Origin of the sequence: Gordonibacter faecis (assembly GCF_030077735.1) — a bacterium.
Lineage (GTDB): Bacteria > Actinomycetota > Coriobacteriia > Coriobacteriales > Eggerthellaceae > Gordonibacter > Gordonibacter faecis.
Genome location: NZ_JASJEU010000022.1, coordinates 115,343 through 173,013 on the forward strand (window position 1 = coordinate 115,343; position 57,671 = coordinate 173,013).

The 57,671-nt window shown below is 60.1% G+C and carries 46 protein-coding genes and 3 pseudogenes (2 of these 49 running past the window's edge); 13 read left to right on the forward strand and 36 right to left on the reverse strand.

The features are described 5' to 3' along the window. The 3 genes from QNJ86_RS11215 to QNJ86_RS11225 form a co-directional block, all read right to left on the reverse strand. On the reverse strand, positions 1-68 hold the 5' end (the start) of the coding sequence (locus QNJ86_RS11215; protein WP_283832719.1) for a carbohydrate-binding domain-containing protein. Its footprint begins 1,606 nt before the window's first position; the window shows 68 of its 1,674 coding nt (coding positions 1-68); the start codon lies at positions 66-68; its stop codon lies beyond the left edge, outside the window. Between the two features lie 464 nt (positions 69-532). Continuing rightward, positions 533-1,228 carry a DUF4956 domain-containing protein gene (locus QNJ86_RS11220; protein WP_283832720.1) on the reverse strand — a complete coding sequence of 232 codons (696 nt, stop codon included), beginning with the start codon at positions 1,226-1,228 and terminating at the stop codon, positions 533-535. Then, positions 1,221-2,144 carry a polyphosphate polymerase domain-containing protein gene (locus QNJ86_RS11225; protein ID WP_283832721.1) on the reverse strand — a complete coding sequence of 308 codons (924 nt, stop codon included), beginning with the start codon at positions 2,142-2,144 and terminating at the stop codon, positions 1,221-1,223. Before QNJ86_RS11225 ends, QNJ86_RS11220 begins: the two co-directional genes overlap by 8 nt. Positions 2,145-2,448: 304 nt before the next feature. Here QNJ86_RS11225 and QNJ86_RS11230 point away from each other — a divergent pair, with 304 nt between their 5' ends. After that, the gene (locus QNJ86_RS11230) at positions 2,449-3,216 is read left to right on the forward strand and encodes a response regulator transcription factor (protein WP_283832722.1); all 768 of its coding nucleotides are present in this window, start codon (positions 2,449-2,451) and stop codon (positions 3,214-3,216) included. Then, positions 3,210-4,550, forward strand: a complete 1,341-nt coding sequence (locus QNJ86_RS11235) for a sensor histidine kinase (protein ID WP_283832723.1) — start codon at positions 3,210-3,212, stop codon at positions 4,548-4,550. Before QNJ86_RS11230 ends, QNJ86_RS11235 begins: the two co-directional genes overlap by 7 nt. 116 nt (positions 4,551-4,666) lie before the next feature. Here QNJ86_RS11235 and QNJ86_RS11240 read toward each other — a convergent pair whose 3' ends face one another. Further along, positions 4,667-6,754 (reverse strand): glutamine synthetase III family protein, encoded by a 2,088-nt coding sequence (locus tag QNJ86_RS11240; protein ID WP_283832724.1) that lies wholly within the window; start codon positions 6,752-6,754, stop codon positions 4,667-4,669. Positions 6,755-7,057: 303 nt separating this feature from the next. Continuing rightward, positions 7,058-7,606 (reverse strand): hypothetical protein, encoded by a 549-nt coding sequence (locus tag QNJ86_RS11245; protein WP_283832725.1) that lies wholly within the window; start codon positions 7,604-7,606, stop codon positions 7,058-7,060. 216 nt (positions 7,607-7,822) lie between these two features. Here QNJ86_RS11245 and QNJ86_RS11250 point away from each other — a divergent pair, with 216 nt between their 5' ends. After that, positions 7,823-8,923 (forward strand): mandelate racemase/muconate lactonizing enzyme family protein, encoded by a 1,101-nt coding sequence (locus QNJ86_RS11250; RefSeq protein ID WP_283832726.1) that lies wholly within the window; start codon positions 7,823-7,825, stop codon positions 8,921-8,923. A 74-nt stretch (positions 8,924-8,997) separates the two neighbouring features. Here the strand turns inward: QNJ86_RS11250 and QNJ86_RS11255 are convergent. The 5 genes and pseudogenes from QNJ86_RS11255 to QNJ86_RS11275 all read right to left on the reverse strand — a co-directional run. Then, positions 8,998-9,696, reverse strand: a pseudogene (locus QNJ86_RS11255) (nucleotidyl transferase AbiEii/AbiGii toxin family protein); the annotation flags it as partial. A gap of 135 nt (positions 9,697-9,831) precedes the next feature. Then, positions 9,832-10,413: a type IV toxin-antitoxin system AbiEi family antitoxin domain-containing protein gene (locus tag QNJ86_RS11260; RefSeq protein ID WP_283832727.1), complete on the reverse strand. Its 582-nt coding sequence runs from the start codon at positions 10,411-10,413 to the stop codon at positions 9,832-9,834. Between the two features lie 128 nt (positions 10,414-10,541). Then, positions 10,542-10,934, reverse strand: a complete 393-nt coding sequence (rpsI, locus tag QNJ86_RS11265) for a 30S ribosomal protein S9 (protein WP_283832728.1) — start codon at positions 10,932-10,934, stop codon at positions 10,542-10,544. A gap of 2 nt (positions 10,935-10,936) precedes the next feature. Then, positions 10,937-11,371 carry a 50S ribosomal protein L13 gene (gene rplM, locus QNJ86_RS11270; protein ID WP_347278125.1) on the reverse strand — a complete coding sequence of 145 codons (435 nt, stop codon included), beginning with the start codon at positions 11,369-11,371 and terminating at the stop codon, positions 10,937-10,939. A 474-nt stretch (positions 11,372-11,845) separates the two neighbouring features. After that, a complete protein-coding gene (locus tag QNJ86_RS11275) occupies positions 11,846-13,516 on the reverse strand; it encodes an FAD-dependent oxidoreductase (protein ID WP_283832729.1) in 1,671 nt (556 codons plus the stop codon). Positions 13,517-13,827: 311 nt separating this feature from the next. Here QNJ86_RS11275 and QNJ86_RS11280 point away from each other — a divergent pair, with 311 nt between their 5' ends. After that, positions 13,828-15,288, forward strand: a complete 1,461-nt coding sequence (locus tag QNJ86_RS11280; protein ID WP_283832730.1) for a helix-turn-helix transcriptional regulator — start codon at positions 13,828-13,830, stop codon at positions 15,286-15,288. A 132-nt stretch (positions 15,289-15,420) separates the two neighbouring features. Here QNJ86_RS11280 and QNJ86_RS11285 read toward each other — a convergent pair whose 3' ends face one another. From QNJ86_RS11285 to QNJ86_RS11305, 5 genes are all read right to left on the reverse strand, one after another. Then, positions 15,421-15,999, reverse strand: a complete 579-nt coding sequence (locus QNJ86_RS11285) for a DMSO/selenate family reductase complex B subunit (RefSeq protein ID WP_283832731.1) — start codon at positions 15,997-15,999, stop codon at positions 15,421-15,423. A gap of 14 nt (positions 16,000-16,013) precedes the next feature. After that, positions 16,014-18,392, reverse strand: coding sequence for a DMSO/selenate family reductase complex A subunit (locus QNJ86_RS11290; protein WP_283832732.1), 2,379 nt, complete (start codon positions 18,390-18,392; stop codon positions 16,014-16,016). 254 nt (positions 18,393-18,646) lie between these two features. Beyond that, positions 18,647-19,345 (reverse strand): response regulator transcription factor, encoded by a 699-nt coding sequence (locus tag QNJ86_RS11295; RefSeq protein WP_283832733.1) that lies wholly within the window; start codon positions 19,343-19,345, stop codon positions 18,647-18,649. Between the two features lie 4 nt (positions 19,346-19,349). Next, a complete protein-coding gene (locus tag QNJ86_RS11300; RefSeq protein WP_283832734.1) occupies positions 19,350-21,023 on the reverse strand; it encodes an ATP-binding protein in 1,674 nt (557 codons plus the stop codon). A gap of 215 nt (positions 21,024-21,238) precedes the next feature. Beyond that, a complete protein-coding gene (locus QNJ86_RS11305; RefSeq protein WP_283832735.1) occupies positions 21,239-21,517 on the reverse strand; it encodes a homocitrate synthase in 279 nt (92 codons plus the stop codon). Between the two features lie 138 nt (positions 21,518-21,655). Between QNJ86_RS11305 and QNJ86_RS11310 the strand changes: the two genes are divergently transcribed. Beyond that, positions 21,656-22,762 (forward strand): hypothetical protein, encoded by a 1,107-nt coding sequence (locus tag QNJ86_RS11310; protein WP_283832736.1) that lies wholly within the window; start codon positions 21,656-21,658, stop codon positions 22,760-22,762. 202 nt (positions 22,763-22,964) lie between these two features. Further along, complete coding sequence (locus QNJ86_RS11315) at positions 22,965-23,822, forward strand: ZIP family metal transporter (protein ID WP_283832737.1); 858 nt, start codon at positions 22,965-22,967, stop codon at positions 23,820-23,822. Between the two features lie 174 nt (positions 23,823-23,996). On the opposite strand, the gene QNJ86_RS11320 is transcribed toward QNJ86_RS11315, so the two are convergent. Next, positions 23,997-24,302, reverse strand: a complete 306-nt coding sequence (locus QNJ86_RS11320; RefSeq protein ID WP_283832738.1) for a hypothetical protein — start codon at positions 24,300-24,302, stop codon at positions 23,997-23,999. 174 nt (positions 24,303-24,476) lie between these two features. Then, on the reverse strand, positions 24,477-25,766 hold the full coding sequence (locus QNJ86_RS11325) for an O-acetylhomoserine aminocarboxypropyltransferase/cysteine synthase family protein (protein ID WP_283832739.1): 1,290 nt from the start codon (positions 25,764-25,766) through the stop codon (positions 24,477-24,479). Between the two features lie 193 nt (positions 25,767-25,959). On the opposite strand from QNJ86_RS11325, the pseudogene metA reads away from it, so the two are divergent. Further along, a pseudogene (gene metA / locus QNJ86_RS11330) lies at positions 25,960-26,883 on the forward strand (homoserine O-acetyltransferase MetA); the annotation flags it as partial. 298 nt (positions 26,884-27,181) lie between these two features. On the opposite strand, the gene QNJ86_RS11335 reads toward metA, so the two are convergent. The 5 genes from QNJ86_RS11335 to QNJ86_RS11355 form a co-directional block, all read right to left on the reverse strand. Then, the gene (locus QNJ86_RS11335) at positions 27,182-27,856 is read right to left on the reverse strand and encodes an HAD family hydrolase (RefSeq protein ID WP_283832740.1); all 675 of its coding nucleotides are present in this window, start codon (positions 27,854-27,856) and stop codon (positions 27,182-27,184) included. Between the two features lie 184 nt (positions 27,857-28,040). Next, on the reverse strand, positions 28,041-30,146 hold the full coding sequence (locus tag QNJ86_RS11340; RefSeq protein WP_283832741.1) for a sensor domain-containing diguanylate cyclase: 2,106 nt from the start codon (positions 30,144-30,146) through the stop codon (positions 28,041-28,043). Between the two features lie 238 nt (positions 30,147-30,384). Then, positions 30,385-31,668, reverse strand: a complete 1,284-nt coding sequence (locus tag QNJ86_RS11345; protein WP_283832742.1) for a homoserine dehydrogenase — start codon at positions 31,666-31,668, stop codon at positions 30,385-30,387. A gap of 15 nt (positions 31,669-31,683) precedes the next feature. Further along, positions 31,684-33,039, reverse strand: a complete 1,356-nt coding sequence (gene lysA, locus QNJ86_RS11350; protein WP_283832743.1) for a diaminopimelate decarboxylase — start codon at positions 33,037-33,039, stop codon at positions 31,684-31,686. A 191-nt stretch (positions 33,040-33,230) separates the two neighbouring features. Then, on the reverse strand, positions 33,231-33,536 hold the full coding sequence (locus QNJ86_RS11355; RefSeq protein ID WP_283832744.1) for a helix-turn-helix domain-containing protein: 306 nt from the start codon (positions 33,534-33,536) through the stop codon (positions 33,231-33,233). 79 nt (positions 33,537-33,615) lie between these two features. Between QNJ86_RS11355 and QNJ86_RS11360 the strand changes: the two genes are divergently transcribed. After that, positions 33,616-33,822, forward strand: coding sequence for a helix-turn-helix domain-containing protein (locus tag QNJ86_RS11360; RefSeq protein ID WP_283832745.1), 207 nt, complete (start codon positions 33,616-33,618; stop codon positions 33,820-33,822). Between the two features lie 455 nt (positions 33,823-34,277). Here QNJ86_RS11360 and QNJ86_RS11365 read toward each other — a convergent pair whose 3' ends face one another. Then, complete coding sequence (locus QNJ86_RS11365; RefSeq protein WP_283832746.1) at positions 34,278-36,233, reverse strand: hypothetical protein; 1,956 nt, start codon at positions 36,231-36,233, stop codon at positions 34,278-34,280. Then, the gene (locus tag QNJ86_RS11370; protein ID WP_283832747.1) at positions 36,230-38,338 is read right to left on the reverse strand and encodes an efflux RND transporter permease subunit; all 2,109 of its coding nucleotides are present in this window, start codon (positions 38,336-38,338) and stop codon (positions 36,230-36,232) included. The genes QNJ86_RS11365 and QNJ86_RS11370 overlap by 4 nt, the downstream gene beginning before the upstream one ends. Before the next feature lie 275 nt (positions 38,339-38,613). Between QNJ86_RS11370 and QNJ86_RS11375 the strand changes: the two genes are divergently transcribed. The 3 genes from QNJ86_RS11375 (at position 38,614) to QNJ86_RS11385 (ending at position 41,539) form a co-directional block, all read left to right on the forward strand. Beyond that, entirely contained in the window at positions 38,614-39,168 is a 555-nt protein-coding gene (locus QNJ86_RS11375; protein WP_283832748.1) for a TetR/AcrR family transcriptional regulator, read from the forward strand. Between the two features lie 311 nt (positions 39,169-39,479). Beyond that, positions 39,480-39,875 (forward strand): molybdenum cofactor biosynthesis protein MoaE, encoded by a 396-nt coding sequence (locus QNJ86_RS11380; RefSeq protein WP_283832749.1) that lies wholly within the window; start codon positions 39,480-39,482, stop codon positions 39,873-39,875. A gap of 437 nt (positions 39,876-40,312) precedes the next feature. Next, positions 40,313-41,539, forward strand: coding sequence for a molybdopterin molybdotransferase MoeA (locus QNJ86_RS11385; RefSeq protein WP_283832750.1), 1,227 nt, complete (start codon positions 40,313-40,315; stop codon positions 41,537-41,539). Between the two features lie 64 nt (positions 41,540-41,603). Here the strand turns inward: QNJ86_RS11385 and folE are convergent, their stop codons facing one another. The 3 genes from folE to QNJ86_RS11400 all read right to left on the reverse strand — a co-directional run bounded on the left by folE (position 41,604) and on the right by QNJ86_RS11400 (position 44,883). Beyond that, positions 41,604-42,173 carry a GTP cyclohydrolase I FolE gene (gene folE, locus QNJ86_RS11390; protein ID WP_283832751.1) on the reverse strand — a complete coding sequence of 190 codons (570 nt, stop codon included), beginning with the start codon at positions 42,171-42,173 and terminating at the stop codon, positions 41,604-41,606. 259 nt (positions 42,174-42,432) lie between these two features. Beyond that, a complete protein-coding gene (locus QNJ86_RS11395; protein ID WP_283832752.1) occupies positions 42,433-43,104 on the reverse strand; it encodes a cytochrome c3 family protein in 672 nt (223 codons plus the stop codon). A gap of 117 nt (positions 43,105-43,221) precedes the next feature. Continuing rightward, positions 43,222-44,883, reverse strand: a complete 1,662-nt coding sequence (locus tag QNJ86_RS11400) for an FAD-dependent oxidoreductase (RefSeq protein ID WP_283832753.1) — start codon at positions 44,881-44,883, stop codon at positions 43,222-43,224. 387 nt (positions 44,884-45,270) lie between these two features. Between QNJ86_RS11400 and QNJ86_RS11405 the strand changes: the two genes are divergently transcribed. After that, positions 45,271-46,917 carry a LuxR family transcriptional regulator gene (locus QNJ86_RS11405; RefSeq protein ID WP_283832754.1) on the forward strand — a complete coding sequence of 549 codons (1,647 nt, stop codon included), beginning with the start codon at positions 45,271-45,273 and terminating at the stop codon, positions 46,915-46,917. Positions 46,918-47,010: 93 nt separating this feature from the next. Here QNJ86_RS11405 and QNJ86_RS11410 read toward each other — a convergent pair whose 3' ends face one another. Beyond that, entirely contained in the window at positions 47,011-47,694 is a 684-nt protein-coding gene (locus QNJ86_RS11410; RefSeq protein ID WP_283832755.1) for a peptidylprolyl isomerase, read from the reverse strand. A gap of 160 nt (positions 47,695-47,854) precedes the next feature. On the opposite strand from QNJ86_RS11410, the gene msrB reads away from it, so the two are divergent. After that, entirely contained in the window at positions 47,855-48,340 is a 486-nt protein-coding gene (msrB, locus tag QNJ86_RS11415; RefSeq protein WP_283832756.1) for a peptide-methionine (R)-S-oxide reductase MsrB, read from the forward strand. Positions 48,341-48,424: 84 nt separating this feature from the next. Here msrB and QNJ86_RS11420 read toward each other — a convergent pair whose 3' ends face one another. The 8 genes and pseudogenes from QNJ86_RS11420 to QNJ86_RS11450 all read right to left on the reverse strand — a co-directional run. Beyond that, positions 48,425-49,282 carry an exodeoxyribonuclease III gene (locus tag QNJ86_RS11420; protein ID WP_283832757.1) on the reverse strand — a complete coding sequence of 286 codons (858 nt, stop codon included), beginning with the start codon at positions 49,280-49,282 and terminating at the stop codon, positions 48,425-48,427. 547 nt (positions 49,283-49,829) lie between these two features. Next, the gene (locus QNJ86_RS11425) at positions 49,830-50,957 is read right to left on the reverse strand and encodes an InlB B-repeat-containing protein (RefSeq protein WP_283832758.1); all 1,128 of its coding nucleotides are present in this window, start codon (positions 50,955-50,957) and stop codon (positions 49,830-49,832) included. Positions 50,958-51,078: 121 nt separating this feature from the next. After that, positions 51,079-53,514 carry a leucine-rich repeat protein gene (locus QNJ86_RS11430; RefSeq protein WP_283832759.1) on the reverse strand — a complete coding sequence of 812 codons (2,436 nt, stop codon included), beginning with the start codon at positions 53,512-53,514 and terminating at the stop codon, positions 51,079-51,081. 249 nt (positions 53,515-53,763) lie between these two features. Further along, positions 53,764-53,910: pseudogene (locus QNJ86_RS13940) on the reverse strand (hypothetical protein); the annotation flags it as partial. Then, complete coding sequence (locus QNJ86_RS11435; protein WP_283832760.1) at positions 53,846-54,019, reverse strand: hypothetical protein; 174 nt, start codon at positions 54,017-54,019, stop codon at positions 53,846-53,848. The pseudogene QNJ86_RS13940 and the gene QNJ86_RS11435, both read right to left, overlap by 65 nt. A gap of 832 nt (positions 54,020-54,851) precedes the next feature. Further along, positions 54,852-55,322, reverse strand: a complete 471-nt coding sequence (locus QNJ86_RS11440) for a 23S rRNA (pseudouridine(1915)-N(3))-methyltransferase RlmH (protein WP_283832761.1) — start codon at positions 55,320-55,322, stop codon at positions 54,852-54,854. Positions 55,323-55,403: 81 nt separating this feature from the next. Then, positions 55,404-56,234, reverse strand: a complete 831-nt coding sequence (locus QNJ86_RS11445; RefSeq protein ID WP_283832762.1) for an arylamine N-acetyltransferase family protein — start codon at positions 56,232-56,234, stop codon at positions 55,404-55,406. 236 nt (positions 56,235-56,470) lie between these two features. Further along, positions 56,471-57,671 carry the 3' portion of an LCP family protein gene (locus tag QNJ86_RS11450; RefSeq protein ID WP_283832763.1) on the reverse strand. Its footprint extends 455 nt past the window's final position, so the window shows 1,201 of its 1,656 coding nt (coding positions 456-1,656); the start codon falls outside the window, past its right edge — the gene reads right to left on this strand; its stop codon occupies positions 56,471-56,473.

Consider the following 57,671-nt stretch of genomic DNA (forward strand, 5'->3'; position numbering starts at 1 on the left):
TCAACATGAGCCGCCGAAGCATCATCATAAGAAGCATCCAAATCCCGCTTGCTATACTCAAAATCCATTCCAGAAGCATCAACCTCATTAACCGAGGATTCCGCACTCTCTTCCTCCCCCGAGGAACCACTCGTAAATTCTCCCCCCGCGCACCCCGCAAGCATACTCACGCAGATGAGCGCAACAACAAGAACGGAGAAGAAAAACCGTCCAAGAGAGGATTGGGGTGGTGTCCACCAAGCGAGTTCCACAGCGCAGCGAGGACTGTCTGAGCGACTGGACACCACCCCAGTCCTCGACGAGAAGTGCTTCGACCACATACTCTTCCCCCAGCGAGGCCACAAAGAGACACCTCCCCCTTCCCCAAAACGAGAAGCGAAATTGCGTCCACTCTCGCTTGAGGGAAGGGCGGGGCGTCGTCCACCAAGCGAGTTCCGCAGCGAAGCGAGGACTGTCTGAGCGACTGGGCGATGCCCCGCCCTTCCCGCCCCGCAGGTAGATTGCGATTCACCCTTCACGTTTTCCCTCTTCATCACAACACATCCTTACTCGCAGCAGCGCGCCCCAAAACAACTTTGAGGTTCCCATTCAAACACCGCACCTCGTCGATCAGCTTCTTCTCCATGCCGGGAGCCTTCAGCCGTACTGCATATTCCAGCAGAAACAAGCTTCCCATGTTGGTAGTTTGCACCTCAGTCAACTCATAGTTGTCAGTGTAGCGCGCAAGCACCTGGTCAAACATGCCATCGTATTCCAGGTCCTCGGGGATGGTGATTTTGAGCGTCTTCTCGGGTTCCTTCTGCTTGCCAAAGGGCGTGAGTACGTAGATCACGTTCACAATGCCCACGATAACGGTGAACAGCACCGCAAGCGCGATGAATCCCATACCCGTTGCCAGGCCGATAGCCATGGCCAGGAAGACATTGCCGATGTCCTTCGCGCTGCCGGGAATGGAGCGGAAGCGCACAAGGTTGAACACGCCCATGACCGCGATGCCCGCACCGAGGTTGCCGTTGACCAGGGTAATTACCATCTGGACGATAAGAGGCAACAGCGCGAGAGTTACCACAAAGTTTTTCGAATACGTGTGGCGGAACATGTAGATGGCCGCCACGGCCGCGCCCAGCACAATGGACGCAACGCAGCAGAGCAGGAAATCGACGGTGGACACGCCCGCCACAAGCGAGTCGGTGGAGCCGAAAATGGACGTGAGCGCTGCATCAAGCACAGCGGCCTCCCTTCTTCAGGTGATGGATAGGTGCTGAGAGGTGACGCGGGCGCGCAGCGTGGAGTGTCGCCGCCAGGCGCTCGGCCTTCGCTTCGGCGCGCACGTTCACGGGCCGTGGGCGCGGTGCGTTCGAGCAGGCGCGGTACGCCTCGCCGTACTTGGAAAACGAGGTAGGATACACGCGGCACTCGTCGAGCGCGTGCACGAGCCACAGCGGAAACGGGCCCGAGGCTTTAATCTCCATGACCGCCTCACCTGCACCCAGCAGCGGAACGTAGGCGGATGGCGCGTCGGGTGGTGCGGGCACGCTGGCGAAGAGGTCGCGATACGCGATGGCTTCGTCGAAGGTAATGCGCAGGTCAGGCGGCACATCGGCGTGCGGTTCGCCCGCCACATCCAGCGCGGGTGCGTACGCCACGCGCTCGCACGCAATGTACATGGAGGGCATAAGCGGCTTATGGCGCGCCCTGAACTGGTCGATCTCGGCCGCAATCTGTAGGCTGCGCGGCGAGCAGGATTCCACAGCTGCTTCATGGTCGGCCAGCGGGAAACGTGCGCACGCCCGCTCGTAGGGCGTTCCCGCCACATATGCGCGAGCAGCACGGTACGAACAACCCACGCGCCGCTTGTACACAATGCCCTCGAACTTCTTCTTCAGCTCGATAAACACAAGGCCGTCTGGCGCGGGGGTGCCGTAGGCGCGCAGGCGCAGTTTTTCCTTGTAGAGCGGCTTCTCAAGCGAGCGATCAATAAGCGCACGGTTTGGCGTGTCAAGATACAGGCTGGTCACACGCGTGCGACCGTACGCATCGGGCACCATACGCCCCTCAAGCGCGCCTGCAAGCGCACGCACCTGTTCCGCGCCCAGGCGATACTTCACTTCCTTTCGCTCGAACACGTCGGTATATACAGACATAAGGATGTTCCTTTCCATCGAGAATGCTGGCGGCGGCGCTCAACCTGAGATGCGCGGAGGGGCAAGGAGGAAGGGTGGAGAGACCAACCCCGGTACACCGCAGGTCATGCGCTCCCGCCAGCTATCAAACGCTGGAAGCAGGCGCACCAGGCAACCTCGCTTCCAACCATGACCCACATGCTAGCCGCGCCCCCTGAAAGTTCCCTGAAAGGCGCGCGCCATCCCAGGCGGAGTTCTTTCAGGCGGTTTTCAGTGTTGGGGCTACAATGGGAACCGTGGGCTCGGGACGGAAAGGTGGGAAGTGATGCAGATCCTCATTGTGGAGGACGATGTGCGGCTGGCGCAGGCGCTCGCGCACATACTGCAGGAGAACGGCTACGGCACCGACGTCGTTCACGATGGCGCCACCGGCCTGGCGTATGCAGAACTCGGCAACTACGACGTGGTCATTCTCGACGTCATGCTGCCAAAAAAGGATGGCTTCTCCGTGGTGGCCGACCTCAGGCGCGCGCACGTGAGCACACCCGTGTTGCTACTGACGGCGCGCGACGCCGTGCCCGACAAAATTACCGGCCTCGACAGCGGCGCCGACGACTACATGACCAAACCTTTCTCCCCCGCCGAGCTGCTGGCTCACCTGCGCGCACTCACCCGTCGCCAGGGCGAGGTGGTGTTCGAAACGCTGGAAGCGGGCGACCTTTTGCTCAACCTGGAAAGCTTCGATCTGTCGTGCGGGGCGAAATCCATCCACCTGAGCTTCAAGGAGTTCTCGCTCGCGCGCGTGCTCATGGCGAACGCGGGGCAGGTGGTGTCAAAAGACCTGCTCATCGAGAAGGTGTGGGGCGTGGAGTCCTGCGCCGAAGACAACAATGTGGAGGCCTACGTGTCGTTTCTGCGCAAGAAGCTGAAATTTCTGGGGTCGGCGGCGCGCATTGAAACGCTGCGCAAGGCAGGCTATCGGTTTGTGGCGGACGCGGGTACGCCGGGCGATGCCGACGCGAGCACGGGCGTAGCAGCCGAACCCAGCAGCGCCGATACTGCCCCTGCGAACCAGGACGGCATGCCATGCTGAAGAAACTGCGCATCAAGTTTATCGCGCTCAACATGACCACGGTCGCGCTGGTGCTGGCGGTGGTATTCACGGCCATCTGCGTGATTGACTACCAGCAAAGCGTCGGGCGCGTGCACAACGCCCTGGACGCGGCGCTCAGCCACGTGCCTGGCGACGAGATGGCCTTCCGACCTGGTGGTACGGAGGGCGAAGGGTCCGCAGGCGCGCCGGCTCAGACGCAAGCGCCCCTGCCGCCCGAGATTGGTGGACGGCGCGATGGCGAGGCCGTCATCCCCGTGGCCGTGTATGAGCAGGCTGCCGACGGCACTCTCTCCGCCGTGGCCACCCGCACGACGGCTTCCATCGCCGACGACGTATTGGCTGAAGCCGGCGAAACACTGCGCAGCGCGTCGGACGGATCGGGCACGCTCGATGCGCTGGGACTCTTTTACGCAAAACGCCAGATGGATGGCACTACCTACCTCGCCTTCGCCGACACCAGTGCGGCCAGCGGCTGGCAGAGCCTGGCGCTCACACTGGCGGGCGTGGGAGTTGTTGCCCTCGCGGCGTTCTTTGTGATTAGCCTCTTCTTCTCGCGCTGGGCCTTGCGCCCGGTGGAGCGCGCCTGGGAACAGCAGCGCCGGTTCGTGGCCGATGCGTCGCACGAACTAAAGACGCCACTCACGGTCATTCTGGCGAACACGTCCATTTTGTTGGAGCACCCCGAGCGCAGCGTAGCGAGCGAAAGCCAGTGGATTGAGAGCACGCAGACCGAGGCTGAGCGCATGCAGCAGCTGGTCAGCGACCTATTGCTACTCGCGCAGCTTGATGCCGGCAAGGATGCGCAGGGTGGGACGCTCAACGGCAGCGAGGCGTTTGCCCTGCTGGACTTTTCCGATGTGGTGGAGGCCGAACTGCTGCAGTTTGAGTCGGTAGCGTTTGAACGTGGGGTGCAACTTGGAGGTACTGTTGAGCAGCAGATACAGGTGCGGGGCGATGCGTCTCGACTCCATCGCCTGATGGCAACCCTTTTGGACAACGCGTGCAAGTACGCGGACAACGGTGGCACCGTCACGGTGACGCTGGAATGCGCCGGACGCGCCGCGCAGTTGGCAGTCCATAACACAGGGCCCGCCATTGCGCCGGACGACCTGCCGCACGTGTTCGACCGTTTCTATCGCGCCGATAAAGCCCGCACCCGCGATGAAGGCGGCTATGGCCTCGGCCTCGCCATCGCCCAAGAAATAGCCGAGGAGCATGGTGGCACCATTTCCGCCACCAGCTTCAAAAGCGCGGGCACCACCTTCACCGTCACGTTGCCACTACCTCCGACACCCACTACGCCCGCGTCATAATGCGCGGAAAGATGGGGATCCGCTGGCGTAATCAGTAGCGCGTAAGTGCGTCACATAATGCAAAAAGCGCCCGCGCGCCACCTAAGGGCACGCGGGCGCTCGCACGAAGCACGTGCTTACACGTAGAACAGCATGTCGTTGTACGTGGGTACCGGCCAGTGATCGCGGTCGGTGACTATTTCCATCTCGTCTACGGCGGCGCGCAGCTTGTCCATGATGGGAATAATTTCGTGCGCGTAGCGGTTAGCGCGTTCCTGCTGGTCGGCAATTTGCAGGGCCGCGTGGTGCGCCTCATCCAACGCCGCCAGCTGCACATCGATTTCCTTGATGCCCGCAAGCAGCTTCTGCAGCAGGTGCTCCTGCTGAGTCACCTCAGCACCCGAGCACGCGGTGCGAATGGTTGATATGTTGCGGGCCACCTCGGCTGCATAGTCGTTGATGGCCGGCAGGTACGCACGACGCACCATGCGCTTCATCGTGCGACACTCAATGTTCAACAGCTTGGTGTACTTTTCCAGCTTCACCTCGTAACGGCTGCGCACCTCCGACTCGCTCAGCACGCCCATTTCCTCAAACAGCGCGATGCTCTTCGGGTCAACGAAGCACGGAAGCGCGTCAGCCGTGGTGCGATGGTTCGCTAGCCCGCGGCGCTCAGCCTCGGCGGTCCATTCGTCGGAATAGCCGTTTCCGTTGAAAATGATGCGACGGTGGGCCTTCAGCGTGTCGCGAATGTAGGCGATGGCGGCGGCTTCAAACTCTTCGCCCGTCTTGCCTTCCATCGCGTCGGCGAAGTCCTTAAAGCTTTTTGCCACGGCCGTGTTCAAAATCATGTTCGCGTCGGACAGGTTCACGTTCGAGCCCGGCATGCGGAACTCGAACTTGTTGCCCGTGAACGCGAACGGCGAGGTGCGGTTGCGGTCGGTGTTGTCCTTGAGGAAGTTCGGCAACACGTCAACGCCCAGGTCCATGGCCACTTTCTCGGCGCTTTCGTACTCGTGATCGTCCACGAGCGCGTCCACGATAGCGTCCAGCTCATCGCCCAGGAAGATGGACACAATGGCCGGCGGTGCCTCATCGGCCCCAAGACGATGGTCGTTGCCGGCCGATGCCACGGACATGCGCAGCAGCTCCTGATAATCATCCACCGCTTGGATAACCGCCGTCAAAAACACGAGGAAGCGCAGGTTATCCATGGGGCTCTCGCCCGGGTCAAACAAGTTTTTCGTGGCCGACAGCGACCAGTTGTCATGCTTGCCTGAGCCGTTAATGCCCTCAAACGGCTTCTCATGCAGCAGACACACGAGGCCATAATGGCTGGCCATGAGGCGCATTTTCTCCATGGTGAGCAAGTTCTCGTCCACGGCGCGGTTGGCGTTGGTGAAGATGGGCGCCAGCTCGTGCTGTGCGGGGGCCACCTCGTTGTGCTTCGTGCGCGCCGGCACACCAAGCGCCCACAACTCGTCGTCGAGTTCCTTCATGAACTCATTCACTGTGGGGCGAATGGCACCGAAGTAGTGCTCTTCCAGCTCCTGGCCCTTGCACGGTGCGTAGCCGAACAGCGTGCGGCCGCACATCACCAGGTCCTGCCGCTTTGCGTAGTCCTTTTCCGAGATGAGGAAGTACTCCTGCTCGGCGCCCACCGTGGGCACGACGCGCTGATGCTCCCAGCCGAACAGCGCCAACACGCGGTTCGCCTGCTCTTCGATGGCGCCCATCGAGCGCAGAAGCGGCGTCTTCTTGTCAAGCGCTTCGCCCGTGTACGAACAAAACGCCGTTGGGATGCACAGCACTTCGTCCTTCACGAACGCGTAGCTGGTGGGGTCCCACGCGGTGTAACCGCGCGCTTCGAACGTGGCGCGCAGGCCGCCGGAGGGGAAACTGGACGCGTCGGACTCGCCCGAGATGAGCTCCTTGCCGGAGAAGCTCATGATGGCGCGGCCGTCGCTCACCGGGTCGAGGAAGCTGTCGTGCTTCTCCGACGTGATGCCGGAAAGCGGCTGGAACCAGTGCGTGAAGTGGGTGGCACCCTTCTCGATGGCCCATTCCTTCATGGCGTGTGCCACCACGTTGGCCACCTCAATTTCTAGCGGCTCGCCTTGCTTCATGGTTCTGAGCAGGCTCTTGTACGTTGCAGAAGGAAGGCGCTCCTGCATCGTGTGTTCGTTGAACACCATCGAGCCGTAGGTATCCGAAACTCGTGCCATAGGGCTTTGCTCCTCACTCGCCGCCCGCGGAGGCGGCGTCCCCCCGCGTCGCGGCCCATCGTTCGCGTCGACAGCGAATACGATAGCATGACCTCGCCTTTATGTGCGTGCTCAACACGCCGTAACCAAACTAAAGGCTCATTGTTTCGGACAGGTTTCAGGGGGAAAGGGCGCAAGGAGAACGCAACACCGCGCAAGGACGAACGCATGTGACCATCGAAAGCATTAGCATGAAAAATGAGGCGCCTACACAGTCTCTCGGGCAGCATCATAAGCAATTCCACTATCACCCATACTTAAAAATTATGCTGGAAAGTTAGCCTTTATATCTGCAAGGTTTTCGGCAATTTCTTCGTCGCTGATTTTGGCCTCTTGATCTTCGAGGCCTTTAATTCTGAAGCTGATTGCACTATTGATTCCGCTTCCCTTTTCGACAAGTTCAAGACAAGATACAGATACAGAGTCGCCTCGTTTAAGGGAGGAAAAGATAAACTCCTTACGCCTATCACTCATCTTTTCAAGACTAAATTCTGCTTCGAGGGACTCCGACTCGTCGAGTACCAAGTTGACGGTGCTCTCCGCGGGGTTAAAATCGACGACAGACCCGCTGTACCATTCGGAACTTACATTGCCAGCTCCGCCCGCATCAACTGTTTCTTCACTGGATGAGCAACCAACAATCATGGACAGGCCAAGAAAAAGACTGGTCGCAAGCAATAACCCGAAACAACGTGCAATACGGGATGGGATTGAGTTCTCTTCCATTTTTGAGCGAGAAAACTCTTTGCAGCCCGAATTGGCCTTTCGTAAAGACAAGAATTTCGCTTTATAAGAATTTCCCCAGAATCCCATGCTGGTCCTTCTTTCGCGGTAAAGATGCGTCCGATAGTGTCGTGCAAAGACTTTCGAAGCCCATCTTTTTTATATCTTACAGGCTTTTGCGTGTGGGTGCAGGCAAGCCTTAGATGGCTGCTGGGATAAGTGGGGCGGCAGGGGTATTATGGAGGGCGTGCTTGTATGCGTCGGGCGGCGCGCCCGGCTGTTGGGAAGCTTGGGAAGAGGTGCGGTATGAATGGCATTATTGAGAGTGTGACGGCGACGCCGGTGCGGTTGCCGTTGGAGCGGCCGGTGCGGTGGGCAACCGGGGCTATGACCTGCCAGGCGCATGTGCTGGTGCGCGTGCGCACTACCGAGGGGGCGGAAGGCATCGCCGAGGCCATCCCACGCGAGAATATTTACGGCGAGACGCAAGTGGGCATGGTGCACGTGATCAACGACTTGTTGGCGCCACTCATCGTGGGCCTGGACGTGTTCGACGTGGAGAAAATCCACGAGAAGATGAACTTCATCAAGGCGAACCTCGCGGCCAAGGGCGGCATTGACGTGGCGTTATGGGATCTCATGGGCAAGCTGGTGGGACTGCCGTGCTACAAGCTTTTGGGCGGCTACCGCGAGTCTATCGCCCCCAGCCGCATCCTGTGGTTGGGCGAGACGTCCGCCATGCTTGACCAGGCGCGCGAACTGAACGAGCGCGGCTACCGCGCCTTTAAGGTGAAGGGCGGCCAGGACCCCGACGCCGACATCGCGCGCGTCAGCGCCCTGCGCGAAGCCGTGACTCCCGACACGCGCCTCTACATCGACGGCAATCAAAGCTACGGCTACTTCGAGGCGAAAAAGGTGTATGACGCGCTGCGCGGCAAGCTGGATTACTTCGAAGAACCCATCGCCGCCACGAACGAGAAAGATCGGGTGCGCCTGGCACACGCCATCGACATTCCCATCGCGGGCGACGAAAGCAACTTCACGCTGTATGACATTGCGCACCAGCTGGACTTGGACGCACTATCGGTGATGATGATTAAGATTCCGCGCAGTGGCTTCACGTATGGCCGCAAGATTGCCGCTTTGTGCGAGGCCTACCACCGGCCCATAATGATCGGCAGCCAGTCTGAAAGCTCGCTTGGCATGACGGCCATCATCCATGCTGGCTGCGGGCTGAAACACATCACGTACGCCTGCGAGTTCATGGACTTCGACGACCCAAACGCCCCCAGCCTCATCAACGAACGCATCGACATGCGCGACGGCCGCGTCTACCCGCCCTCCGCCCCCGGCCTGGGCGTAACCCTGAACGAAGACGCCGTCCGCGAATTCACCGTACAAGACTAAGCGCCTCGCCGACACCTCGCTCCCCATCGCCGGTCCCGCACCCCACTGCGGAGCCGGCGACACCTCAATTTTCACTATCTAATGATACTCACAAGCAAACGTACCGAAGACACCGCATCTTCCCATTCGATGCCTTGAGCATAATCGTAATCGTTCTGAAAGCGCCCCCAATGCGCCCTCATAGGTCGACTCGCCTCTATGGTGCTGAGCACCAGGTCAGCATCGGTAAGGAGACCAAGGGTGTTTCTTTTCGCACAGGTACGCTCCATAGCCACGTCGAAAATCTTCGGATCGGGATGATGATTCGTCTCCTGGAGAACATAAATGTCATAGAAATCTCTCGGCCGGGTATTGTAGACCGATCTAATGAGAATTGTTTGCAGCTTTTCCGCTAAAATGGTTTCGAGGCTGTACGTCCAAATATTCAGACACCGGTCTTCGAGCATAAGCTTATAGTCATACGATATCTCCGATGGCGTGATTGCGTCACCAGTAGAAATATCAATTTTGAGGTTCGTTCTTGTTTTATCAAGATGTGACACCAGCGAAATCCGCACCCCGCCATATTCGGAGTCTTCCATAATCTCGCTTACACCTGTGATATCAAATGTCATCCCATCGCCGATATCAAGCGCAGCGATTTCTTCAACCATCTCTCGCGCGCTCTCCAGCGTTAAGGGGTAACCTTTACAGGTGGTATCTATGTCCATAGTTGAACGCGCATTGAGTCCCACCAGTGCGGCAACAAGCATTCCGCCTTTGAGCACCAGATTGTCCTTTAAAGCGGCTCACCGATATGCGCTCAAGAAAGCGCTCCATGGCATAGTGGCGCTGAAGGCGTTGCGCTTTGCCGCTATCACCTTCGGCTATGTTCTTGATAAGATCCTTGACCCTTCTCGATCCTTCAATCACAGCAATACCTCCAAGGCATCTCTTACTTGAGAATCAATGTTCATGGCCTCCGCGTATTCCCCGAGCCGTCGGAGATCTTTGTTTCGGGACCGCGCATAGCTTCGCATCGCATAATTGAATGCGGAGGGCTCCATTGCCGAACGCTTGCGCACGGTATCGCAGATGGTTCGCTCCCTATCGTATACGCGGATGGGGTTGCCCTCTGGTGATTCCATGACGCACATTCCCAGCTTGTACCACGGCTCTTTAACGTAGTGAACCCGCGCACCGCCCTCGGAAAGAGAGCCTGCGTTATAACTGGAAGGCACCGTAACCGACAGCGGGACAGGCTCGCGCTCCGAAAGGTCGTGGAGGTACAGTGCCGTGTCGTGCGAAAAGATGGCACGTGGATAACGCGTTTGCAGCATATACATCTCATCTGGATACGCATCAGGAGCGAGGTACACACCCTTCGCAATCTTTTGCAACTGCTTCTTTTTCACAAAGTTATAGAAGGTGCCGTTGGACACGCCATGATTCAGAGTATCGGCCCTCATGAGTAAGCCATCGTTTTTTTCCAGCAGTTCTTCTAATTGCATGTTGTTCCCTTGCAAAGTTGTAAATTCACGCTGATATTTTAGCACGAAATCAGCGTGAGTTTACAACCTGCGTATAAAAAGAGAGAGCCCGGGGGCTCTCTCCAAAAGAACGTGCTGCGAAGTGGGGCTTAGCGCTTGCTGAACTGCGGGCGCTTGCGGGCCTTCTTCAGACCGTACTTCTTGCGCTCGACCATACGGGCATCACGCGTGAGGTAGCCGGCCTTCTTCAGTTCGCCGCGGTAATCGCCAGCTGCGAGCAGGGCGCGGGCGATGCCGTGACGCAGCGCGCCAGCCTGGCCCGAGATGCCGCCGCCATCAATGCGAGCGATAACGTCGAAGTGATCCATCGTGTCGGTCACCTTGAACGGTGCCTTAGCGTAGTTGAGCAGCGCTTCACGACCGAAGTACTGAGCGCCCTCGCGGCCGTTGACCGTCACCTTGCCGGTGCCGGGGACGAGGCGCACGCGAGCGACGGCGTTCTTCCTGCGGCCGGTGCCGTAATACAGAGCTTCACCTGCCATGTCTAACCCTCCATCTTAATCTCGCGAGGCTTCTGAGCCATGTGCGGATGCTCCGCACCGGCGTACACCTTGAGCTTCTTGCCCATGGCGCGTCCGAGCGTGTTCTTCGGCAGCATGCCCTTAACGGCATGCTCAATCACGCGCTCCGGATGCTTGGTCATAGCCTCGTTGAAGGTCTCGGACTTCAGGCCACCCGGGAAACCGCTGTGACGGTAGTAACGCTTTTCCTCGGCCTTGTTGCCCGTCACGCGGATTTTGTCCGCGTTGATGATGACCACGAAATCACCGGTGTCAACATGGGGCGTGTACTGCGGCTTATGCTTGCCCTTGAGGATCTGCGCGGCCTTCACGGCGACGCGGCCCAGCACCTGGTCCGTGGCGTCGATCAAGACCCATTCGCGCTCAACTTCGTTGGGCTTCGCGTAATACGTCTTCACTATCTTCCTCCAATAATCCTTCATTCCGCCGTGCGCGCGCAAACGCGCCCGCCGGTTCGCCGTCATCCACGCTCCCGGGTGGCTCCTTGGAAGCAGGGCCTCCGAACCTCCCCCGCAGCGGGGAAACAGCTTGTTTGTTTTCAAAAGTGCAGTTCCAACAGATGCCGGTTTCCTACGCCGGCGCACGTCTTCGGGCCTGGACTCCCTCGGGCGCGCTCCCGTCTTCCACTGCATACACGGGGCTTTTGAAAGCGAACCTTTGCATTGTAAACAGCGGCAGCCCGCGAAGTCAACGCATTTTCCCCACGTTATGCCTGATTCTCACAAAGAGAATGCATCAGGGAACATCAAGGAACATCGGGGGACGCCGCTTCAGTGCGCGCCCATGCAAAGACCCCCGCGCAAGGACGGGGGTCGAAGGGAGGGAGACTCTGTTTCCCCGCCGCGGGGAGGGGTGCGGCGGGGCTAGTATGCTTACGCCTCGGCCAGTTCGTGGCCCAGGAGATAGCCGTAGGTGATGCAGCGGCCGTGGCTGTTGCCGGCCACGTTGATGGGGTAGTCAACTGCGGTGATGTCACCCATGCAGTTGCCCAGCGCGTACAGGCCCTCGATGGGAGCGCCCTCAGCGTCGAGGCACTGGAAGTCGACGTTCGTGCGCAGGCCGCCCGTGATGGCCAGCAGCGCGGGACCAACCTTCAGCGCGTAGAACGGACCCTGCTTGACCGGGGTCAGGAACACGGGCTTCTTGTAGTAGTCGGTGTCTTCACCCTGCTCACACATGCCGTTGTAGCGGTCGACCGTGGCCTTCAGCGTGGCCGCGTCGCAGCCGATCTGCTTCGCCAAGTCCTCAATGGTGTCGGCCTGGTAGGCGTTGCCCTGCTTGATGTATTCCGGAATCTGCGTCTCAAAGTACTGGGGCGCCAGCTCAAGGTCGCTGCCGTAGGGGCGGAAGGAATCCCAGAACATGCCGCCGCCGTAGGGCAGGCCGTTTACCAGGTCGGTCTTCCAGTTGGCGTCGAAGATGGACCATGCCTCGCCGTTGGGCTGGCGGTTGATGGCCAGCGACTTGCCCTGCACCCAGGTGTCTTCGCACATGAAGCGCTCGCCGTTGTCGTTCACGAACAAAAACGGGCCGTGGAACCAGCAGAACGCCTGCGGGTGCATCATCGTGGGAAGCGGCAGGTCTTGCAGCTGCGCGCCGGCCCACATACCCATCTTGTGGCCGTCGCCCGTGTTCACACCGACGGGGGTGTACTGGCTGCGCGGCTGGCCGTATTCCACACAGACCGGCGCGTAGGCCTTGCACATTTCAATGTCGCCGCTGATGTCGCCCGTGCACAGCACCACGCCCTTGCTGGCGTTGTACTGCACGTAGCCGTCCTTTGTCTCGCAGATGCAGCCCGTCACCTTGTTGCCGTCCTTCACCAGCTGCACGGCCGGCGCATCGAACACGAACTCGGCGCCGTCTTTCACGGCGTCGTTGTAGCAGAGTTCAGCACCCGCAAAACCGGTGGAAGTGAGGCCCGCCTCTTTCGGGATCATGAGCATGTGGTAGCCCGGCTGCTCGGCGTACACGTCGTCATGGCTGTAGAACGCGCCCACCATGGCCGATCCGCCCAGGGCCTCAGCCTTGGCGAGCAGCCAATTGGAGGCTTCCTCAGAGTTGTTGAAGAACTTCACGATGAGGTCTTCGTTCGCGCGGCTGGCACACTGGGCGATCCAGTGCTGCTTGGCGTTGACCTTGTCCACCTTGATGCCCAGCTCATCCATGTAGTGCGAGTTGATGGCGCCGAAGCCACCGCCGCGGCCGTTCCAGCTGGAGGTCTTCTCGACGACGGTCACCTTGCCGCCCTTTTCGGCCGCAGCCGCAGCGCACGCGCAGCCTGCCAGGCCCGCGCCAACAATGAGGATGTCGGTGTCAACCGTTTCCTTGATGTCGGTGATAGGCTCGGGAGCAACTTCCCACGCGTACTGCGCCTGGCCCTGCGCCCCGGCGGCATCGCCCTTGGGCGCGTCTTCCTTGGAGGCTGGCGCGCAGCCGGCGAGACCAGCGGCACCCGCGGCAACGGCGGCCGTGGCGCCCAGGCCCAAGAACGCGCGGCGCGACAAACCCTGGCGCGCGGTGCTCTCGTTCGAATTATCCATGGTGTAACCCCTTCCCTACAACGCGCGAGGCCCCTCGCTCCGCGCTCTATCGTGTGTGGAAAAACGTGTACGCCCGTGCGTGCCGGTTGGCTGTCGGGCGTTCGCGCTTTCCCTCCCGCAGCGCATAATGGCGAAGAGTGCGCGCGGCGTCATCGATCGAAGTGGCCCATTTCCGCAGGAAAGTGCCGTATGGGCCGCTTTGGCTCATGGTGAGACTTGCGCGAGCGCGGTTGGTTTGTTAGGTTTGCGGGTGGGAGAATGCCCGCGCGGAGCCGACGAGCGGCGGCGCGGGGCGAAAGGCGGAGGGGCGCATGGGCGCGAAACGAAATGAGGAAGGCGGCGGCGCGTTTTCGGGCTGGCGGCTTTTGGGGTTGGCGTTTTGGCAGGCGTGGCAGATGATGGCCATGTGCACCGACACGGTGATTCCTGCGACGGGCGCGTTTGTATTTGCGGGCAACACCGTGTTGCTGGTGTTGGTATTGATGACGGTGGGCTACGTAGCAGCGATCGCGTTGTCGCGGCGCTTTTCGCCGTTTGTTGCGCGGCGGTCGTGCTTTGTGGCGGCGGGCGGACTTACGGCCGTGGGCACATTGTTGGTACCGGTGGCGCTCACACTGGGGGCAGTCACTGGTGCTGGAAGCGGGGCCGAGGGCGCGTGGTTCGCCGTATTTGTCGTGGGGGCCGCGGCGCTGGCGTTTGGCAACGCACTCTTACTAATAATGTGGGGCGAGCTGTGGAGCGCGCTTGCCACGGGGCGCGTCGGGCGGCATCTGTATGTGTCGTACACGTTCGCGTTCGTGCTGTTCTTTATAGGGTATGCTCTGCCCCGGCCGGCAGCCGTTGCGTTTACGGCGGCGCTGCCGGTGATTTCGGCGTGCGTGCTGCACGCTTGCAAGAAGGAGCCGCGCCGCGAGCCCTCGGTGCTGCCGCTGGACGTGAAGACCATTCCTGTGGTGCGCATTCTGGCGTGCATCCTGGTGATAAGTGTGGTGTATGGGCTGTCGCAAGGCATGGTGAACACCTTTGCCGAGGGCGACAGTGCGTTCATGGGCAAAACGCTGCTGCTGGCGGGGCTGGCCATTGCGGCCATCACGCTGTCGATGGTAGTGGCGCCCTCGTCGGCCGAGCCGCTGGCGCTGTATCGGCCGGTCATCCCTGCCATGATGGCGGGACTTATCTTGCTGTTGCTGTTGCCGGCGCCGTATCGCTTCGTGGGCGCAGGGCTGGTTATCATGGGCGTGTACTGCCTGGACATGTTCATGATGCTGGTGTCCACCGATGTGGCGTTTCGCGGACGCATTCCCGTGGCGCTGTCGTTTGGCCTGGTTATATTGTGCGCGCGCACCGGGACGCTCATTGGGTCGGTAGCGGCCGACGGCCTCTTGGGGAGCGAGGCATGGTCGGCCGCGCTGCGCACCGACGTGTTCTTGCTGGGTGTGCTGGCGCTGACGTTCGTGGGCATGCTGTTCTTCACGCAAGCCGACGTGCAGAAACTCTACGCCACCCCGCGCGCCCAAGCGGCCGAGGCCACGCTTGAACAGAAGTGCGCACACATTGCCTCGTTGTGCCGGCTGACGAACCGCGAGTCCGAGGTGCTGGTGCTGCTGGCCCGCGGCCGCACCGTTCGCTACATCTGCGACGAGCTCTCCATCGCCCAAGGCACCGCAAAACATCATGTGAGCAACATCTACCGCAAAGTAGGTGTCTTCGACCGCCAAGGCCTCCTCGACACCATAGAACAAGGCGGCGTCGGATTGGGTGCGTGGAGCTAAGAACGACGGCACCGTTGCCGAGAAGTTGGAGAAGTAGGTCCTCATGCGCTCAGCCCCCGCGGTGGGCGGGGGCTGAGGGGAGGGAAGGAAGGGTTTGTTGTGCTCCGTCGCTGGAGCGGCGGAGGGTGGTGGTTAGGCGGTGGGTACTGCGCCGGTGTGAGGGGTGATGACGATGCTTGGGCCGGTGGTGTCTTCGGGGAGACCGAGGGTGGTCACCACGTCGCCGTAGGTGGCGCGCAATTCTTCAAGTTCGCCGAACTCGAGCGCGTTGAACGGGCAAGCCGCTACGCACACGGGCTGCTCGCCGGCGGCTACGCGGTCGGCGCACAGGTCGCACTTCGTCATCTTGCCAGCCACTTCGTCGTACTGCGGCGCGCCATAAGGGCAGGCCTCAAAGCAGTACTTGCAGCCGATGCACAGCTCGCCGTCGTAGGTGACGATGCCGGTCTTGCCATCCTTGTCGATAGCGCCGGCCGGACACACACCCAGGCACGCCGGACGCTCGCAGTGGTTACACGACATAGACGTGTAGAACGCGAACGCATCATGCACGTAGCCGTTGCCGGCGGCCGTGAACGTACCGCCCTCCTGTTCGAACACGTGGCGGAACAGTCGCGCGTCATCGAGGTTCTTCTCATCTTTGCAGGCCATCTGGCAGGCATGGCAGCCAGTGCACAGGTCCTGGCGAATATGGAATCCGTACTGAGTCATAGCGTCATCGCCTCCTAGAGCTTCGCGACTTCAACGAGGTTAGTGTGTTGCGTATTTCCTTGCGTCCACGCCGTACGAGCCGACGAAGTAAGCACGTTTACGCAACCATTTTGATCGACGCCTTCGGCATCCGGGTTGTACCAAGAACCGGTAGGAGCCGCCACACAACCAGGTACGATGCGGGTCGTCACCTTCGCCGTAATCTTCATAGCGCCGCGGTCATTCTTCACCAGCACCTTGTCGCCATCGGCAATACCACGTGCTTCAGCATCGAGCGGGTTGATCCACAGTTCGGTGTCCTGCGTCTGCTGGAGCCACGGGTGCGTGAAGTAGCTCGAATTGTCACGCGCCTTCGTCTTCCAACCGATGAGCTGGAGCGAGTAGGTTACGGCCAGTTCCGTTCCCGGGCCTTCCGCGACGGGTACGTAGTGAGGTGTCGCGGGAATTTCGGGGTTCTTCATGTCGTAAAGCTTCTTCGAGAACAGCTCGATCTTTCCGGAATCCGTCTTAAACGGATTGTTCTTCGGGTCATCAATCTGATCTTTGAAAGCCACGCGCGGCTCTTCCTTCTTGAAGAAGGCAACACCCTCTTTCGTCAGCGTGTCGAAGTCGGGCAGGTTGTGGTCGGAGAACTCCTTCTGAGTTTCCTCCACCATGTAGCGCACCCATTCTTCCTCGGTCTTGCCGCCGGTGAACGCGTCCTTGACCCCCATGCGATCAGCGCATTCGGCCAACCAGTCGTACTCAGAACGCGCTTCACCCAGCGGTTCGGAGATCTTCTGGGATAGAATGAAGTAGTCGCCGTTATTCCAGGTGCCGCCGACGTTCCAACGCTCGAAGCACGTGCACGCAGGCAACACGATGTCAGACCACTGAGCCGTCGGCGTCATCAGCACATCGGAGCAGATGATGCACTCGACCTTGCTCTCGTCCTCAAGGATGGCGCGCACGCGGTTCAAGTCGGGACCGGACGTCATCATGAAGTCGCTCGCAATGTTCCAGATCATCTTGACGGGATACTCAAGCCTGTCGACGCCCTTGAGGCCGTTTTCCTTTGTGAGGGAGGTATGGTCGTCGATAGCGTCGATCCAGCCTGACGACATGGGAACAGACGCGGATTCGAATTCCAAGTCCTCGGGCAGATCGGCCATTCCCAAGGGGAAGTTGCGGGTGAAGCCGTTATACGCACCGGCCCAGCCGCCCACCTTGCCGACGTTACCCGTGATGCAGCCCAGCATGCCGCCGCCAAGCGCCGTACGCTCACCGCACGCGTGGCGCTGCGGGCCCCAGCCTTCGATGAGGGCCGCGGGCTTCGTGGTGGCGTACTCGCGGGCAATGCGGCGAATGGTTTCGGCCGGCACTTTGCAAATGCCTTCGGCCCATTCGGGCGTCTTCGGCGTGCCGTCGGCCACGCCCTCAAGATAGGCGCGATAGGACTGGTTCGGCTCAACGCCTTCGGGCATATGCTCTTCGTCGAAGCCAACGACATACTTGTCGAGGAACTCCTGGTCATGCAGTCCCTCGGTAACGATGACGTAAGCCATCGCATCCATGAGTGCGTTGTCAGTAGTGGGCAGCAGCGGAATCCACTCATCGGCCAACTCTACCGCGGTGTTCGAATAACGCGGATCAACAACGATGAACTTGCAGCCGTTTTCCTTCATCTGGCGGAAGTAGTAGTTCGACAGGCCAAAGATGGTTTCGGCAGGGTTGTGGCCCCAAAGAATGACGAGTTTCGTATCTTTAAGGCTGGCCAGGCTGGAGCCCGTGTTGGCAATGCCAAACATGGAGGGCGTAGCCGTGCCCGTGTTACCCATGGACACCGAGTTGTAGCAACCGATATGACCACCCGTCACGTCGCAGAAGCGCGCGGCCAAGTCGGCACGCACAATGTTGCCACCCGTGTCGCCCGTTCCGATCTGCACATAGCGCGCCAGCGGGCCGTATTCCTTCAGGATACGTTCGTTCTCGCTGACGATGTAGTCGATGGCTTCATCCCAGCTGATGGGCTCAAACTTGCCCTCGCCGCGCTTGCCCACGCGCTTCATGGGATGCTGCAAGCGATCAGGGTGGTACTGCCACTTGCGATACGAACGGCCACGCACGCACGCCTTGCCGCAAGGCGCGTCCTCGTTCGGCTGGTACGGGTCACGCGTGTCAATCTTCGTGATGGCGCCGTCCTTCACATGGGCCTTGATCAGGCACTTGCCGCCGCAGTCAAACGTCGAGCACGTGTTAACAATCTGCGTGCCATCGTCGGCTGCCTTCGCGGCACCTTCCACAGCTGCCTCCTTGTCGCCCTTCGGCGCGCATCCGCCGAACAGAAGCGTGCTCGCGCCCACGGCGCCTGTCAGCGCCAGAAACGACCGACGAGACAATCCGGTTTTCTGCATACGTCATCCTCCCCCTTCGTTACACGATTCTCCTCCGAGGCTGGCGCGCGAGCATGGTGCGGTTCCCCCGCCGCTCGCGTCCCCTCGTCTTGGTGGTTATCGTACGCGCGAAATATTACGCGCCGTATATTCCGCGGATTATTTTTTGATTACCAGATATTACTGAAGTATTAATGACCTTATGGAGCGCATTTTACCTGGTCGCAAGCGCGGCCCTCGCCGCGACCCGCCCCGCGCCAGGCGTTGCCCACGCCTCAGCGCACGGCGGCGAACTTGTAGCCCACGCCCCACACCGTCAGCACAAGGCGCGGCTTCGACGGATCGTCTTCCACCTTCTCGCGAATTTTGCGAATGAACACGGTGATGGTGTTCGCATCGCTCACGGCATCCTCGCCCCACACGCCCTCGAACAGCTGCTCGCGCGTGAACACTTGGCCGGGGTGCTGTGCCATGAACGCAAGGATTTCGAACTCCTTGGCGGTGAGGTCAAGGGAGCGGCCGCCCTTCGTTGCCTCGTAGCTTCCCAGGTCAAGCACAAGGTCGCCTGCCTCCACGGTCGTGCGCTTCGCCGCGGCGCCCGCGCGGGAATGCTCGCGACGGCGCAGCAACGCTTCAATGCGCAACGCCAGTTCAGCGGGGCTAAACGGCTTCACCAGATAGTCGTCGCAGCCCATTTTGAATCCCATGCTTTTGTCCACGATGTCACCCTTGGCGGACAAAAACATCACGGGCACGTCTTGGTCGCGGCGGCGAATGGCATCGCAGGCATCAAACCCATTCACATCAGGCATCATGACATCGAGAATAACCAGGTCAGGGGCCTGCTCGTCAAACAGCGCAAGCGCTTCCGCACCGTTTTTTGCGTAGAGGAATTCATGGCCGGCTTCCCGCACAATGTGTTCGACCACCTTTTTCATGCTTGCTTCGTCGTCAGCCAGCAGTATGCGCGCCATCGGCCTACTCCCCCTCTTCGCACTTCCCGGCCTTCCCTTGCACCGGGAACGTCGCCGTAAACACGCTGCCTTTGCCCAGCGTGCTTTCCATCTCTACCGTGCCGCCATGCAACTCCATGAGGTCGCGCGCAAGCGACAGGCCCAAACCGCTGCCATTGTAGCGGCGCGAGGCCGAAGCGTCACCCTGCGTGAATTTGTCGAAGATGAACGGCGCATCCGCCGGGTCGATACCGATGCCGTCGTCGGCCACCGCAATGCGCACGACCTGCGCAGCGGAGTCAAATGTGGCACTGATGGCAATGTGGCCGCCCGCGGGCGTGAACTTCACGGCATTGCCCGCGAGGTTCTCCACCACGCGGCGCGCCTTGTCCGCGTCAGCCATGATGAGCGGCACGTCACGCCCCACCTCCACGGTGAGCTGGACTTCCTTGGCTTGCGCGAGAGGCTCAAGCGCGGCTTCCACGCTGTTCACGATGTCGGCCACATCCACCAGCATGGGCGCGAACTCACTCTTGCCCGCCTCCAGGCGCGCCACGTCCAAAATGTTGTTGATGCGGCTGAGCAAGATAGCGGCGTTCTGGCGCACCTCGCCCAGAATGCGTGCGCGTTGGCCTTGCGCGTCATCCTCCTGCTGCTGAAGTATTTCCGTGAAGGCAATGACCGAGGTCAGCGGCGTGCGCAGCTCATGACTCATCATGGCCAGGAAGTCAGACTTGTAGCGGCTTTCCTCGGACAGGCGCTCGTTCATAGCTTCCAGTTGTTCGCGCTGGCGCAGCAGTTCCTCGTTCGCCACCACCAACTGGCCGGCACGCACCTCCACCTGGCTTTCCAAATCGTCGTAGAGCGCATTGAGCTCGGAGCTCATTGTTTCGAAGTATTCCGCCAAATCGTGCACCTCACCGTCGCCGCGCACGTCCTTCACGTCCACGGCAAAGCGGCCTGCATCCGTCACGCGTACGGCATTCTTCAAGCGCTCAAGCGGCGCCGTGACAAAGCGGTTCACGAAGAAGTAGACAGACACCACGCACGCCACCATCAGCACGAAAAACAGCAGCGCCTCGCGCGCGACGTTCTGCGCGATACTCTCGTCGTAGATGGCGGAGGGCACCACAACGCTGATCACGCCATACAGATCACCGATGGCCATACCCTCTTTCGCGTGGCCGGTCACGTCCATTTCGCCCGCCGGACTGCCGTGGCAGGACAAACAGCTGTCGTCGATGCGCAGCGGCGTGACATAGCGCAGCGCGTTTTGGTCGTCGAAGGTGGCCATCTCGTCGTATTCGGCGAGGCCCGGGTCTTCGCGGAAACGCTCCATGACCTGGCCTTCGAATTTGTCCGTGGCGTGCGCAGAGTTGCGCGGACTGTCGCTCACGTAGCGAATTTTGTAATCGGTGCCTTGCGAAAAATGCCCGCTCACGCTCAGGCCCACGATGGAGCAATGCAGACCCTTGAAATCGTAGTTGCCCTGAGAGTCGTAATTGATGCGGTTCTGATTTATGGCCATGAAATCCCACATGGCATTCAGCTGCCGTGTGAGCATGCTGGCCTGTTCGCGCATGGCAGCTTGCGCCTGCTCGCGCTGGGACGTGTACGACCACGCCACATTCAGCACCATGAGCAGGGCTATTATCACAACGGTGGGTACCGCCAGTTTGTACTTCAGCTTCCCGTGCATACAACACCCCTCCCCCTTTGCGTCGCCACCATAGCATACTGGCGGGCGCGCGAAAGAGAGAAGGGGCGAATGTTGCAGGGACGCGGACAAAAGCGCGCTCACGCACGGAGGGGCGAAAAGTGCGGCGGATTATGCGCGGGCGGGGGTGCCGTGGCGCAGCTGGTTGTGCGCGAGGCACATTCCCGTGCGCGGCGTGAAACGCGGAAGCCGGCGGCTTACTTCCCGCTGAACAGGCCTCCTAGTTTGCCGAGGAGGTCACCCGGGTTGTCGCCGAGGAAGTCGCCGACCACTTCCATGACGGCATTCAGGTTGAGTTCCTTGCCTTCCAGAAGCGGCTCGACAGCTTTCACGACATCGCACACTTCGTCATCGGTCAGATCGAGGCCGGTGGCGCCTTTGATGGCGGCGGCGGGATCCACGCCGAACTGCTTCAGGCTCTCCGGGTCGTCGGCGGCGGACTTGAGCAACTGTCCCACAATTTCTTGGACATCCATGGCATTCCCCTTCAACTAATGATTGTAGCGGTGCAGGAAAAACCTGCCCTCCCTCTAGGGGAATTATAATGGGGCGCATGCTCAGGAGCAGGCAAAGGCCCTGTTCAAGCAAAGATTGAAGCGCAAGGAGAGGGACGCATGGCAACGAAGAAAACCGACGAAGCCCCCGAGGACAAGCCCGCGAAGACAAAGAAAGCGGCTCCGAAGAGCACGTCGAAGACCGAAGACAAAGCCGAAGCAAAGGCTGCGGAAACCGAGGCAGCGAAGGCCGCTGAACCCGCACCGCAAGCCGACGCCCCTGATGAGAAGCCCGCGCCGAAGGAGCACAAAGAGCGCACCTTCGTCGACGCGAAAACCGGCAAGACTATCTCCCACCCGCACCAGGGCGGCACGGACGCAGCCACGAAGGCCGTCCGCGACGAGATGCACGCCGAGCGCAAGGGCGCGGCACTGCCGTTCCGCATTGGCGCCATTGTGCTGTGGGCGCTGGGCATTGCGTGCGAGGTCATGGCCATTCTCGTGATGAACGGCACGCTGTTTCTTCCCGGGTTCCCGAAAACCACGTGGCTCATCGTGTGGATTGTGCTTGACCTGGTGCTGGTGGTTATCGGCTCGCAGCTGTGGAAGCACGCAAACCACGTGTCGCCCGCTCCGAAAGAAAACAAGCTGGCCTACTGGGTGCAAACCGAGCTGGGTGTGATCATTGCCGCCATCGCGTTCGCACCGGTGATTATTCTGCTTCTGACGAACAAGGACTTGGACAAGAAGACGAAGCAGGTGGGCTCCATCGTGGCCGCCGTGGCGCTGGTGGCTGCCGTCGCCAGCGGCATCGACTACCACCCTGCCACGCAGGAGGACCTCGACCAGGCTGAGGCTGGCGCCGCCATTCTGTCCGACGACGGACTGGCGTATTGGACGCCCTTCGGCGAGGTGTATCACTTCAATCCCGACTGCCAGTACATCAAGAACTCGTCTACCATTTACGCTGGTAGCGTGCAGGAAGCGCTCGACGGCGGGCGCACGCGCGGCTGCTCGGGCTGCACGGTGGAAGACGGCACCGACATCCTCGGCAAGGCCGACCCCGCCGCCGTGGCTGCGGCCGCCGCGAACGCCATCAAGATAGGTGGCGAACCGGACGCCGATGCGGGCGCGGATGCCGGGTCCGCCGACGAACCCCAAACCACCGAACCCGACACCAGCGCAGACGAGCAAGAAGAGCCGGTGGAACTGCCGAAAGCCGCTTAACCCGCGCGCACGGCCCCACATTCCACCCCTGGTTCGCACCTCAAAGAGCCCGCCCCCTCACCGTGGCGGGCTCTTCGCTTTCCTGCGCCACCAATAAGTCATCCTTAGTTACCTTTTTCCTACCGCTTTGCTATCATGTTTCCCGCAAACAAGGCGCTTTGGGGAAAGCGTCGTCATCAAGGGGGTGCAAAGGGGAGAAGCCATGGACCCGTTCGTCTTCATTACCGTGGTCACGCTTGTCGCTGGGGCTGGCGGTACGGGGCTGGGCGGCGTCGTGGGCGCGCTGTTCAAGAGCGACTCCAACCGCACCGTCAGTCTACTGTTGGCGTTCGCGGGCGGCGTCATGCTGTCCATCGTGTGCTTCGACCTGCTCACCGAGTCGGTTGAGGCCGCCCAAACCTTCACCGATCACGCGCCTCTGGTGGCGGCGGGTGCGGTAACCGTGGGCGGGGCCGTGGTGTTCGGGCTGAATATGCTGATTGACTGGCGAACAAACCCAGAGGTGCCGCACGTCTCGCGCAGGAATCATCCCAAAACCCACGACGACCTTGACGAACTCATTCACGCTGATCACCTGGCCGAACACCGCAAGCGCGACGACTCCAAGATGGCCCTGTTCGTGGCCGGCATTGTGATGGCATGCGCCATCGCGCTGCACAACGTGCCCGAAGGCATGACCATTGGCGCAAGTTTTGTGGCGTCGGACAACCTGCTTTTGGGAACCGGCATGATTATGGCCGTGCTCATTGGCCTGCACAATATCCCGGAAGGCATGGCCGTGTCGGTGCCGCTTATCAACGGCGGCATGCACCGGGTACGCGCGGTGCTGGTCACAGCCGCGTGCGGCCTGCCCACCGTGCTGGGCGCGTGGCTGGGCTACTGGCTGGGCGACATCGGCCCGCTGGGGCTGTCGCTGTCGTTGGGGTTTGCAAGCGGCGCCATGCTGTACGTGGTGTTTGGCGAGATCATTCCGCAGTCGGTGCTCATGTATCGCAGCAAGCTTCCCACGTTCTTCGTGATTGTGGGCATTCTGCTGGGGCTGCTGATTATCTATTACTAAGGGAAGAGGAAGGGGCCGCAACAGAGGCCCCTTTATAGATTGGCGTAGGGCAAGGACTCTGCCCTTGCCGCTCAGCATTGATAAACTTGCAGGTCAAACGTAGTTGCCGGCAAGGGTAGAACCCTTGCCCTACGGTCAACCAGCGTTATGCGCGCGCTCTGAACCGGCGAGCGCTTATTCGTCCTTTTTGCCGAAGATGTTGTTCAGCAGATCGCCGAACGCGCCGCCCTCGCCCATGAGCGACGACACTTTCTCGCCCAGCATGTCGCCGAAACAGGCGAGCTTTTCCTGAAGTTCGCCACCCTCTTCGCCAATCTTGGCGAGCACGCCTTGCACAACAGCAGCCATGTCTTCGCCCTCAATCTGATGGCCCGTGATGTTCTCGATGGCCGCCGCCGGATCGGCGATGATCTCCTGAGCCTTTTCCGGCGCCTCGCGCAGCGCTCCCACAATCTGATCGATAATGGCCTGAATATCCATAGCAAACTCCTTTGGTCGTTAACCCCGCTGTCACCAGTATAGCGAGGTCAATTCACACAAAGAGCTGGCCGCCCTGATGTAACAAAACTTTGAAAGCCCCCGCGCGCCTGTTGCGCAACACATGCCCAAGGGCGGTTCTGGTAAACGGGTGACGCTTTTGGGGGCGGTGCGACCCTACACGGCGGCGAGGGCTTGGTCGACGTCGGCGAGCAGGTCTTCGGTGGTTTCGATGCCGCAGGAGAGGCGAATGAGGTCGGGGGTGATGCCGGCGGCGGCCAGTTCGGCTTCGTTCATCTGGCGGTGCGTCGCGTTGGCGGGATGCAGCACGCAGGTGCGCGCGTCGGCCACATGCGTGGCAATCTGCGCCAGCTTGAGATTCACCATGAATGTTTCAGCCGCGGCGCGCCCGCCGGCCACGCCGAAGCTGACCACGCCGCTTGCGCCGCTGGGCAGGTACTTTTGCGCCAGGTCGTACTGCGCGTCGCCCGGCAGGCCGGGGTAGCGCACCCACGCCACCTTCGGATGCGCAGCCAGATGCTCGGCCATGGCCAGGCCGTTTCTGTTGTGCTGCGCCATGCGCAGGTGCAGGCTTTCCAACCCCAGGTTAATATAGAAGGCGTTTTGCGGCGACTGGATGGCGCCGAAATCACGCATGAGCTGGGCCGTTGCCTTCGTAATGAATGCGCCTTCCAGGCCGAAACGCTCGGTGTAGGTCACGCCGTGGTAGCTTTCGTCGGGCTGCGTGAGGCCGGGGAATTTGTCCGCGTGCGCGCACCAGTCGAAGCGCCCGGAATCCACAATGGCCCCACCCACACTTGCGCCGTGGCCGTCGAGGTACTTCGTGGTGGAATGCGTCACGATATCCGCGCCCCACTCGATGGGCCGGCAGTTCACGGGCGTGGGGAACGTGTTGTCCACGATGAGTGGCACGCCGTGCGCATGCGCGGCCGCGGCGAAGCGTTCGATGTCGAGCACGGCGAGCGCCGGATTCGCGATAGTTTCGCCAAAAACAGCCTTGGTGTTGGGGCGGAAGGCCGCTTCCAGTTCCGCGTCCGAGCAGTCGGGCGCCACGAAGGTGCACTCCAGCCCCATGCGCCGCATCGTGTTGGCCAGCAGGTTGTACGTGCCGCCATAGATGGCCGAGCTTGCCACCACGTGGTCGCCCGCGCCGGCAATGTTGAACACGGCGAAAAAGTTCGCGGCCTGGCCCGACGAGGTAAGCATGCCGGCCGTGCCGCCTTCAAGCTCGGTGATTTTGGCGGCCACCGCGTCGTTCGTGGGATTCTGCAGACGCGTGTAGAAGTAGCCCGCTTCCTCCAGGTCGAACAGGCGGCCCATGTGCTCGCTCGTGTCAAACTTCCAGGTGGTGGACTGGTAGATGGGCAGCTGGCGCGGCTCGCCATCGCCGGGACGGTAGCCGCCCTGCACGCAAGTGGTGCCGAGAGATTCAGTTCGGTCGCTCATGTAGTGCTCCTTGTTGCGAGGGGAAAAGTCCGCATCATTATAACCACGGCTACCCGCCCGGTGGTAACGGGCAGTTCCGATACCGCGCTATCTGATATTCGGATAGTCAGGTCATCTGATTGTTCGGTATCATAGCGCACGGTAAGTGAACGCGACGCCGCCGCACGCGCGGCGTTTCAACCCGGAGGTTTTCATGCCCATCAAGATTCCTGACGCACTACCCGCCACCGACACGCTTGAAAGCGAAAACATCTTCGTGATGACGGAGCATCGCGCCATGCATCAGGACATTCGCCCGCTCAAGCTGGTAATTCTGAACCTCATGCCCACCAAAATTGTGACCGAAACGCAAATTCTCCGGAAGCTGTCGAACACGCCGCTACAGATTGAAATCAGCCTGCTGCAAACGGCCACGCACGATGCAAAAAACGTGTCTGAACAGCACCTCGACGCGTTCTACACCACGTTTGACGACATCAAGGAGCAGCATTTCGACGGCATGATTATCACGGGCGCGCCGGTGGAGCTGCTTGACTTCGAGGACGTGGATTACTGGGACGAACTCTGTCGCATCATGGCGTGGTCGGCCACCAACGTACACTCCACGTTCCACATTTGCTGGGGTGCGCAGGCTGGCATCTACTACCATTACGGCATTCCGAAATACGAGCTGCCGGAAAAGCTGTTTGGCGTGTTCGACCATGAGGTGGTGAAGCCGTCGTCGCCGCTCGTACGCGGGTTCAACGACTCGTTCCGCGCGCCGCATTCGCGCTACACCGAGGTGCACGCGGCCGACATTGAGGCGCATCCGGCGCTTGAGCTGATTGCCGTGTCCGACGAGGCTGGCGTCTACATTGCGAAGAGTACCGACAGCCGCCACTTCTTCGTGTTCGGGCACCCCGAGTACGACGCCGACACCCTCATGGCCGAGTACGAGCGCGACAGTGCGAAGGGCCTCGACATGCCGCTGCCGCGCCACTACTTCCCCGGCGACGACCCCACACGGACGCCCCGCGCCACCTGGCGCGCCCACGCGCAGCTTTTGTACACGAACTGGTTGAACTACTACGTGTACCAAACCACGCCGTATGACCTGGCTGAAGCGGGTGCGCCCGAGTTCGAGCGCGCGCCGAAGAAGCGCCCGCTGTATACGCTGCGGCCGACGATTACTTCTCCATCGGGGCAGGAGCGCGCGGGTGAATCGCGCGGCGGTGCGGGGAAAGAGGTCGACCCATTCCTGCGCCCCGAGGCCGAAGACGACGACGGCTACGACCCCTTCTCCGACCGCCCCCCAACCCCCGAACCCCCCTTCTCCCCCAACCCCTGGGACTAACCACACCACGCATAAAAAGAGGCCGCCATCCCAGCGGCCTCTTTTTATGTGGGAGTATCGCGTTGCTTAGTTGGTGCAACTGTTACGCTTCGTTGAGGGCTATGAATTTTTGGGCGTCGAGGTCTTCGAAGGTGGTTATGTAGAGGTCGGATGCGGCGTGCAACTCTTGGCGGGTGCGCGCATCGGTTGTGCTGGGAATGGCTGCAGTACGATAACCGGCGCTGCGCAACGTGCGCAGGGCGTAGGCGGAATCCTCAAATCCCCAGGTGGACTCCAAAGGCGTGCCCATCAACTCGCGGGCGCGATCGAAAACGACGGGCTCGCGCTTTGATGCCCCCACATCGTCCACTGAAAGCACGATGTTGATATACGGTGAGAAGCCAGCACGCGCCAGCCCGGCTTGCAAGTACGGCTGCGGGCTTGATGATGCCACGCTCACGTGCACGCCGTGCTCAACGAGGTCGCGCACGAACGCGAGCGCACCAGGACGCTCCTGTGCACGATTGAGGTAGTAGTCCAGCATGAGTTCATCGAGCATGCGCACCACATCGTCCGCATCGGTGCCCAGCCAGAAGCGGTTATGGAAGAACGCACCTGCCTCGGGAATGGTGAGCGTCGTAAGTTCGTTCTGCTCGGCGGGCGACAGACGCACGCCAGCCTGACGGGCAAGTTCGGCCTCCGCCTCGTGCCACACGTCCATCGAGTCCAGCAGCGTACCATCGCAATCGAAGATAACGCCGATGCGGGATGCATCCATGGGCGAATTCCTTCCTCTCGCGCACAGCGGAAGCGCTCAGCCTCCAGCCCATTCGTATTGATTGCTAGCTTAACAGATGAGTACCGCACGCAGCAGCAGGAAGGGGGGTCTTTAGACACGCCGCCCAAACGGAGGCGCCTCATCGAAAAACCCTCACAAGATGCAGCCAGTGCCGTCCCGGAACTTACGACAGATACTCGCGCTCAAAGTCCTCAATGGACTGAGGCCTGCCAATGCAATAGCCTTGGGCACGCGTGCAACCCGCTTCGCGCAAAGCAAGACGCTGCTCTTCCGACTCGATTCCTTCAGCCACCGTTTCAATGCCCAGCTGGTCGCACAACTTCGCTAAACTGCAGATCATCTGCATAGTGCGGTCTTCGGAACCCAACCCCCACACAAGCGACTTGTCAATTTTCAGCACGTCGAATTCCAGCTGGATGAACAGCGAGAAGTTCGCGTTCTCCACGCCGAAGTCATCGATAGCCACACGGAAACCGCGGCTGCGCAAATCGTCGGCTACCGTGCGCATCAGCCCATCGTTTTCTTCACGGGCCGACTCGGTTATTTCAATCTCGATAAAGGCCGGGTCAACGCCATGCGACGCCACCGTATTGGCCACCTGTTCCACAAACCCCGGCTCACCGATGGTGCGCCGCGAGAAGTTTACCGCCAGTGGCACCGCGCGCTTGTCCTCACGCTGCCAGCGCGCCACCGTAGCGCACGCCTGGTCAAGCGCGAAAAAGTCGATGTCTGCAATCTCGCCCATGTCCTCCAGCGCCGGTACGAACGAAGAGGGCAACGCCTGCACACCGCCTTCGCTGCCGCAGAAGCGGATGAGCGCCTCGGCACTCATGATCTCGCCCGTTTTCCCACACGCTTGCGGCATGAGATGAATGCTGAGCGCGCCAGCCTCCACCGCATCGCGCGCGCCACCAGGGTGCAAAAGGCCACTGACCGCCGCATCGGACGCCAAATCCACTCCTAAATCGACCGCGCGATGGCGCCCGCGCTTCGCGCTGCGCATGCGGTCGCCTGCCAGGTCAAGCAGACTGGTGGTGTTGTCGCACACCTCGTGCCAGGCCGGGCCCAGCGAAGCGGGTATTCCTTCGGACAAAAAGCGTTCGGCAGCCTGCTTTGCCAACTTCGCAAACTCTGCGTAATCGATATCAATTGCTACCGCACAAAATTCATCGTCGCCAATGCGATACACCGCATCACCGAACACCTTACGCAAACATGAGCCGATACACCGCAGCATGGCGTCACCCACCGCGCGCCCCTGTTCACGATTGATAACGGAAAGCCGGTCGGCATCCACAAGCGCAATGCCAATGCGCCGGAACGTACCACGGTCGAAATCGCGATGGAAGGCTGCGCGCGAATGCACCAGCGTCAGCGGGTCATCCCAGGTGAGTTCCGCTACCCTGCGTTGAGCCAACTCGCGCCTGAGACGAGCCGCCACCGAATTGGCGAACGCAACCAACGGCTTTTCAATAATGTCCAACCGAGCATTCTGCTTGGGATTATCCACGCCTACATAGCCAGCAAACCGACCATCTAACTCCAGCGGCACAGCCACCAAGGACGAAATGTCCTGCGCTTTCAGCACTTCATACTCTTCAGCCCGACCCCATTTGGGAAGAATATCTATGTTACTAATAAGCACGGCATCGTTTTCCGCAAACCGCTCCAACCAGGGATCAATCAGCGAAAGGGGCAGCTGTTGCAGCTGATGTTTCTGTGACGTCACCCCGTCATTGCACCATTCATGAGTGTTTGACATGTATTCGTCATCAACTTCAAAGATATAGCTTCGGTCGGCCTCCAAAAAGCGGCCCAGAATGTGCAGCGCCTCGCCGAGCGCTTGATCAATAGTGCCGTCGCCTTCGAGCGCGCGGATGCAGTCCACCACCATGACACCCGCATCGGCCAAAAACGCGAACGAGTCGTTTTTGTTTTGTAGATCGGTAACGTCGAAGGCAATCTCTAAGCGGGCCGGTTTACCGTTCCATTGAATGAGTTTATCTCGCAGCAAATAATGGCGGTTTACCAGGGTATTCGTATGCTCCCACTCATAGAACGTATCCTCGGTGAGACGGTGGCTTGTACAGAAGGGACACGGAGCCGACTGTCCCTGAAGCACCTCGTAACACGGCCTGTCGGAAACGGCCGGATCGCCATACACCTCACGGCTTGCCTTGTTCAGGTACAACAATTCATACGTCTGCGGGTCGCTGATGTATACCAATTCGGAAAGGCCATCAAGCAGGGCGTCAATTTCGGTGTTCATGGCAACCCTCCCCCTGCGCGGCCGAGCCGCATCGTGAAACGAGCCCCGTTCCGTGGGGAATGCGGGGAATAAGCCGCTCGCGCCTCCATTTTGACGGGAGCGCGAACACACTCTACTCGTATCCCTTTTTCAGATGATAAGGGTTCATTATAGAAGTAGTCCCTGATAGCTGACTAGTGGGGTGGCGTATAATGAGAGGGCCGGAGAAAGATCCGGCGGCCGTAGCCGCCGGACCTCGTTAGTCTTGGACGCGGATGACGCTCGGTGCGTCGCGCAGGACGTCGTCCAGTTCGGCGATTTCGGCCAGGACGTCGCGGACGCTCTTTTCGCGAGCGGTGTGGGTGACGTACGTGATGTTCACCGTGTCGGCATCCTTCTTGCCGCGCTGAATGACTGACAGCACGCTCACGTTGTGCTTGGCGAACACGCCAGCCATGGCAGCCAGTACGCCGGAGCGGTCGGCCACGGCGAAGCGGATGTAGTACTTCGTCTTCAGTTCTTCCATGGGCACGAGCGGCAGCTTATCGGTGCAGGTGCAGCCCACAATGGGGCCGATGCCCTGCTGCACGTGGCGCGCAATTTCCAGCACGTCGCCCATGACGGCGCTCGCCGCCGCGCCCGCGCCGGCGCCTTCGCCAAAGAACATGGTCTCGCCCACGGCGTCGCCCACCACATAGATGGCGTTGAACACGCCGTTCACGGTGGCCAGCTGGTGCGACAGCGGCAGCATGGTGGGGTGCACGCGCACGTCCACGCCCTCGGCCGTGCGGTGCGCGTGGGCCAGCAGCTTCACGCAGTAGCCCATGTCCTTGGCAATTTGCAGGTCGAGCGGCGTAATGTTGCGGATGCCCTCAGCGTACACATCGCCCAAGGTCACACGCGAGTTAAACGCGATGGACGCCAGGATGGCAATTTTGGCCGCCGCGTCAAGGCCGTCCACGTCGGCCGTGGGGTCGGCCTCGGCGAAGCCCTTCGCCTGGGCCTCGGCCAGCACGTCGGCGTAAGGCATGTCGTCTTCGGCCATGCGCGTGAGCATGTAGTTCGTCGTGCCGTTCACAATGCCCATGACCGAGCTGATTTCGTTCGCGATGAGCGAGTGCTTCAGCGGGTCGATGATGGGGATGCCGCCACCCACGCTGGCCTCGAACGCAATTTCCTTGCCGGCTTCGTCGGCCGCAGTCATAACCTCTTCGCCGTGCGTGGCCATGAGGGCTTTGTTGGCCGTGACCACGTTTTTGCCCGCGCGCAGAGCACCCACCACAATGTCGCGCGCCACGGTGGTGCCGCCGATGAGTTCAATGACAATGTCGATGTCCGGGTCGTTCAGAATGTCGTGGAAATCCTGCGTGAAGATGTCTTCCACGCCGTGGGCAATGGCCTGCTCAGGGTTGCGCGAGCACACGCGCACCAGCTCCACGTCAATGCCGTAGTGACGCTTGAAGTCGTCGCGGTGGTTCTGCAGGATGTCGATGCACCCACCGCCAACCGTCCCCGTGCCCACCAATCCCAATTTTACCGTCATGTCAGTTTCCCTTCTCTAAATATCTCGTGCCATCAGGTCTTCGTAGGTTTCGCGGCGGGTGGTTATGCGCGCTTCGCCGTCTTTCACGAACACGACGGCGGGGCGCGGTTGGCCGTTGTAGTTGCTTGACATGGTGTGATTGTAGGCGCCCGTGCCGAAGACGGCCACAATGTCGCCCACGTCGGGGCGCTGCATGGGCATGTCGATGACCACGGCGTCGCCGCTTTCGCAGTGCTTGCCGGCAATGGTCACAATCTCGGTGCGCGGCTGACCAGCCTTGTTGGCAATCACCGGCTCGTAATCGGCGTGGTAGAGCGCCGTGCGGATGTTGTCGGACATGCCGCCATCCACGGCCACGTACTTGCGAATATTCGGCAACGTTTTGATGATGCCCACGGTGTACAGCGTCACGCCCGCGTTGGCTACCAGGCTGCGACCGGGCTCCACCAGCAGGCGCGGTTCGGCCACGCCGTGCTTCGCGCAGGCTTCGTGCACGGCCGTGGTGATTGTTTCGGCGAACTGATTGATGGAGGCCGGCTGATCATCGGCCGTGTAGGCTATGCCCAGGCCACCGCCCATGTCCAATTCCTCGATGCGATAGCCGTACCCCGCCTCGATGCGCGCCATGAGGTCCACCATCACGTCAACGGCCTCGGGGTAGGAATGCAGCGAGAAAATCTGCGAACCAATGTGGCAATGCAGGCCCGCGAGGCGCACGTGCGACGTGGCGAGCACGTCCTTCACGCAGCCGTACGCGAAGTCCTCGCGCATGGTGAAGCCGAACTTCGAGTCCTCGCATCCGGTGCGAATGTACTGGTGCGTGTCGGCCTCCACACCGGGCGTGATGCGCATGTAAATGGCCTGTTCAACGCCCAGTTCGCCCGCAATTTCTGAGATGCGGCGCAGCTCAATACGACTGTCGATAATAATGCGACCCACGCCCGCGGAAATAGCTTCGCGCAACTCCTGCGGCGTTTTGTTGTTGCCGTGCATGAAGATGCGCTCGGCCGGGAAACCCGTGGTCAGCGCGCACGCCAGCTCGCCGCCGCCCGACACGTCCAGGCACAGCCCCTCGGCGTTCACAATGCGCGCCGCGTCCTTGTTGAGAAACGCCTTGCTGGCGTAGACAACATCCGTGTTCGCATAGCGGCTGCGGAACGCGTGCAGATAGGTTTCCATGCGCGTGCGCATGTCAGCCTCGTCCATGACGTAGAGCGCCGTGCCCTGTTCGCGCGCCAGTTTCACCATGTCGACGCCACCGACGAACAGGTGGTCGTCGCGCACCTCCGCCGTCAGCGGGAGGACAGCGCCCAGCTCAAGTGTGGTGCGGTGGTCGGGCTGCTTGCTGGTGTCGGATGCGGGAAGCGACATCGGGAATCCTTTCACGTACGAGCGGACTATTCCCAGTCTATCATTGCCACGCGCCCGCATGATTTCGCACGAGCAAAATGACGCATTCCTCCACCGAGGGGCGGCGAGGGGACCGCGAAGCGCGTCACACTTTTATGAAAGGCGCTCGTCGACTTTCCCCGAAGTCGAAAACATAATCAGCAAGAGGTACCTCAATACGAAGATCCGAAGGCGCGCTCGTAGGCTTCCGATAGCAGATCATCGGCGGTGGTGCCGAACGCGGCCGCGATGCGATGCATAGTGGCAAGCGTCGGATTTCCCTTACCCGCCTCAATTTCACGAAGATGGTTGTTGCTCATATTCGCAACCAAAGCGAAAACCGATTGCTCGATACCCGCATCAACACGCCGCGCTGTGACCGTAGCCCCAAACGCAACCTTAAGCGCCCGAACCTGTTCAGGCGAAGCATCTAAAGAATCAAAAGATGTATCAGATAACGCAGACATGCCGGCCAGCATAGGGGCAGACTCGTGGCATAATTAACTTTAGATAGTTAATGTTAATACAATGTCTTAATAAAGTTGAAAGAGGTGAGCGATGTCTATAGTCTTAACCTTCGAAAAGGTCATAAAAGACAAAGGCATTAACGAAAAAGAAATCGCAGAAAAACTTGGTGCAATCGTTGACCTTCCGCGAATAGAGGCAGGTAACGTTCGTGCAATACGTTTTACTACCCTCGATGCACTCTGCGTCGAACTCGACTGTCAACCTGGGGATATTCTTTTTCATGCCGCAAATAAGTGAAACGAAAGTTTATGAAAAGGGGTTGCAACAAAAACCCTTCCCACTTCATAAAAGTGTGACGTGCTTCGCGCTATTGATGACGCCAAGATGTTATGCGCATCCCTATCACCATGACGAGGGCATGTTCTTCTCTGGTTAACGTGCTTGTCTGGCTATCTTCGGAGGGGTGCAAGCGCGACGACGCGAAGCGTCTAGTCCCTTTAGGGATGGAACCGCTCCGCCATCAGGCGGAGAATGCATCCTCGACCTACGTTTTCGCGCTTCGCGCGAACGGCGCTCTGGAGAACGCCGCTACGGAGGTTATCCCTCTTGCAAGTCAATGCCTTCAAGTCAGTCAACCCGCGTCGTAAGGTAAGGGAGCGGGAAAACTTATGGCGTACTAGCTAGCGCGATAGCGCGTCACACTTTTATCCCGCGGGCAGCTCCTGCACTTTTACCTGCGAGCGACAGATACTTTATAGTCCGAACAGCGCTAGGAGGCGGTCCCAGAAGGATTGTTCGGGTTCTGGGGACTGGGGCTCTTCGGCGATGGGGGCTTTGATGGGGTCGGTGGACATGACGAATTGGACCAGGGTGACGTTGGTGTTTTTCGGGCTGGCGAAGCTGATGGGCTTGAAGTCGCTCTTGTCGTAGTCGGCCATCATGGCATCGATTTCTTGCTGCACCTTATCGGGGATAGCCTGGACCTCGGTATACAGCGCGCCTGTGCCGTCGGCCAGCTGCTGCGCGCCCGATGCCAACTGCGAGGCGCCGCCGGACAATTCACCTGCACCAACGGAAGCCTGGTTCGCGCCCGATGCCAGTTGCGAAGCGCCCGAAGCCAGCGACCCAGCACCTGCGGCGATGCCGCCCGCCCCCTCGGACAAGCTCGAAAGGCCCGTAACCAGCGCCGCAGAACCTGCCGCCAACGCGGCTGCCCCACCCGCGAGGCTTGCCGGATCGTCCGCCGCGCCTAAGCCTGCGGCCGCGCCATCGAGCGCATCCGAAGCACCCTGGGCGCCAGCGTTTCCCCCGGTCGCGGTCATGAATGCCGTGAGCGCACTTTGCATGCTGGCGGCCAAGTCGGCCGTGGCGGAGGCCGCAGTTTGGTAGGCCTGTGTGTCGTCGAGGCCCTGTGCCTTTGCGGCGGCGAACGCCTGAGCATAGCCAGCGACGTAGGTTTGCACCGCTCCCTGATATGCCTGTTCAAGAGCGGACGTATCCGCCATCTGGGAGCGCGCTTCGGCAGCCTGCGCCAACAACCCACCGCGATAGGCTTCCAGCCCGCCCGCAAGACCCGCAGCGCCGTCGGCCACGCCCTGTGCACCCGACGCGGCGTCACGTGCCCCAGCGGCCAGCTGACCTGCACCTTCAGTTAACCCGTTCGCGCCGCCAACCAGCTGACCCGCGCCCGACGCCAGCCCGCCGATGCCTTCTGCCACCTGACCTGCGCCCGACGCGAGGTTTCCCGCACCACTCGCCACGCCGTCGGCACCGCTCTTCAGTTCGCCTACGCCGTCGCCCAGCTGGCGGAACCCGGACACGAGGCCTTCGGTGTCGGGCGCCTCAATGCCCATAGAGAACGGCACAGCGGCAAACGTGATGCCACTCATTTCGAAGTCCTTCACCTGGGCCGTTGCCGTAAACGAGCCGTCCTTGCCCGGCATGCCCGTGAACGTGACCTGGGTGTCTGACCCGGCAAGCGCAATCTGCCCGTCCTCGGTGGCCACGTCCGTGGCTTTGCCCGCGGCGAAGGGCACCGTGATTTGCAGCAGGTAGTTGTCGAAGAACGCAGGGTCAACCATCGCGTCCTGCTTGGTGGTAATTTCCACCGACAGTGCGCCTGTCGCGCCACCCAGCTCAGCGGCTTCCACTGGCGTGCCGTCCAGCTTGTAGACAATCGACACCTTCCACGGCAGCGCGTGTGCACCAAGGTCGCCCTGGTAACTCAGCGAATCGCCGGCGACGTTCGCCGTGATGGCATCGCCGTTTTGGCTGATGCCGCTCGCGTCGGTGAGGTTTTCCACGGCTTGATAGTCGCCGAAATCGGTCACCGTACCGGGCGCATCCGGCTTGAGGATGTTCACCACGTAGACGTCGTCCACAGCGCCGGCCGCGGACAGCCGCGCGTACACCACTTCCTCCTTGGGCGTGGCGTTTTTCGCGTCCGCCGGCGCGGTTGCCGCGGGGGCACTCGCTGCGCCAGCGCCGCCCGACCCTTCGGCCGCAAGCGCAACGGCCGAGGTCAGCGAGCCGCCACATACACCGCTTACCAGCGTGCCCGCCAGCACCACGGACAGCGCGGCGCCCATGCGCGCCCGCGCGCCACGGCGACCATGCGCACGTTTCCGGGGCTTGTCGGGCGCCGCATTAGCGCACGGCTTCCCCTTCTCCAACGCCTCGTTCGCCTGCCCCTGCTTCAGAAGCTTCATGACGACGCCTCCTTCTTTTCGCTCTTAGTGCCTCCGTCCGCGGCGGAACCCGCCCGGAAAAAACCTGCGCGCCACGTGGTCTTCGCAATGAGCTTGTCGAAGATGAGCAGCGCCGCCGGCAAGAATGTCACAACCAGGAAGAACGACAGCAACGTGCCGCGCGCCAGCAGCAGGCCCAGCAGCGACACGATGTTGTTTGTCGAGGTCAGCCACAGCACGAGGCCTGCCGCCGTGAGAATGCTCGCGGACACAAGGATGCTTTGGAACGACGTGCCCAGCGTGCGGGCCAGCGCCTCGCGGGCGGGCATGCTGCGGCGGTGCGTGCGGTAGGTGTCCGTAAATAGGATGGCGTAGTCTACCGTGGCGCCCAGCTGCACGGTGTTGATCACGAGAAAGCCCAGGTAGTTTAGCGATTCTCCCGTGAAATACGGCACGGACAGGTTGATAAAAATGGCCGACTCGATGGTGGCAATTAAAATGACTGGAAGCGTGGCCGACTTAAACGTAAGCAGCAACACCAGCAGAATGGCCGCGATGGCAATGAGGTTCGTCACCTTGTTGTCCTCGGTCACGACGCCCTTCATGTCGTAGAGGCTGGCCGTCATGCCGGCCGTGAGGCCCTGGTCACCGTACAGGTTGCGCACTTCGTTGCGCACCTGCTCAAGCACGCCGAACGCGGTTGTGCCCTCGGACTCGGTGTCGGCGTACACCACCAGGCGCGCGTCGTGTTCGGAGTAGAACTGCTCGGTCACGGCCGGGTCCAAAAAGCCGGTGGGAATCTGCGAGCCTACGGCCATTGGGTACGACAATACGGACGTGACGTGGGGAATCTGTTCCAGGCGCTCGGCGAGTTCCAGTTCGCGTCCCATGTCGCCCTTCGGCACCAGCACCACGGCGGGCGTCGATTGGCCGAACGTGTCGTTAATGGCAGCCGTGTCGCGCGCCACGCGCGTTTGGCTTCCTTCGGTTGAGCCCATGCCGTACGTAAATTGTGTGCTGGCCTGCGCCATTGCGCACGGCACCACCAGCACCAGCACCAGCGCGAACACGGGAATGCGCAGAGGCGCCAGAACCTTCCCCACGCCTTTGAAAGTGGGTAGGAAGCGGCGATGGTGCGTTTTGTCAATGAGTTTGTAGGCGGCCAACGTGAAGGCCGGCAGGAACACCACCACGCAAATGAACGAGAACACAATGCCTTTGCAGAGCGTAATGCCCAGGTCAGCGCCTATGCGGAACTGCATGAAGCCAAGCGCTGCAAACCCGAACATAGTGGTGGCGGCCGACGCGGCGATGGCCGAGAAGCTTTGCTTCATGGCGCGGCGCATGGCCAGCACGGCGTCGGGTTCCTTCTCGCGTTCACGCTGGAACGCGTGCAGCAGGAAAATGGCGTAGTCCAGCGACACGGCCAGCTGCAGAATAGGCGCGATGGTGAACGCGATGTAGCTAACTTCGCCCAGGAAGATGTTCGTGCCCATGTTGAGCAACACCGACACGCCAATGGCCAGCAGAAAGAACACGGGCTCAATCCACGAGGTGGTGGATATGATGAGAATAAGCAGGATCAGCGGCACCAAAATGGCGAACGCGTTGGCTACCTCGCTGCCCGCCATGGCTTCGGATTCAGCCGTGTTGATGGCCTGACCAGTGGCGCTGCCGTCCTCGCCCACCACGTCGTAAATGGCTTGGAGCGCTTCGGTTTCTTCGCCTTCGGCCACGGTGACGTCGAAGAGGGCGTGGCCGTCGCGGTAGTATTGCTCCACCGTGGCCTGGTCCAGCATTTCGAGCGGAGTGCCCAGGTCAGCCACATCGTCGAGCCACAGCACGCCTTCGACACCTTGCGCGGCAGCCAGTTCGTGCTTGTACGTGAGCGCTTGTTCCACGTCCACGTTGTTCACCATGACGCGGGCGTTGGGAACGGAGGCGTCGAATTCGGCGTTCATCTGCTCCAACGCGCGCGTGGACTCGGTGGATTCAGGCAGGTACGACGTCAGGTCGTAGTTGATGGGCACGAACAGCGCGGCGACACCCGCCGCCGCGGCCAGCAAAAGCGTGACAACGACGATGGGAATGCGATGGCCCGTCACGAACGCGGTAAACCGATCCACGAACCGCCTCCTACCCTATCGTTGCGGATGCTGGGCTGGTGCCCTGGTGGCGGCGCGTGCGTGGGCGACCTCCAACTGCCGTGTTCGCGGGGCCGCCGCATGGCGGTTTCTCGCGTGAAACGGCAACACCCTGTTGATTATCTTTCTTCAATACTGTTATATTGCATTATGCCGATTCTGCAACCGATAATATCTTCGCAAATGTCGGCAAACCGACATCTGGTACGAAAATGTCGGGAAAGCCTTCCTTCGAACCCTCGGACAGGAGGGGCATCATGAAGCAAGACCACCGCGTACGTCTGACAAAAATGCTGCTCCGCGAGGCATTTCTGGATCTTCTGCTGGAAAAGCCCGTGGCGAAAATCACCGTAAAGGAACTGTGCGACAAAGCTGGTGTCAATCGGGCAACGTTTTACGCTCATTACCGCGACCTGTTTGACCTGCATGAGGAAATCGAGCAGGATCTGGCGCACACCATCATGCACTCGCTGAACACGACGCAGCCCGGCAACCTGTTTAGCGCGTTCAGCACCGCCATTTGCTCCATCATTGTTGAGCATCAGCGCTCGTGCCAGGCCATTTTTGGCGAATTCGGCGACCCGGACTTTCCGCTGCGCGTGGTGGAGACGCTGCGCGAGAGCAGTCTGGCACTGTGGCACGAGGAACGTCCCGAGGTGCCGAAAGACGAGCTCAACCGCTTCTACACGTTCGCCGCGAATGGATGCCTCGCCGTCGTGCGCGCCTGGGTGCAAAACGACATGCAAGAAAGCCCCGAAACCATCGCCTGCTTCATAGAAAAAATGACCACCAAAGGCCTCGCCTCCCTCTGACCCCCTAACGCCGCCCGCGTGCATTATTTTTTCGTGCGTCTTTTTTCGTTGCTGAATTTTTCGCTGTCATTTTTTGGCGCTCCCTTTATTGCACTCCATTTTTGGTGCGTGATTTTTTGATTGTTGGAATGTTTCACGTGAAACATTTGGGGTTTACGAAAAAAGTTGTTGTTCTTTATGCTGAGAATTACCTGTTCACAAGCTTAGTGCTGAAAAAGTTAGTATTCCTAGGGAGTTGCTAGTATTTATTTTATTCTTTTTGGCGTATAATAGGGCGAACCGGAACAGCCGGAGACCGAGAGAGGAGCATCATGGCAGTGCAAGAACCGTCCATCGATCAGTGGCTCAAAGAGGCGAAGCAGGACCCGAAAGCTGCGCAGTGCGGCATGTTCCTGACGCATAACGGCATCGTGCGCATCACGCCGAAAAAGCAGGTGCGCGAAGGCGTCGAAGGCTTGGGCGAAGTGACTCACGTTGAATTCTCGTACGATAAAGAGGGCGTCGAAAAAGCCGTCGAAGAGGCGCTGACCTGGCCCGGCGTGTACTATGTACGCACGTGGCTGAACGAAGGCGTACTGGGCGTGGGCGACTCCATCATGTACGTGCTCATCGGAGCGGACATTCGCCCGAACTGCATTGATGCGCTCCAGAAGCTCGTCGGGAAGATCAAAAACGACCTCGTGGTGGAGAAGGAAATCTACGCCTAGGTTTTCACCAAGGTTCACAAGAACGCAACACATATCATTTTGAGGGACGGATGTTTCACGTGAAACATCCGTTCTTTTATTTGGAATTACTTTTTCGCCAATCGTTATTTCAGCAACGATATTTTGATGCGCGAAAAAATGAGTGGCGAAAGTGAGTGACGGGGATAGATGGATGGATGGCGGGGAATGAGCAAAGAATGGTTTGTGGGACAACGAAAAAATGAGTGGTTGGGTGGGATCACGAAAATTTCAGAAAAATAAATGTAATGAAAAAATGAGTGATTGAGAGAGGCGGAAATGAAAGGGAGAAGCCGGGAGATATGGGTGGCGGGGTGGGTGGGAGGTTGTTTTTCTTGGTGGGGAATATTCTTAGGTGGGAATAGATTTGGGGTAGTATAATGAGGGAGACGTGGGTGTTAAGTAAGGGAGGGTTTGGTATGGGTGAGAAGATTATGGACGGGTTTCCTTCTCGGGAAGAGGCATTAAAAGACTTTTTTGCTGCTTGGGAGCCTGCGGCGGAGGCGACGGCTACCGAACTCGTGAGCCTTGATGAAGCGGTTGGGCGCATTCTGGCGCGCGCGTTGTTCTCCATCAACACCCTGCCCGTTGTGCGAGCCTCGGCGTGTGATGGCATTGCCGTAAAGTCGGAGGCTTTCGCAAACGGGCTGCCTGACACCAGCACCTGGCACCTTGGCGAAGACTACGTGCGCGCCGACACGGGCGACGATTTCCCTGATGCGTACGACGCGGTCATCATGATAGAGAAAGCTGCCCTCCAGCCCGACGGCTCCGTCATCCTTGACGACGACGTGCAGGTGCAGCCCGGCACGAACGTACGCCCTGCTGGCAGCACCATCAAGGCCGGCGCGCCGCTCATGAAAGCGGGCCTGCCCATTCGTCCAACCGACCTCGCCACGCTTGCCATGGGCGGTGTCACCATGGTGCCCGTGCGCCGCAAGCCGCGCATCGCGTTCATCCCCACCGGAAGCGAACTCGTTCCCGCCGGCATAGCACCGCGGCGCGGGCAAAACGTGGACACAAACAGCCTGATGGTGAAGCACCTGCTGCACGAATACGGCGCGGAACCCCTCATCTTCCCCATCGTGCATGACGACGAAGCGGCCCTGGAGCGCGCATTCACGGAGGCGCTCGCCATTGCCGACGCCGTGATAATCAACGGCGGCTCAGCCGTGGGTGAAGAAGATTTTAACGTGCGCATGATTGAGCGGCGCGGGCGCGTGGTGCACCACTACATCGCCGCCGTGCCGGGACGCCCCCTCATGATGGCCGTCGCCAACGGCAAACCAGTCATTGACCTGCCCGGACCAACACTCGCGGCCTACTTCGGCGCGCAGTGGTGCCTCCAGGCCATCGTCGCGCGCTTCCTCGGCATTCCCGTGTTGCACCACCCCACGGTGAAGGCGCGTGCCGCGGCCGACGTGTCATGCCCGCCCCAGATGGCGAACATCGCGCGCGTGAACTTGGTGCATGACGAAGAAAGTCCCACGGGCTATACGGCGCACTTCCTGAATTTCAACGCTGGTGATATGGCGGCTTGCATGGCCAGCAACGCCCAGCGCGTGTCGCCCCTCGGCGAACGCGGCTTTGCGGCCGAGGACATAATTGACGTTGAACTGCTCCGCAGCGAGGAATACATCGACTGAGACAACCTATCGCGCCTGTTCAGCTTACCCGCGCGCCCACACGCCCGCCGCGGCGCACGCCACCCTAATCGCGCCGCGCAAAAATCAGCGACAGCGCCTCAGCGCGCGTCGCCTGGCTGCGCTCGAACGCGCCACGCACGGCGCTGGTCGTGGTCTTCGCGCCCGCCTTCTTCACGCCGCGCATGCTCATACACAGATGCTCGGCCTCCAGCACCACGATGACGCCCTGCGGATGCAGCTGCTCAATAAGTGTGTCGGCAATTTGCGAGGTCAGACGCTCTTGCACCTGCGGCCGCTTCGCAAACACGTCCACCAGACGTGCCAACTTCGACAGCCCACAAATGCGTCCGTCAGCCGCTGGAATGTAGGCCACGTGCGCCATGCCAAAAAACGGCACCAGATGATGCTCGCACATGGAGTAGAAGGGAATGTCGCGCACCAGCACCATTTCCTCGTGGTGTTCGTCGAACGTGGTGGCGAAATGCTCGGCCGGGTCTTGGCCCAGACCAGCAAACACTTCCTCGTACATGCGCGCCACGCGCGCAGGTGTCTCGCGCAAGCCCTCTCGATCGGGGTCTTCGCCCACACCTTCCAGAATAAGCCGCACGCCCTCTTCGATTTTTGCTGAATCCATAGCTGCTTTGCCCGCTTTCTCACACTGGCTGTCGCGACCATCATAGCATGACGTTTTCGCAGAAGAACGGGGCTGTCGGCAAAAAGAGAGAAGACCCGGCGGGGAGGGAGGGTGCCGGGTCTTCACGTTGAAGGAGGGCCGCCGCACAGTGCGGCCCGGGAAGGTTATCGTCGGGCGTGCGCCCGCTCGTCAACCGCAGAAACTCCGCGGCTTGACCAGCGCCAGCCAGCACGGCCAGCACAAGCTCAGTGCCGCAGCGTTACGCCACCTGCCGCTCGCGCAGCTCGTGGCACGTACCGCACTGGAAGACACCCTGGTGGTGGCACTGAGCGCACCACTTCATGGCATCCTTCTGCACGTTCTTGGTGTGAATCTTATGGCAGTCGGTGCACGTCGGAACGTTCGCGTCGTGCTGCTCGTTGCTTGCATACTCGTGAGGGTTCTGCACGGCTCCCTTGTCATCCTTGAAGTTCGTGTTGTCCGCGGTGATCACCGCCATGTCAGCCAAAGTGCCGTGGCACGCCGGATCCTGGCACGTCTGCGCGTCAACCGTCACCACGGTGGCCTTCGACGCAGGCTTGTCCGCGTACGTCACGCCCTCGTGGGCGGTCTTCAGCGTGGCTTCCTCGGTATGGCACTGGCTGCACTGCATGTCACCATGCTCCATAGCCTGGGGATACGCCGCGTCAGTCATCGTGCCCGCCTCGGTGGTGTGGCACGTCTTGCAGTCGATGTCCATGGTCCAGTCCACCGTCTGCGTTGCCATGGGGTCTTCCTTTTGGGACTGCTTAGCCGGAGCCTCGCCGTCGCCCGCCTGCTTGGGAGAGCACCCGACAACCGAGCCCAAAGCAACAGCGAGCAGCAGCACGGCAACCGCGATAGCCAGCACCACAAAGCCCCTGTTGGCGGTTTTTGTCGTTGCGTTCGTCATAGTATTCCTATCGTGTCAGCAACCCGGCCAGCCAGGGGCCAGCCGGGTTCGATGCAGTTCGAAGCGCCGCCCGGGGAGGGAGGGGGCGGCGCTTCATGTGGTCAAGCGCGCGGGTGCCTACTTCTTGGCGTCCCACGGCTCCAAACCGGCGCAGTGGCGGCCAGCAATACGGCCCCACACCATGTTCTCGGAGTTGTTACCGCCGGTGATGCCATAGCTGTGAGCCTGGAAGTTGCCGAAGCTGCCCGCAGCGTACAGGCGCGGAATCACGTTGCCGGCCGGGTCCAGGACCTCGGCGTTCACGTTCTTCTTCGGGCCGCCCAGCGTGGAGCAGGAACCGGGGTAGATGGAGATGGCGTAGTACGGGCCATTTTCGGTGAGCTTGTTTTCCTCGGCGGTAAGCTCGCGGTCGAAACGCGGGTCCTTGCCGGCGTCGCAGAAGGACTGGTACTCGTCGAACGTGGCTTTCAGCGTGTCAACGTCCATCCAGTGGTCGAATTCCTTGATCTTCTTGGCGAGGTCCTCAAGCGTGTCGCCCTTCAGCACCCAGCCGCGCTCGATTTCCACCTGGTTATCGTTGGACCAGCCGTCCCATGCGCGAATCTCATCAGGCAGGTCGGTGGTGTAGTTGCCGCATTCGAACCAGCCGCCCTGCTGCGTGCCCATGGGGCCGCCGTCGATGCCCTTCTGGTCGAAGATCTGCCACGACGGAATGCGATCGTAGTCGTCAATCTTGTCGCTGAACGACATGAGGGTGTGCCAACCGTTGTGCGCGGTGCCGCCAGTCTTCGCCTCGTTCTGATAGCGCTTACCCAGGCGGTTCACCGTGAAGAATGCGTCGGACTGCGGGCTGGCGAAAATGGCGAAGTCGTAGTCGGGGTCGCGCGTCCACATGGCGGTGGTGGAAATAACCATGCCCATGTGCCACAGCTTCGCGCCCACTTCTTCAACCATGCGGATGCCGTCGCCGGTGTTGTACTGCCAACCCTCGAACTTGAACGGGTAAATCTTCAGGTACTCGTTCTTCAGATCTTCGTTGAATTCGAAGCCGCCGGTGCACAGCACCACGCCCTTGCGGGCCTTGATGGTTTTCTCAGCGCCATCTTCCATGAAACGCACGCCGCAGATTTCCTTCGTGGCGGGGTTCTGGATGAGGTGTTCGTCGGTGCACTTGAACTTGATCTCGATGGGAAGGCCCAGCTCAGCGCGCTTGGCTTCCAGCTCGTGGAACGTTGTCATGCCGAAGCCCTCGACGTTGGACACGCCGATGCAGCCGGCGTACTTGCCGTCGTCCAGGAACCAGTACTCGGGAATGGTGCCAGCCAGCGCCTGTTCAGCCACCTCGTAGGTCATGCCGTACTTGTCGGCGTAGTCGGTGTGCTGCTTGGCCTCGGCAATGTAAGCATCAATCATGTCCTCTTCAATAAGGCCATGGCCGAACGCCACGCAGTACTCGCGGAACAGCTTCTCGTCCTTGATGACCGTCCACTCGCCGTTGTTGATGCGGCTGTTGCCACCGCCCTCGACGGGAGCCTTCTCCAGAATAACAACCTCGGAGCCGCCCTCATCAGCAGCGATCAGCGAAGACCACATGCCCGCTCCACCGTAACCAACCACCACGACGTCGGTCTCGTAATCCCACGACTTCGGCTGCCACTCGGTGGAAGCAGCCGACGCGCCGCCCTCGGCCGAGCAACCCGCAAGCGCGGCGGTGCCAGCAACAGCAGCACCGGCTACCGCGGCGCCCTTCAGGAAATTACGGCGTGAAATCTCACTCATAGTTCCTCCTTGCGAATGACGGGCTCCTTTGATCCTCGCTCCCCGCGACGACGTCCCCCTCCACGGCAGACAGCCCGTCCGTCAGCGCTGCATTCTAAAGACGCGCGCCCTCGCGCACACCCGATGGTGGGTGTGATTGTTGATGAAATTCTTAAATCAATGTTTGAACAGGGGAAATAAACCCTCCTCACATTCTTAATCCGATTGTAAAAGCAGTATTCTTCAAGGTAGTATTGTTGACGTTGCCGCGTATCGTCACGATAAGGGGATGCACGGGGCGCCTGACGCGTCGGCTTTGCACGCTACGCAGCACAAGGGGAAGCGGTTGGCGCGATGGCGCGCCGGGCCGCTTTGGGGGAGGATAAGCCTGGGGAGGCTGAATTACGCATGGGGAATAACGCATCTGCGCCGTCTCGTCGCGACACAAAGCGCACGAAGGGCTGCAGCCCAAAACCAGACGAGAGCGTGCACACAGAAGTAGCGGCCAGCGACAGCGAAGGCAGCGACTCATCGAAACCTGCCACACCCGGCCGCTTCTCGCTTGACTACCTTATAGTAATAGTAGGCTTCGGCCTGTGTCGTGCATGGATTGTGTTCAGCCTGTCTGCGTCGGTGGCCAGCCTTGAATCACGCACCGACTGGGTGTTTCTGGTGGCGGGCGCCGTGACGGCTGCGCTGGCAGCGCTTGTCATGACGCGCATTGTGGGAAGCCTGGCCCGCATGCACGAGCGGCTGACCGAGATCATGCTAGGGATGGTGGCGTCGTCGGCTTTGTGCGTGCCAGCAGCGGTATGGCTGGACTCGCCCTCTCTTTTGCTGTTGGGGCTGATCACGGGCGGTGCCGCGTCGGGCTTGCTCCAAGTTATGTGGGGCGAGCGTTTCGCCGCGCAAGACCTCTACTTCTCGCTGGCGTGCGCGCCGGCCGCGGCCATTGTGACGGGACTCGTGCTGGCCATGTCCTCGGAGACAAACCAGCTGGTATTTATCGCGCTGCCCATCATATCGGTGGCGCTGCTGGCGCTGGAATGCAAACGCTGCAACATTGTGTGGAAGACGGGGCTTCCCGAGGGCCAACTGGAAGATGACGAGCCCGAGCCCACCGCCGCAGCCGCCGCGCAACCAGCAGCGTCGCGCGAGCGCATGCGCCTGGATGCCATGTCGGCGAAACTCATGATTACCATTATGGTGTTCTCGTTTTTGGTGCGCATGTTCGACGCGTTTCCCATTGTGGGCGACGACCCGTTTGACCTCTTTGGTGGCATTGGATCATTTAGCCTGGTGCTGGTGGGTGCCATATTTCTTATCATCGCGTTCTTCATCAAAGACCGCATGAACATTTCGCTGGTGTATCGGCTGTCGCTGCCTATTATGATTGCGGGGCTTATTGCCATTGCACTGGTGTTTGGGCAGCGCGCGCCGCTGTCGGTGATGCTTATTGCCATTGGCTATGAGCTGTTCGACATTTTGTCATGGGTGCTGTTTAGCGAGGTCGCGCGCCGTAAAGGGCCGGACGCGGCACCGTATGTGTTCGGTATTGGCGTGGCGTACATGTTCGTGGGCATGGCTGCTGGCTACCTGGCCAGCGCCGTCATGAGCCCGCTTGTGCAGGACGGCTCGCTGCAGTTGAGCGCGGTGGCACTGGTGGCCATTCTGTGCTTGGTGGTGATCTCGTTCATGGTGCTGCCGGAAAGCATGGTGTCGTCGCTTTCGCACTTGGGCACCAGCAAGAAGCAGGAGAAAGAAAAGCCCGCCGATCAGGCCGAACCGCAAGAACCCCAGCTCACCCTAGAGCAGAAATGCGCGGGCGTGGCCCAACAGTGCGGCCTCACGCCACGCGAGAACGAGGTGCTGGAATTCCTGGCGCGCGGGCGCACGCTGTCCATTGTGGCACGTGACCTGCACATTGCGAAGAACACCGCGCGCACCCACATCGAGAAGATCTACCAGAAAACGGGCATCCACAAGCAACAGGACCTCATCGACTTTGTGGAAGAGTGGACCGCCGACGAAGGCGATGCCGCCCCGCAGCGGTGACGCGCGCGGCAGGCGAGCGCACTTGCGGGCGCCGGGGGCGCAGCGGGGCGCGACACGCCACCCACGCCGGACACCCTCCCCCGCAACCAGCGCCTACAGCACCGGCTTCCGCTCCAAAAGATGCTTGAGCGCCTCCATGGCCTGGTAATCCGGGTTCGGAATTACCTCCGGCCCGTCTTCGCCTTCCACCGTCAGTGTCTCGGGCAGCAGCGAATCATCGGGAAGCTCATGAGCGCCTTCGATAGTGACGCCGTATAACTCGTCGCCCACGCGCAGCTTGTGCACGACATCGAGCCCCTCAATCACCTGGCCAAACACCGTGAACTTGTCGTCGTATTCCGGATGATCCGCCAGCGAAAAGAAGAACTGACAGCTGCCGCTATCAGGCGTTTTTTTGTGCGTGAGCGAGAGCGACCCCTCCACATGGTGGTTATTCGGATTGTCGTTCCACTCATCCTTAATAAGGTAGCCGGCGTCGCCCATGCCGGGGTGCACGGCGCGAATCTGCTCGCGCACGGCCATGCGCACCTGCTGCGGACGCAGCGGCCGCGTGATGGGGCAGCCGCCCACCACCACGTCGCCCTCCTTGCGGCTGTAGAAATTCAGATCGTTGTAGAACCCCTTCAACGCCAGCTCGATGAAGTTCCCCGTGGTGAGCGGCGCGCCCACGCCGTCCAGCTTCACCTTGATGGTGCCCTTCGCGGTTTCAAACACGGCCGTTTCCTCGCCCGACGGAACGTAGCGCGGCGTGTACAGCGGCTTGATAATTTGACCCATGTACCTCCCCTTCCCTACCCTGCGTGCTTCTTTCGCCTGCCCACTCTAACGCTGCGGGCGCACTACGGCATCGGATTGACAATCCTATTTCACACCAGTCGCAGGTAGAACGCGTAGCGTGGTAGGCTGTGACCAAGAAAAGCCAAGGGAAGGACCCGCCATGGAACACATACCATCGAACGCGAAAACAACCGGCACATCGCTTGACGCGAAAGCGTACGAGAAGCCGTCCGAGGACGCGCTGCGCAAGCGGCTCACGGCCGAGCAGTTCGACGTAACGCAGAACGCCGCCACCGAGCGCCCCTTCACCGGCGAGTATTACAACAACACCGTGCCCGGCATCTATGTGGACGTGGCCACCGGCGAGCCACTGTTCTCGTCGACCGACCAGTACGACGCCGGCTGCGGCTGGCCCAGCTTCACCAAGCCCATCGACCCCAACGTGGTGTCCGAATGGGCTGATGACAGCCACGGCATGAACCGCGTGGAGGTGAAGAGCCGTGTGGGCGAATCGCACCTCGGCCACGTGTTCAACGACGGCCCCACCGAAGAAGGCGGCCTCCGCTACTGCATCAACAGCGCCTCCCTGCGCTTCGTCCCCCTCGAAGACATGGAAGCCGAAGGCTACGGCGACCTAAAACCCTAGTCAAAGGCAAGAAGTAGCACACAGCAATGAGTCAAATCTGACATACTAATTTCCGAGCTTGGGCCATTTTCGTTTCGCGCCCCCCTACAGTGCCAGCTCAATTCCTACCGGGCAGTGGTCGCTGCCGTAGACTTCGTCGTAGATGCAGGCGCTTTCTATCTGGGGGGCCAGCGACTCGCTCACCAGGAAGTAGTCGATGCGCCAGCCGGCGTTTGTTTGGCGGGCCTTGAAGCGGTAGCTCCACCAGGAGTAAGCGCCGGTCACGTCCGGGTGCAGGTGGCGGAATGAATCCACGAAGCCCGCGTCCAATAGGTCGGTGAACTTCCCGCGTTCCTCGTCGGAGAAGCCCGCTTTGCCGCGGTTCGGGCCCGGGTTCTTCAGGTCGATCTCCTGGTGCGCCACGTTGAAGTCGCCGCACATGACCACGGGTTTTGGCTCGGCCGTCTCGCCCGGCTGTGTAAGCGGCAGCTCGGAGATGGTCACATGCCCCTCGCCCGGCGCTGGGCGCTCAACCGGCACGCCGGCGGGCAGCACGCCTTCCTCAAGCCCCTTGCAGAAGTCGCGGAACGCGTCGTCCCACTCCATGCGGTGCGCGATGCGCGCCAGCTCGTTCTGCGCGTTCGGCGTGTACACGTCCACGAACCAGAACTTCTCGAACTCCAGCGCTACGATACGCCCCTCGGCATCCAGATAGTCCGACCCCAAACCATGCAGCACCTGTAGCGGCTGCTCCTTGCAAAACACCGCCGTGCCGGAGTAGCCCTTCTTCTGCGCGTAACTCCAATACTCGCGATATTGTGGCAGGTCAAGCGTGGCCTGGCCCTCTTGCAGCTTCGTCTCCTGCAGCGCCACAATGTCCGCGTCGAATTCGCACACGATGTCCTCGAACCCCTTTTGCAGCACGGCACGCAAGCCGTTCACATTCCACGAGATGAAGCGCATAGCATCCTCCTCCGTCGCCGCCCCGCGGCGCTCCCAAGCACAGTGCGACCAGTATAGCCGAGCAAGGAGAAGCGGCAAAACGGGAAGAAATGGTGCTTGGGGAAGAGGTGCTTGCTTTAGGGAAGGTATGCCGCTTCGCGCGAAAAGAAGTGACGCGCTTTCGCGCTACCGAGAACTTTCTGCAAGCATTGCGAAGCCCTATTACAAAGAGGCAGAAGAAATTGGCACAGATCGCCGTTTGTGTACATGTTGAGCGGCCAAGTACGGCTTCCAAAAAACAGCGAACAGGTGTTTCTTTATTGGCAGTGAGAAGACCGCGGCTTTGGAGGACAAAAATCCGTACACAAACGGCCGTCTCTGCCAATTCGAGGCGAATTGGATGTCGAATATCAGCGTTACCGTCCTTATGCTTCGCGCGCACGCGTCACACTCTGTCGCACAGTGAGCGACAGGTGCAGAATTCGCGCAGGCGCGCCCGTGATGGGAAGGCGCGCCTGCGGGGAATGCGGCCGAGCGGATGGTCTCGGCCGCGGATGTGTACGATGTGTTACGAGGAAATGCTCGCCGCGCTCACCTCATAGGAAAGGTTAGCAATAGAAACCTGACCATCATTGGCGAGGAAGTTGAGCTGGGCACCGCTAGGAAGAGACAAGTTGAAAGCAACTGCGAGGTTGGTGTTAGCAGCAATAGTCCAGTTAGCAGGCAAACTTGTTTCGCTCACGGTCAAGGGAACCTTCACCTCTGAATCCGCCCCACCTGTCGTTGGCTTCAGCAGAATGCGCACTCCCTTTAAGGTTGTGTCGTCAACAAACAAGGAAGTAGCACTTTCACTTCGCGTACTCTTAACAGCAGTTACCTTAATGTCTTCAGGTGTGGTGGACTCAAAATCAAGATCTTTGCCTGTAACATTGCCCGAAGCATCCACTTCAATAAGAGCAGCAGTGGGGAACTTGAAGGTAATTTGCAGCGTCCAGTGAGCATACAGTGTGTAAGCGGTGTCCTTGTCCCAGTTTGCTTTACTTACGCCATTGGCATCGTAGTACAGGTTGCCGCCCTCCTTAGCATCGAACCAACCGGCAAACCTATAGCCAGTTCGCGAAGGAGGTGTCGAGGAAATGGTTGGCATGGCGGCATCATAAGTAGCCTCTACATCGGCAGTCTGGCCACCGGCACCATCGTTTGAGTCAAACGACACCGTGTACTTATTGGCTTTCCAGTGGGCAAAGAGTGGCTCATTTGCAGTTTTATCCCACACACGCAAGCCGTCGCCTGTGGAGTTGTAGTACTTGGTGTTGGCTCCGTCGAAGTAACCCACAAAGGTATAGCCTGTCCGTGAGGGAGGGGTAACTTTTGGTAGGGGTAGATTGTAGGTTACTATCACTTCGGGATTGGTTCCTGGGGCACCGTTGAGATCCAGAGTGATGGCATAGTTGATGTCAATAGGTTCTTTGGAATTAGTTACGCGAATACCCAGCTTGGTGGTGCCATCCTTGCCGGCAGTTTGCCCATTTCCGGAGTCAATTACCAGGATACCAAGGGTGGTGCCTCCTGCGGCATACGCCTTTGCTACCGGCAAGACTGGTGCGAAAGCTACTGAGAGCACAAGTAGAAGCACCAGCATACCAGCAGGTATGTGCCCTGTACCTGGTTTCGATACATGTATCGTGCTCGGCATAGCTGGCACGTTCCTTTCTTTCGATCCCACAGTCTGTGAGCCGTGGGGATTCATGCTGTTTGTTGCGAGGATGTGGGAGTCCCTGCCGGGGCTGTGTCCCCGGCAGAGACTAGATACTAGATTAGAGGCAAAAGCAGGGACAAACGCCATCCGACCGGCTAGCATAGTAGCTGTTGGTAGGGTAGCCGCTCGCGCCCACATGCAGGAAGCTCACGGAACTGTTCGGATGCATAGAACGCTCCCACCAGTAGATCGCCGAAGCCGAAGGCGACACGTTGTGCTTGACAAGGCTGGCGTTGCTGCCATTGTTCTGCGTCACCTTCCCGTTCCAGTACTCGTACTGCAAGCCCTCGTCCGCCGTCCATGGGTAGGAGGTCCAGTAGCTGCTCGGAACAAGCTCCGAATAGCTCGCGATAAAAAGGCTATCGCGCGACGTGGTCACGGTTGCGTCCTCCGCGCTCGATAATGCGTACTTTTTGTTCACCGGAGCGATTACATCTTGTAGGTCCGTTGGGACGAGATTCCAGATGGCGTTGTCGTCGTCGCCATGCTTGAGGGTAGTATCTATTTCGGGGTTCATCCTTGCGCGCAACTCACTTGCTCCCCATCCGCCTTCGTTGTAGTTGTCCGTCTTGGTGCCCGCGTTGAACCGGTACCCAAAGCTGTTATCCCAAGGGTCCACGTCGTTGGCCGCGAGGCATTCTTTGAACTGGAACGTCAAGCCTGCCTTGGCGGGGCTGTCCGTGTCCGCCCTGTCGTCATGATTGACGCCGATGATGCGCACGTCATAGGGAGTGCCACCCCAGACAGTTTGGCACGTGTAGGTAGAGTCATTACCAACGTAACCTTTGTACTGATTCCAGTAGGGAGAACTGCTTCCGTTTGCTGATATGTCATTGGCATGCTTCTTAACTTCAGAGAGGCTATAGGCCCTACCTGTGTTGTTGTCCTTTAAATAGAAAGAGCCCGAATACTGAGCAAAGGTGCACGTCACTGAAACAAGAGGCCTTACTGTTGTGCCATTATCAGCAGCACCTGAGTTCACTACGGCGTTATTCAGGTTTAGGCGGAACGTATAGTCAGATGAAGAGGTGGGCGGTATAACAAAAGCACCCGGATTATCGGGAGTCCTTATGCTGTTGTTAAGTCCATAACCAAAGTTTACCGCTGCACCAGCATTGCCCTTTGGATAGATACTAAAGAGATCCTGACTATCAAGGGACGTACCGTTAGTTGATTGAAGATAGGTAGCAACAGCAAGAGGACCACAGGTGACTTGAGCAAGTTGTACGGGAACGGACCCATTGTTTTTGAAAGAATTACTAGCCTCAATTGAGGTTGGATGTGTGTAGACATCGTAAGGGACGTCCTGTCCAAAGGTGACGTTAAAGGGAGCAACGACGGTGATCTGATTGTCGCGAGCTTCGGCAAGGTAGGCGGAAGGTAGAGGGACGTCGGAGTTCAACATCTCGATAGCAGGCTCACCATTCGGATTCGGGGAGATTTCAACCGTGCGAGTTGCACGAGTGAGTTCTACGCCATCCAGGGAGAGAACGGCAGTGACATCCGAAGTGCCGGCTTTCTTGGCTGAGACGGTGCCGGCATCTACTGACAGAGGTGCGGCAGCGTAGGAGTAGGAAGCCTCCACAGGATCGGGAGCTTGTAGGTTACCGCCTTCTAGGAGATTGGCTTCCTGGCCCGCTTCGATGGCGAGGGGTTCTTCGGAAAGCGTGATGCCGTAGGGCATGAGGTGGTTGTTGTCGGAGGGGAGACCGGGATTCCAAGAATCTTCGGAGCCGGAGGGGACGTAGATGGAGACGTTGGAGCAACCGGCGATAGCATCGCTTGCTACTTCGGAAGTGCCGAGAGCGACCACACGTTCGAGGGCGGAGCATGAAGCGAAAGCGCGGGGGCCGATGGATTCTATGCTGGCGGGGAGCCACACATCCTTGAGGGAGGTGGCTTCGAAGGCTCGTTCGTCGATGGTGCGTAGGGTGTTGGGAAACTCGATGGTTGAGAGGTTGGCGCAGCCGGCGAATGCGGCTGTGTTGATGGTAGTGATGGTTGTGGGGAGCTTGACATTAGTGAGGGAGCCTCTGTTGGCGAAGGCATTCTCGGCGATGGTGCTCACGCGGTAGGGTACACCGTTGATCTCGGCGGACGACGGGATTTCGAGGTTGGCCTCGGGGTCGTCTTTACTTTGCCAGGAGACGGCGAGGGTGTAGTCGTCGAGCAAAGTGTAGGTGAGGCCGCTGGTGGCTTCGTTGTTGGTGTCGGAGCTTGTAGTGGCACCAGGTTGAGCGGGTTCAGCGAAGTGCTGGAAGCCTACATTCTCCCAGATAAGCTTACGAGCTCCGTAGTCGTTTCCTGCCGGAAGCGCGACAACGGCTGTTGTTTTGACCTCGTCAGCAAAAGCAGTCGGATCAATTGATTGCACGTTACCCAGAGCGGTGATCGACGCGAGGTCTTTACAACCAGCAAGAGCATACTCGCCAATAGCCTCAGTCTCGGCTGGGAACACGACGGCTTTCCCGTAAGCCGGCGGGCAGACAACCAAAGTCTTCATATCCTTTGAGAAGAGCATTCTGTCATGAGTTGTAAAATTGGTGCCGCCATCCCCGGTGGTGAGTGAGGAGCCCAGATGGCACAGGGACAATGCCTGGGCAGAGACATGGGTTGTAGAACCGGGGATGGTAACAGCACCCTCCTTGCCCTCGGGAATGAGCAGGAGATGCGAGTAATCCTTTGAGAAGATCATGTTATCCAACGACGAAAAGCCCTCACACTTGGGGCTTATCTGGACATGCTTAAGCGACGAGATACCTTTGAGTGCCTCGTCGTTGATATCTTTGATTGTTTCAGGAAGAGAGAGTGATTCTACAGAATACTCAGTGAATGCCCCCCCCCCCCGCAAGGTTTTTGAGGGTGGTCGCCGTGTAGGTGTCTGCACCACTTACTACCTGGGTGGGGACGGAGATGTTTTTGAGATCGGTGGCGTGGATGCCAACAAGAGCGACTGTGGTGCCGTCTTCGTTCACTTCGAAAACGAGACCTTCGGACACGAAGGTTCCGAGGGTTGCTTTGGGAGTTCCTTGGACTAAGGGAAGTGATCCGGTTGTTTGGGATTCAAGAAGGGTGACCGTAGTCGCGAGAGGTTCAGGGCTTGAGGTTCCTGGGGTGTCGCCTGGAGCGGCTAAAGGCTCAGAAAGCCCCCCCCCCCCCGGAGATTTTCGGATTCAGAGGCCAGAGCGGGGGCTGCTGGCCCAACCGCGAGGCTGCACGACAGTGCGAGCATGCACGCTGTTCTGCCGTACCGTGACATTCGGTTTCGCATGGTTATCCCTTGTCCTTTTGTAGTGCTTCTTCCCGTTCTTGCCGCGCGACATCGTTTCCCGGTCCGTCGCTTAGTGCGGCATATAGTCGGCATAGTAGCACGCGATGAGGGATTGTGAAGAGTGGTTTTCCTTCGCTATCGCAAAGACAACTCCAGTCTCAAGACCCTATTACCGCAGGTAGGCAATATTTCGAACCCCACCACAGGAGCCATCACTAAAACCTCTTTGCCTACACATTTTCTCCATATTATGCGGCATGCTTACGGAGATTCCAGTTACGCCGGATCACACTGGGTCTTCGATTTTTGAGAAAGATTTCGTATTTTGACTGAGATTTACAGGTATGGCAGATGGACTTCGCCTCGTTAAGTCTTAGTACAAAGGGTGCGTGTTAACGACCTGGGCTTTTACGTACTGGGCTTCCGAGTGCTATTTCCACAATGCGATTAGTTCTGCCATACCCGTCAATCTCAGCCGTTATTCGAAATACTGGCCAAATAGGTAGCGCGAAAGCGCGTCACACTTTTTGGGCGGGTGCGCGCAGGCGAATGGCATCTCTCTACTTGTGGTACGGCTCGCCGCGGGAGATTTTTTGGGCTCGGTACAACTGCTCCAACAAGACTACCCTCGCGAGGTTGTGGGGCAGGGTGATTTTCCCGAATGAGAGCGTCTCGTTGGCGCGGGCGCGGACGGCGTCGCTTACGCCGTCGGAGCCGCCAATCACGAACGCGATGTCGCCCGTGCCTCCCAGCGCCAGCGCATCCAAGCGCTGCGACAGCCCCGTGCTGGAACGTTCCACACCCTCAATCGCCAGCAGCACCACGTGGGCCGATGCGGGCAGGGCCGCCAGGATGGCGGCCCCTTCGCGCTCGCGAGCCGGGGCCACTCCCCCCGCCCGACCAGGGTCAACGTCAGCGACTTCCTTCACACTGGTGCGCGCATACGGCTGCAGACGCTTCAGGTACTCGGCACACGCGTCCGCCCAAAACCGCTCCTTCAGCTTCCCCACCGCCACCACGGTGAACCTCATGCGCTCCCCTTTCGCCACCTTCGCCGCTTGTTTGCTCACCGCATGATACCGCACACAGCGCCGGCGCAGCGCGGGTAGCGGCTATGCGGGCAGTTCAATCCCAAAATGCTCGGACAAGAGCGCGCGGAATTCGTCGTCGGACTCGACGCGCTTCGTTTCCTTGCCTTCGGGGGTCACGCGCGTAAACGCGTCGTCGGTGATGGAGATGTTGCCGTCGTCGGTGCGCAGGTTCACCATGCGCCACTGCGTGAACACGGAATCGGGGTGCGTGGAGCAGAAGTACGACAGCGGCACAAAGTCGGTGAGGGCCGCGGGCACATCCAGAATGGCGTATGCGGGCGTGGGCGGCACCTCTTCGCCGCGCTCGGCGGCGGCGTTTAGCTTGGCGATGCTGCCCAGGTAGATGAGGTGCCACCAACCGTTTTCATGCAACTCTACGCGGAAGCGCTGACCGCGCGAGTCCAACTCCGCGCCATCCACCAGGGGGATGGCGCATGCGGGCGTGGGTCCGCCGTAGCCGACCTCGGCCAGGTAGCGCTCGCCGTCCAGGTTCACCATGATGCCGCGATGCAAAATGGGATACACGTAGCCACGATCCTTCAGGCTGCGGCCCAAACACGGCATGGTTTTGAAGCCGGTTTCCTGCAGCAGCGCGTCGAACAGCGAATTCAACTCAAAGCAGTAACCGCCGCGCTTGTCAACGATCACCTTTTGGAAGATGTCCGGGATGCCCAGCGAGATGGGGCGGCGGAAATCGCACGCGTCTAGGTTCTCGAAGGGAATACGACACTGGTGCGCCAGAATCATGCGATCGAGCAGTTCGCGGGTGGGCTCGCCCGTGGGCGGCTCCATGCCCAGGCGCTCCCAATAGAGGTTCCGGTCGGGCAGCGGCGCGTAAAGTTCCTCGTACATGGCGAATTCCCTTCCTCGTTTCCGTCGGATGGGAACGATTCTACGAGGACGCGCGGGCGGGCGCTTCCCTCCCCAAGAGGGAAAAAGCGCGGGCGCTCGTGCTGCAGGGATGAATTACGCGAAAAAGGTGGGCGCGCGGGTCATACTAGGCGGAAGAGGTTGGGTTGCGGAGGGCTGGCGACACGCGGGGTGCACGGGGGCGCGGGGTGCGACCCCGCTCGCGGCGCGCGTCCCACCTACCCCTGCCAGTCGGCGCCCAGCACCACCAGGAAGTCGCCTTCGAACGCGTAGTCACCGTTGTTGAGTTGCGCCTTGCCCACGCCGATGGCGTTCGCAATCTCCTTGGCCTCGGTGGCTTGGTCGTCGCGCTCGTACACCACGATGGTCTGCGAGTAATCGAAACTCTCGGCGTTACCGGTTTCCACCGTGTAGCCGCGTTCCTCCAGCTTGGAGGCAGCCTCGGCGCCGGCGCCGGTCAGGCCGTTGCCGTTGCGTACCAGCACCGTGCCGGACCTCTTATTCGACTGACCAGCGCTGCCGGGCTTCTTCCCAGAGCTTCCGGAGGTATCGGAATTCGCCTCGCCGGAGCCAGTGGTGGCCAGCACCGTGCCGGATGTAGCGTCAATTTCGTCCTCTTCCGTAGGCGAAAGTCCCTGGTCAACGCGCGACATCATGGTCTTCCACGCCTTCGCGTCCAGATACTCGTACCAGCCGCCGTTGATGTAGGCGGAGGTGGTGGGCTCCATGGCCGTGTAGAAATCCTTCGCCGGATCCAGCCCGCGCAGGCTGAGCGCGATGGACAAGATGTCGGAGATTTCGAAGTCGGTGGTGACGTAGCGCGAAAGCGCCTGCACCGAACTCACCATGGTGGCAGGGTCGGCCGAAAGGATTTTCTTCGCGATGGCGGACAGCACGAGACGCTGATTGGCTGCGCGATAGCGGTCGCCGTCGCCGAACTCGTCGTAGGCGTGGCGCGCGCGACACAAGATAAGGGCCTGGTCACCGCTGAGCGTTTGCAGCCCGGCGTCCAGGTGGCCGCCGGCATCTTCGTCGTCGATGGTCATGGGCACGTCAACTTCCACGCCGCCCAGCGCGTCCACGATGTCCTTGAACCCGTCGAAGTTGATTTCGGCATAATGCGTGATGGGAACGCCCGCCAGCTTCGACACCGTTTCCACCGTGTAGGCCGCGCCGCCGATGGAGTGCGCGGCGTTGAGCTTCTGCTGGCCGTTTTCGCCCATGTCAACCAGCGTGTCGCGGTGCAGCGACACCAGCGTAACCTTCTTGCCTTGCGGATCGATACGCGCCAGCATCATAGAGTCAGAACGAAACTGGTCGCCGGCGTATTCCGCAGACGCCTCGCGGTCGGACGAGCCATCCGTACCCATAAGCAGCATGTAGAACGGGCCGCCCTCGTAGGGCTGACCGTTGTCTGCT

What these genes read in the sequence shown, in the direction of transcription:
- QNJ86_RS11385 (WP_283832750.1), top strand. Translation starts at nt 40,313, where the DNA reads ATGGGTGAGAAGATTATGGACGGGTTTCCTTCTCGGGAAGAGGCATTA.
- QNJ86_RS11445 (WP_283832762.1), bottom strand. Translation starts at nt 56,234, where the DNA reads ATGTACGAGGAACTTTACGCGCCGCTGCCCGACCGGAACCTCTATTGG.
- QNJ86_RS11225 (WP_283832721.1), bottom strand. Translation starts at nt 2,144, where the DNA reads ATGTCTGTATATACCGACGTGTTCGAGCGAAAGGAAGTGAAGTATCGC.
- QNJ86_RS11375 (WP_283832748.1), top strand. Translation starts at nt 38,614, where the DNA reads ATGAAGCAAGACCACCGCGTACGTCTGACAAAAATGCTGCTCCGCGAG.
- QNJ86_RS11285 (WP_283832731.1), bottom strand. Translation starts at nt 15,999, where the DNA reads ATGACTCAGTACGGATTCCATATTCGCCAGGACCTGTGCACTGGCTGC.
- QNJ86_RS11400 (WP_283832753.1), bottom strand. Translation starts at nt 44,883, where the DNA reads ATGAGTGAGATTTCACGCCGTAATTTCCTGAAGGGCGCCGCGGTAGCC.
- QNJ86_RS11295 (WP_283832733.1), bottom strand. Translation starts at nt 19,345, where the DNA reads ATGGCGCGCATACTGCTGGCTGACGACGAAGCAAGCATGAAAAAGGTG.
- QNJ86_RS11290 (WP_283832732.1), bottom strand. Translation starts at nt 18,392, where the DNA reads ATGCAGAAAACCGGATTGTCTCGTCGGTCGTTTCTGGCGCTGACAGGC.
- QNJ86_RS11365 (WP_283832746.1), bottom strand. Translation starts at nt 36,233, where the DNA reads ATGAAGCTTCTGAAGCAGGGGCAGGCGAACGAGGCGTTGGAGAAGGGG.
- QNJ86_RS11260 (WP_283832727.1), bottom strand. Translation starts at nt 10,413, where the DNA reads ATGCAATTAGAAGAACTGCTGGAAAAAAACGATGGCTTACTCATGAGG.
- QNJ86_RS11325 (WP_283832739.1), bottom strand. Translation starts at nt 25,766, where the DNA reads ATGAGCGACCGAACTGAATCTCTCGGCACCACTTGCGTGCAGGGCGGC.
- rpsI (WP_283832728.1), bottom strand. Translation starts at nt 10,934, where the DNA reads ATGGCAGGTGAAGCTCTGTATTACGGCACCGGCCGCAGGAAGAACGCC.
- QNJ86_RS11410 (WP_283832755.1), bottom strand. Translation starts at nt 47,694, where the DNA reads ATGGGTCAAATTATCAAGCCGCTGTACACGCCGCGCTACGTTCCGTCG.
- QNJ86_RS11345 (WP_283832742.1), bottom strand. Translation starts at nt 31,668, where the DNA reads ATGACGGTAAAATTGGGATTGGTGGGCACGGGGACGGTTGGCGGTGGG.
- QNJ86_RS11275 (WP_283832729.1), bottom strand. Translation starts at nt 13,516, where the DNA reads ATGGATAATTCGAACGAGAGCACCGCGCGCCAGGGTTTGTCGCGCCGC.
- QNJ86_RS11355 (WP_283832744.1), bottom strand. Translation starts at nt 33,536, where the DNA reads ATGCTGGCCGGCATGTCTGCGTTATCTGATACATCTTTTGATTCTTTA.
- folE (WP_283832751.1), bottom strand. Translation starts at nt 42,173, where the DNA reads ATGGATTCAGCAAAAATCGAAGAGGGCGTGCGGCTTATTCTGGAAGGT.
- QNJ86_RS11250 (WP_283832726.1), top strand. Translation starts at nt 7,823, where the DNA reads ATGAATGGCATTATTGAGAGTGTGACGGCGACGCCGGTGCGGTTGCCG.
- QNJ86_RS11235 (WP_283832723.1), top strand. Translation starts at nt 3,210, where the DNA reads ATGCTGAAGAAACTGCGCATCAAGTTTATCGCGCTCAACATGACCACG.
- QNJ86_RS11420 (WP_283832757.1), bottom strand. Translation starts at nt 49,282, where the DNA reads ATGCGCTTCATCTCGTGGAATGTGAACGGCTTGCGTGCCGTGCTGCAA.
- lysA (WP_283832743.1), bottom strand. Translation starts at nt 33,039, where the DNA reads ATGTCGCTTCCCGCATCCGACACCAGCAAGCAGCCCGACCACCGCACC.
- QNJ86_RS11405 (WP_283832754.1), top strand. Translation starts at nt 45,271, where the DNA reads ATGGGGAATAACGCATCTGCGCCGTCTCGTCGCGACACAAAGCGCACG.
- QNJ86_RS11310 (WP_283832736.1), top strand. Translation starts at nt 21,656, where the DNA reads ATGGCAACGAAGAAAACCGACGAAGCCCCCGAGGACAAGCCCGCGAAG.
- QNJ86_RS11335 (WP_283832740.1), bottom strand. Translation starts at nt 27,856, where the DNA reads ATGGATGCATCCCGCATCGGCGTTATCTTCGATTGCGATGGTACGCTG.
- QNJ86_RS11300 (WP_283832734.1), bottom strand. Translation starts at nt 21,023, where the DNA reads ATGCACGGGAAGCTGAAGTACAAACTGGCGGTACCCACCGTTGTGATA.
- msrB (WP_283832756.1), top strand. Translation starts at nt 47,855, where the DNA reads ATGGAACACATACCATCGAACGCGAAAACAACCGGCACATCGCTTGAC.
- QNJ86_RS11395 (WP_283832752.1), bottom strand. Translation starts at nt 43,104, where the DNA reads ATGACGAACGCAACGACAAAAACCGCCAACAGGGGCTTTGTGGTGCTG.
- QNJ86_RS11280 (WP_283832730.1), top strand. Translation starts at nt 13,828, where the DNA reads ATGGGCGCGAAACGAAATGAGGAAGGCGGCGGCGCGTTTTCGGGCTGG.
- QNJ86_RS11425 (WP_283832758.1), bottom strand. Translation starts at nt 50,957, where the DNA reads ATGCCGAGCACGATACATGTATCGAAACCAGGTACAGGGCACATACCT.
- QNJ86_RS11340 (WP_283832741.1), bottom strand. Translation starts at nt 30,146, where the DNA reads ATGAACACCGAAATTGACGCCCTGCTTGATGGCCTTTCCGAATTGGTA.
- QNJ86_RS11380 (WP_283832749.1), top strand. Translation starts at nt 39,480, where the DNA reads ATGGCAGTGCAAGAACCGTCCATCGATCAGTGGCTCAAAGAGGCGAAG.
- QNJ86_RS11230 (WP_283832722.1), top strand. Translation starts at nt 2,449, where the DNA reads ATGCAGATCCTCATTGTGGAGGACGATGTGCGGCTGGCGCAGGCGCTC.
- QNJ86_RS11360 (WP_283832745.1), top strand. Translation starts at nt 33,616, where the DNA reads ATGTCTATAGTCTTAACCTTCGAAAAGGTCATAAAAGACAAAGGCATT.
- QNJ86_RS11245 (WP_283832725.1), bottom strand. Translation starts at nt 7,606, where the DNA reads ATGGGATTCTGGGGAAATTCTTATAAAGCGAAATTCTTGTCTTTACGA.
- QNJ86_RS11320 (WP_283832738.1), bottom strand. Translation starts at nt 24,302, where the DNA reads ATGGATATTCAGGCCATTATCGATCAGATTGTGGGAGCGCTGCGCGAG.
- QNJ86_RS11440 (WP_283832761.1), bottom strand. Translation starts at nt 55,322, where the DNA reads ATGAGGTTCACCGTGGTGGCGGTGGGGAAGCTGAAGGAGCGGTTTTGG.
- QNJ86_RS11305 (WP_283832735.1), bottom strand. Translation starts at nt 21,517, where the DNA reads ATGGATGTCCAAGAAATTGTGGGACAGTTGCTCAAGTCCGCCGCCGAC.
- QNJ86_RS11315 (WP_283832737.1), top strand. Translation starts at nt 22,965, where the DNA reads ATGGACCCGTTCGTCTTCATTACCGTGGTCACGCTTGTCGCTGGGGCT.
- QNJ86_RS11240 (WP_283832724.1), bottom strand. Translation starts at nt 6,754, where the DNA reads ATGGCACGAGTTTCGGATACCTACGGCTCGATGGTGTTCAACGAACAC.